43 protein-coding genes, 1 tRNA gene and 1 pseudogene (1 of these 45 running past the window's edge) are annotated in these 57671 nt (G+C 33.7%); 23 read left to right on the top strand and 22 right to left on the bottom strand.

Translation table 11 applies throughout. The features are described from left to right. Window positions 1–120: 120 nt before the first annotated feature. The 6 genes from B6A10_RS11490 to B6A10_RS11515 form a co-directional block, all read right to left on the bottom strand. Complete coding sequence (locus B6A10_RS11490; protein WP_188220983.1) at window positions 121–1434, bottom strand: ammonium transporter; 1314 nt, start codon at window positions 1432–1434, stop codon at window positions 121–123. Window positions 1435–1692: 258 nt separating this feature from the next. Further along, on the bottom strand, window positions 1693–2766 hold the full coding sequence (locus tag B6A10_RS11495; protein ID WP_055091067.1) for an alanine/ornithine racemase family PLP-dependent enzyme: 1074 nt from the start codon (window positions 2764–2766) through the stop codon (window positions 1693–1695). After that, window positions 2766–3917 carry an alanine racemase gene (alr, locus tag B6A10_RS11500; RefSeq protein WP_188220984.1) on the bottom strand — a complete coding sequence of 384 codons (1152 nt, stop codon included), beginning with the start codon at window positions 3915–3917 and terminating at the stop codon, window positions 2766–2768. The genes B6A10_RS11495 and alr overlap by 1 nt, the downstream gene beginning before the upstream one ends. After that, entirely contained in the window at window positions 3907–5061 is a 1155-nt protein-coding gene (locus B6A10_RS11505; RefSeq protein WP_188220985.1) for an amidohydrolase, read from the bottom strand. The genes alr and B6A10_RS11505 overlap by 11 nt, the downstream gene beginning before the upstream one ends. A 6-nt stretch (window positions 5062–5067) precedes the next feature. Next, window positions 5068–5502 carry a GNAT family N-acetyltransferase gene (locus tag B6A10_RS11510; RefSeq protein WP_188220986.1) on the bottom strand — a complete coding sequence of 145 codons (435 nt, stop codon included), beginning with the start codon at window positions 5500–5502 and terminating at the stop codon, window positions 5068–5070. Continuing rightward, window positions 5483–6952, bottom strand: coding sequence for a sodium:solute symporter family protein (locus B6A10_RS11515; RefSeq protein WP_188220987.1), 1470 nt, complete (start codon window positions 6950–6952; stop codon window positions 5483–5485). Before B6A10_RS11515 ends, B6A10_RS11510 begins: the two co-directional genes overlap by 20 nt. A gap of 419 nt (window positions 6953–7371) precedes the next feature. On the opposite strand from B6A10_RS11515, the gene B6A10_RS11520 reads away from it, so the two are divergent. The 3 genes from B6A10_RS11520 to B6A10_RS11530 all read left to right on the top strand — a co-directional run bounded on the left by B6A10_RS11520 (window position 7372) and on the right by B6A10_RS11530 (window position 10676). Continuing rightward, on the top strand, window positions 7372–8352 hold the full coding sequence (locus B6A10_RS11520) for a Gfo/Idh/MocA family protein (RefSeq protein ID WP_188220988.1): 981 nt from the start codon (window positions 7372–7374) through the stop codon (window positions 8350–8352). Between the two features lie 45 nt (window positions 8353–8397). Next, on the top strand, window positions 8398–9933 hold the full coding sequence (locus tag B6A10_RS11525; RefSeq protein WP_188220989.1) for a YifB family Mg chelatase-like AAA ATPase: 1536 nt from the start codon (window positions 8398–8400) through the stop codon (window positions 9931–9933). 137 nt (window positions 9934–10070) lie between these two features. Next, window positions 10071–10676, top strand: coding sequence for an REP-associated tyrosine transposase (locus tag B6A10_RS11530; RefSeq protein WP_188220990.1), 606 nt, complete (start codon window positions 10071–10073; stop codon window positions 10674–10676). 65 nt (window positions 10677–10741) lie between these two features. Here B6A10_RS11530 and tilS read toward each other — a convergent pair whose 3' ends face one another. Together tilS and B6A10_RS11540 are read right to left on the bottom strand one after the other, a co-directional pair. Next, window positions 10742–12055, bottom strand: a complete 1314-nt coding sequence (tilS, locus tag B6A10_RS11535; protein WP_188220991.1) for a tRNA lysidine(34) synthetase TilS — start codon at window positions 12053–12055, stop codon at window positions 10742–10744. A 17-nt stretch (window positions 12056–12072) separates the two neighbouring features. After that, on the bottom strand, window positions 12073–13359 hold the full coding sequence (locus tag B6A10_RS11540) for an anthranilate synthase component I family protein (RefSeq protein ID WP_188220992.1): 1287 nt from the start codon (window positions 13357–13359) through the stop codon (window positions 12073–12075). A 392-nt stretch (window positions 13360–13751) separates the two neighbouring features. On the opposite strand from B6A10_RS11540, the gene B6A10_RS11545 reads away from it, so the two are divergent. Beyond that, window positions 13752–14132, top strand: coding sequence for a DoxX family membrane protein (locus tag B6A10_RS11545; protein WP_026714226.1), 381 nt, complete (start codon window positions 13752–13754; stop codon window positions 14130–14132). 62 nt (window positions 14133–14194) lie between these two features. On the opposite strand, the gene lpdA is transcribed toward B6A10_RS11545, so the two are convergent. The 4 genes from lpdA to B6A10_RS11565 all read right to left on the bottom strand — a co-directional run bounded on the left by lpdA (window position 14195) and on the right by B6A10_RS11565 (window position 20090). Beyond that, window positions 14195–15598: a dihydrolipoyl dehydrogenase gene (gene lpdA, locus B6A10_RS11550; RefSeq protein ID WP_188220993.1), complete on the bottom strand. Its 1404-nt coding sequence runs from the start codon at window positions 15596–15598 to the stop codon at window positions 14195–14197. A 288-nt stretch (window positions 15599–15886) separates the two neighbouring features. Next, window positions 15887–16150, bottom strand: coding sequence for a hypothetical protein (locus tag B6A10_RS11555; RefSeq protein WP_188220994.1), 264 nt, complete (start codon window positions 16148–16150; stop codon window positions 15887–15889). Between the two features lie 67 nt (window positions 16151–16217). Further along, entirely contained in the window at window positions 16218–17012 is a 795-nt protein-coding gene (locus tag B6A10_RS11560; protein ID WP_188220995.1) for an abortive infection system antitoxin AbiGi family protein, read from the bottom strand. A 165-nt stretch (window positions 17013–17177) separates the two neighbouring features. Next, on the bottom strand, window positions 17178–20090 hold the full coding sequence (locus B6A10_RS11565; protein ID WP_188220996.1) for an FAD-binding and (Fe-S)-binding domain-containing protein: 2913 nt from the start codon (window positions 20088–20090) through the stop codon (window positions 17178–17180). A 413-nt stretch (window positions 20091–20503) separates the two neighbouring features. Between B6A10_RS11565 and B6A10_RS11570 the strand changes: the two genes are divergently transcribed. The 14 genes and pseudogenes from B6A10_RS11570 (at window position 20504) to B6A10_RS11635 (ending at window position 35138) form a co-directional block, all read left to right on the top strand. Then, complete coding sequence (locus B6A10_RS11570; RefSeq protein WP_188220997.1) at window positions 20504–22036, top strand: glycoside hydrolase family 10 protein; 1533 nt, start codon at window positions 20504–20506, stop codon at window positions 22034–22036. A gap of 19 nt (window positions 22037–22055) precedes the next feature. After that, window positions 22056–23324 (top strand): annotated as a pseudogene (locus B6A10_RS11575) (MFS transporter). A 101-nt stretch (window positions 23325–23425) separates the two neighbouring features. After that, a complete protein-coding gene (locus B6A10_RS11580) occupies window positions 23426–25024 on the top strand; it encodes a glycoside hydrolase family 3 protein (RefSeq protein WP_188220998.1) in 1599 nt (532 codons plus the stop codon). Window positions 25025–25147: 123 nt separating this feature from the next. Further along, entirely contained in the window at window positions 25148–25786 is a 639-nt protein-coding gene (locus tag B6A10_RS11585; protein WP_055091083.1) for a peroxiredoxin, read from the top strand. Window positions 25787–25944: 158 nt separating this feature from the next. After that, window positions 25945–26253 carry a thioredoxin family protein gene (locus tag B6A10_RS11590; RefSeq protein ID WP_055091084.1) on the top strand — a complete coding sequence of 103 codons (309 nt, stop codon included), beginning with the start codon at window positions 25945–25947 and terminating at the stop codon, window positions 26251–26253. Window positions 26254–26320: 67 nt separating this feature from the next. Further along, complete coding sequence (locus tag B6A10_RS11595; protein WP_026713432.1) at window positions 26321–26578, top strand: DUF6952 family protein; 258 nt, start codon at window positions 26321–26323, stop codon at window positions 26576–26578. Between the two features lie 186 nt (window positions 26579–26764). Then, window positions 26765–27262 carry a thiol peroxidase gene (gene tpx / locus B6A10_RS11600; RefSeq protein ID WP_055091085.1) on the top strand — a complete coding sequence of 166 codons (498 nt, stop codon included), beginning with the start codon at window positions 26765–26767 and terminating at the stop codon, window positions 27260–27262. A gap of 10 nt (window positions 27263–27272) precedes the next feature. Beyond that, entirely contained in the window at window positions 27273–27647 is a 375-nt protein-coding gene (locus tag B6A10_RS11605) for a diacylglycerol kinase (RefSeq protein ID WP_188220999.1), read from the top strand. A 22-nt stretch (window positions 27648–27669) separates the two neighbouring features. Then, window positions 27670–30117: a DNA translocase FtsK gene (locus B6A10_RS11610; protein ID WP_188221000.1), complete on the top strand. Its 2448-nt coding sequence runs from the start codon at window positions 27670–27672 to the stop codon at window positions 30115–30117. 4 nt (window positions 30118–30121) lie between these two features. Beyond that, window positions 30122–30763 carry a LolA family protein gene (locus B6A10_RS11615; protein ID WP_084817072.1) on the top strand — a complete coding sequence of 214 codons (642 nt, stop codon included), beginning with the start codon at window positions 30122–30124 and terminating at the stop codon, window positions 30761–30763. 8 nt (window positions 30764–30771) lie between these two features. Next, window positions 30772–32229, top strand: coding sequence for an LptF/LptG family permease (locus B6A10_RS11620; RefSeq protein WP_188221001.1), 1458 nt, complete (start codon window positions 30772–30774; stop codon window positions 32227–32229). Between the two features lies 1 nt (window position 32230). Further along, complete coding sequence (ribB, locus tag B6A10_RS11625; RefSeq protein WP_188221002.1) at window positions 32231–33364, top strand: 3,4-dihydroxy-2-butanone-4-phosphate synthase; 1134 nt, start codon at window positions 32231–32233, stop codon at window positions 33362–33364. A 157-nt stretch (window positions 33365–33521) separates the two neighbouring features. Then, window positions 33522–33609 (top strand) — tRNA-Ser (locus B6A10_RS11630). A gap of 269 nt (window positions 33610–33878) precedes the next feature. Further along, a complete protein-coding gene (locus B6A10_RS11635) occupies window positions 33879–35138 on the top strand; it encodes a site-specific integrase (protein ID WP_188221003.1) in 1260 nt (419 codons plus the stop codon). Window positions 35139–35156: 18 nt separating this feature from the next. Here B6A10_RS11635 and B6A10_RS11640 read toward each other — a convergent pair whose 3' ends face one another. The 10 genes from B6A10_RS11640 to B6A10_RS11685 all read right to left on the bottom strand — a co-directional run bounded on the left by B6A10_RS11640 (window position 35157) and on the right by B6A10_RS11685 (window position 53461). Further along, window positions 35157–36596: a sialate O-acetylesterase gene (locus B6A10_RS11640; RefSeq protein WP_188221004.1), complete on the bottom strand. Its 1440-nt coding sequence runs from the start codon at window positions 36594–36596 to the stop codon at window positions 35157–35159. 56 nt (window positions 36597–36652) lie between these two features. Beyond that, entirely contained in the window at window positions 36653–38071 is a 1419-nt protein-coding gene (locus tag B6A10_RS11645) for a family 43 glycosylhydrolase (protein WP_188221005.1), read from the bottom strand. 41 nt (window positions 38072–38112) lie between these two features. Beyond that, on the bottom strand, window positions 38113–40833 hold the full coding sequence (locus tag B6A10_RS11650; RefSeq protein ID WP_188221006.1) for a family 78 glycoside hydrolase catalytic domain: 2721 nt from the start codon (window positions 40831–40833) through the stop codon (window positions 38113–38115). 288 nt (window positions 40834–41121) lie between these two features. Then, a complete protein-coding gene (locus B6A10_RS11655; RefSeq protein ID WP_188221007.1) occupies window positions 41122–42774 on the bottom strand; it encodes an SGNH/GDSL hydrolase family protein in 1653 nt (550 codons plus the stop codon). Window positions 42775–42776: 2 nt separating this feature from the next. Continuing rightward, a complete protein-coding gene (locus B6A10_RS11660; protein WP_238929395.1) occupies window positions 42777–44171 on the bottom strand; it encodes a glycoside hydrolase family 28 protein in 1395 nt (464 codons plus the stop codon). Between the two features lie 33 nt (window positions 44172–44204). Then, window positions 44205–46289 carry a beta-galactosidase gene (locus B6A10_RS11665; protein WP_188221008.1) on the bottom strand — a complete coding sequence of 695 codons (2085 nt, stop codon included), beginning with the start codon at window positions 46287–46289 and terminating at the stop codon, window positions 44205–44207. Between the two features lie 171 nt (window positions 46290–46460). Next, window positions 46461–48155 carry a RagB/SusD family nutrient uptake outer membrane protein gene (locus B6A10_RS11670; protein WP_188221009.1) on the bottom strand — a complete coding sequence of 565 codons (1695 nt, stop codon included), beginning with the start codon at window positions 48153–48155 and terminating at the stop codon, window positions 46461–46463. Between the two features lie 12 nt (window positions 48156–48167). Then, a complete protein-coding gene (locus B6A10_RS11675) occupies window positions 48168–51398 on the bottom strand; it encodes a SusC/RagA family TonB-linked outer membrane protein (RefSeq protein ID WP_202986214.1) in 3231 nt (1076 codons plus the stop codon). Between the two features lie 211 nt (window positions 51399–51609). Next, window positions 51610–52782, bottom strand: coding sequence for a FecR family protein (locus tag B6A10_RS11680; RefSeq protein WP_188221010.1), 1173 nt, complete (start codon window positions 52780–52782; stop codon window positions 51610–51612). A gap of 184 nt (window positions 52783–52966) precedes the next feature. After that, entirely contained in the window at window positions 52967–53461 is a 495-nt protein-coding gene (locus B6A10_RS11685) for an RNA polymerase sigma-70 factor (RefSeq protein WP_188221011.1), read from the bottom strand. A 279-nt stretch (window positions 53462–53740) separates the two neighbouring features. On the opposite strand from B6A10_RS11685, the gene B6A10_RS11690 reads away from it, so the two are divergent. From B6A10_RS11690 to B6A10_RS11710, 5 genes are all read left to right on the top strand, one after another. Continuing rightward, window positions 53741–54340 carry an FMN-dependent NADH-azoreductase gene (locus tag B6A10_RS11690; protein ID WP_188221012.1) on the top strand — a complete coding sequence of 200 codons (600 nt, stop codon included), beginning with the start codon at window positions 53741–53743 and terminating at the stop codon, window positions 54338–54340. 61 nt (window positions 54341–54401) lie between these two features. Next, window positions 54402–55337, top strand: coding sequence for an NADP-dependent oxidoreductase (locus tag B6A10_RS11695; protein WP_202986215.1), 936 nt, complete (start codon window positions 54402–54404; stop codon window positions 55335–55337). 8 nt (window positions 55338–55345) lie between these two features. Beyond that, the gene (locus B6A10_RS11700) at window positions 55346–56260 is read left to right on the top strand and encodes a helix-turn-helix domain-containing protein (protein ID WP_188221013.1); all 915 of its coding nucleotides are present in this window, start codon (window positions 55346–55348) and stop codon (window positions 56258–56260) included. A gap of 175 nt (window positions 56261–56435) precedes the next feature. Continuing rightward, window positions 56436–57488, top strand: coding sequence for an MBL fold metallo-hydrolase (locus tag B6A10_RS11705; RefSeq protein WP_202986216.1), 1053 nt, complete (start codon window positions 56436–56438; stop codon window positions 57486–57488). 52 nt (window positions 57489–57540) lie between these two features. Continuing rightward, window positions 57541–57671 carry the beginning of an SDR family NAD(P)-dependent oxidoreductase gene (locus B6A10_RS11710; RefSeq protein ID WP_202986217.1) on the top strand. It continues 781 nt past the right edge of the window, so the window shows 131 of its 912 coding nt (coding positions 1–131); the start codon lies at window positions 57541–57543; the stop codon falls past the right edge of the window.

Genomic DNA, 57671 nt, shown 5'->3' on the forward strand with positions numbered 1-57671 from the left:
CAGTTGTAAATCAACGACTAAATATACGAAATAACTTATGTTAAACCAAATATAAAGCACAAAAAAAACCGCCTCAGTTTTGAGACGGCTTCTTTTTTTTGTTTCTATATTAAGAACTTATTATAAATACTCTCCGTGTTGAGAAATATCCAAACCTAATTCTTCTTTATCTTCTGTAACTCTTAAAGGAGTAATTTTGTTTACAATAAAGAATAATGCATAAGAAGCACAAAATGCAAAAACAGATACGATTACCAATGCTGTAAATTGATTGATAAACAAAGTAGATTCTCCAAAGATTAATCCTTGATCAGCTACAGCCGAATTTACTTCTTTAGAAGCAAAAACCCCTGTTAACAACATACCTACCATACCTCCAACACCGTGACAGGCAAATACATCCAAAGCATCGTCAATTTTACCTTTAGGGAATTTACTTACCATAAAGTTACTTACAACACTACTGAACATACCAATGAAGATTCCATGTGGCAAGCTTACAAAACCGGCTGCCGGTGTAATGGCAACTAAACCTACAACGGTACCAATACAAGCCCCCATAGCAGATAATTTGTGTCCTAAAATTTTATCCATAAACACCCAGGCCATACCAGCCGCAGCTGCAGCAACAGTAGTAGTTCCTAAAGCCTGAACCGCTAATCCGTTAGCTCCTAAAGCCGAACCAGCATTGAAACCAAACCATCCAAACCATAATAATCCTGTTCCTAATAAAACGTAAGTAATACGAGCCGGATTTACTTTTTGTACTTTTCTTTTTCCTAAGAACATAGCTCCTGCAAGTGCAGCCCATCCGGCACTCATATGAACCACTGTTCCTCCTGCAAAATCCAAAACTCCCATTTTGAAGAATAATCCATCAGGATGCCAGGTCATGTGACATAATGGAGCATAAATCACTAAAATGAATAATACCATGAATAACATATATGCCCAAAAACGAATTCTTTCGGCAAAAGCTCCCGTAATTAAAGCCGGGGTAATGATGGCAAATTTAGCCTGGAATAAAGCAAACAACATAAATGGAATGGTTCCTGCCAAACTCCATGCTGTATTAGTTCCTACTCCCTGAAAAAACGGATAAGTCGTTGGATCCCCAATAATCCCTCCAATGGTAGTACCAAAAGACAAACTAAATCCAACTACAATCCATAATACGGTAACAATTATCATTGCCATGAAACTTTGCAACATAGTACTGATAACATTTTTTTTACCTACCATACCTCCGTAAAAGAATCCTAATCCCGGAGTCATAAGTAAAACTAAAGCTGTAGCTACAATCATCCAGGCAGTATCTCCTGTATCAAATGCAACAGCTTCTGATGGAACTGGGTTTCCAGTTAAAATAAAACTTGAAAATAGTGTAATGACTAACAACGCTATCATTATTACACTTAAAGTTACTTTTCTCATTGTTTTTTATTTGGTTTAAATTTTCACCAAAAATATAAAATGAAAACATACCCCTGTAAAAAACACCCCCAAAGATGATAATTTTTATTACTTAAACAGTTTGACCCCTTAAATTTTGACAGCATAAACATAAAAAAGACCAAAAAATAACAATTTATTAAATTTCACCCCCTAAAAACATGCTCTCATAGCAAAATCTTAAATAAAATTGAAATCCATTTCTTATATCATTTACAATTCTGCAATAAAAAAAGAATTTTACCCAATCTTTTTTTCGATATAGTCAGAATTTAGCAAATAAAGCGCCCCCATATATCTTAAATTAAAGGATACCAAATCCCCTACTTTGTAATTCCGCTTCGAATTACTAATATCAATCACCAACATATCCGAACTGGCATCAATAATAGTAATTCCCTCATCTTCCGGATTTATATACTGCGGTTGCATATCCAACAATCCTACATCCAAAATAGCTCTTAAAGAAGTACTTCCCAAATCTTCGGCTTTATCAACAGAAAATGTATGTCCAGCTACATTTTCTCCCAGCTCACCGGTAGGCGTGTCCGGCTTTTCGGTGATTTCAATAATTTCACTGTAGAGTTTAAAAACATCGTGATGCATTCCCTCTATGGTTTCTCCGTTAAATAAGTCTTTTCCAAAAAAAAGAGCCTCCCCTATTCTAAAGTGATTCACTGCCATGGGACGGGCATTCTTTAAAATCAACGGCACTGCCACCGAAGTACCGCCGGAAACCCAGGGAATATGAATATTGAATTTGGCTTCAATTAATTGCTTGTACAAACTCAACTGAATCAGTTTGTCCTGTGTAGGCATCACTCCGCTCAAACAATTTAAATTTGTCCCTATACCACGGATTTCAATATTTGGTAAACTAAGTACATTACCATAAAACTCTATCAACTCTTCTCCCATTACACCTTCTCTTAAATCCCCCATTTCAATCATAATAATGATATTATGTGTTTTATTTTGCTTTTGGGCTTCTTTAGAAAGCAACTTAATGGTATATATTTCGGTATTAAAACTCACATCGGCATAGCGCACGATACTTTCAATACTGCGTTTAGCCGGTGGTTTGATGTAAACTGTTTGAATTTCCGGATCCAATGCTTTTATTTTTCGCAAATTACTCGCTCTGGAATCGTGAATTTCCCGAACACCCAACGCTATAATTTCTTTTAAATAAATTTCGTTTCCGCACAACATTTTAGAAACAACTCCCCAATGAATTCCTCTGGGTTTAAAAATTGAATCTAAAAACTGATAATTTTCCTTTAATTTCTCTCTATATAATTTAATAAATGCCATTAGTCTATAATTTTTCTTGGTATTGATTTAGAAATTCGGGTTAACAATTCATAATTCAGCTGATTACTGTAATCTCCAAAAGAAGCAATAGAAATCACCCCTTCATTTTGACTTCCTATTAAAACCACTTCTTCTCCTTTTTTTACTGTTTTAATATCAGTGACATCCACCGCAATCATATTCATATTCACTAATCCAATAACTACACAACGCTGTCCCTGAACAAGTACTCTCCCGTGATTACTTAACGACCTGCTGTATCCATGCGCATAACCAATAGGAATTATAGCGACTTTCATATCTCTTTTTGCCATAAAACTGGTTCCGTAACCAATAAAATTAGTCGTCTTTATTTTTTTGACACTCATGACGACACTCTTCCAGGTAATGACACGGCTCAAAGGATCCAGCTTCATTTTTTTTGCATTCAAATAAGTGATAAATACTTCCTGACTGGGCCATAAACCGTATTGCATAATACCTATTCGTACCAAATCCATTCGGGTTTCCGGAAACATCACCGAAGCTGCCGAACAAGCCGAATGACAGATTTTTGGTTTTAAATCATTTGCTAAGAAGTATTGTTTTATTTCTTTAAAACGTACAATTTGTCTTTCTATTCTGTAATAATTAGAAATACTTTCGGCTCCGGCATAATGGGTGCACAAACCTTTAAATTCTAAATATTCTTTTTCATTTTTCAAAAGAGAAGCCACAGCAGCTAATTCCGATTTTTCAAATCCGGTTCGGTTCATTCCGGTTTCTACTTCAATATGAACGATAGCTTTTTTTCGAAGCTTTTTCGCTATTTGACAAGCCTCAGACAATCTTTTCCTGTCAAAAACAAAAAATTCTATTTCGTTTTCAATAATCCATTCTAAATCTTCTTTTTGCAAAAAACCCATAATTAAAATGGTAATTTTATCATTTAAAACCATTTTAATATCTCTGGCTTCACTAACATCAAAAACGGAAAAATGACGAACACCGCAAGCCGAAGCCATTGTAACAAATTCAGGAATTCCATGTCCATAGGCATTTCCTTTAACAACCGACGAAAAAATGACTTTTTTCCCAAATAGCTGTCTTAAAAAATCGATGTTTTTTTGATAAGCCGAACGACTAAGTTCTATCAGAGAGTTAGTTTGCATCTGTAATTTGTTTACTAATTTGATAAAAAAGACGGATTGCTGTTGGCAGAATTTCATCCGGAAAATCATAATCCGGATTGTGAAGCGCCGGAATATTTAAACCCGCTCCAATTCCGAACAAAGCCCCTTTGTAATTTTGGGTAAATAAGCCAAAGTCCTCTCCCCAACTAAAAGGATTTTCAATTTCGTTTAAATCCAATGTTAATTTCTGAGCGGCCTTCAGAATTTCATCTGCAGCTGCTGAATTGTTTTCAGTAGCATGAAAAACCTGAATCCATTTAGTTTCTATTAAAAGTTGATGTTCACTGGCTATTTTTTGGGCAATCTTTTCTAATAAATGCTCCTTTATTTGCATTTGAGTATCTGTAGTTGTTCTAACCGTAAAATGAATTTCACCAGCGCCGGCCGAAACACCATAAGCTTTTTTTCCCATTTGAATATAAATAGGTGTAATCAAACAATAGTCTTTCTTACGTATATCCGATTGTATTAACTGATGAAAATCATTAATTATTTGGGTAATTGCCAATGCCGGATTAATACCTTTTTCGGGTTCGGCAGCGTGCGAAGTTTTGCCTTTCAATTTTATAATAATACTTTGAACCGCACAGCTAAAACTATTATTTTTAACCACTATCTGATGCAATGGAAAACCCGGTAAATTATGCAAGGCAAAAACATAATCTGGTTGTATGGCTAAAAAAGCAGACTCCTGAATCACTTTTTGTGCTCCTGTTCCATCTTCTTCAGCGGGTTGAAACAAAAGTATTATAGCGCCTGTTTCGGGTCTTTTGTAATGCAATTCAATTGCCAAACCACACAAAACTGCCATGTGTCCGTCATGACCACATTTATGCGAAACCGATTGATAATGTGACCGATGTTCAAAATCATTAATTTCTTCAATTGACAAAGCATCCAGTTCGGCTCTGAACAATACTTTTTTACCTGATTTCCCGGATTTATAAACAGCCGCAACTCCGTTTCCACCTAAATTTTTAATTAATTCGTCCGGCGGAAATTGTTCTAAAAAAGCACAAATTCTTTGCGCTGTTTGCACTTCTTTACCCGAAACTTCCGGAAATTGATGCAACTCTTTGCGAAAGCGAAGCAACGAATTGAGCTGTTTTTTAAAATATTCCATTTGCAACTATTTTATCAGACGCATTTCTAAATATTTATTAGTAAAACCTAGTTTTTCGTATAATTTTCTGGCGGGATTTTCAGGTTCTACATGCAGGGCAATATCGCCATCTGCAATTGAAATTGCTTTTTCCATCAGGCTTTTTCCATATCCTTTTCCACGTTGGCTGTTATCAACTGCGATGTAAACCAATATATTTTCCGGAATAAAACCTTTCATCCCGGTATTATTCAAAATTACAACCCCTACAATGGCATCATTATCAATTCCTACGATAATATTTCCACCTTTTTGGGGATTCATTACATAAGCAATACACTTCAAAATATCTTCAATCTTATCGCCGTATTGCTCCAAATGTGTATATAAAAATTCGGCAATTATCTGATTAGAATAGGTTTTATCTTCACCTGTTGTTGTATTAATTAACTTGAAATTCATTTTTTAATTGTTTTTTATGATGATACATTGAAATTGTAATAAACAGAATAAGTGAAAGACTTATTCCATAAATATTAGCATCTAAATTTTCTGAAAGTTGTATGCCAAATGGCAACTTATTTTGGGTAAGAATCAGCAAAATGGTAGTTCCTCCTCCCAGCAACATACTCCAAAAAGCTGCAATAGAATGACTTTTTTTCCAAAACAAAGCTCCCAAAACGGGTATAAACAATCCTGAAACCATAAACGCATAGGAATAAAGCATTAGTTCTAAAACGTTTTGCATTTGCGAAGCCAAAAAAATGGCAAATATTCCCACCAGCAGTGTTACAATTTGCGAAAGCTGTAATTCTCTTTTATGAGTCAATTTGTTTTTAGCAAATTTGCTTACAATATCAGTAACTATATTTCCGGAAGCAGCCATTAAACAACTATCTGCTGTAGAAAGAATGGCCGAAAAATAAGAAGATAACATCAATCCCATTAATCCGACAGGTAAAATAGTGGCCAATAAAACCGGTAATCCCATTTCACTATCCATTGAAGCAGCATCTGTAATTCCGGCAAACATTCCCTGATTGGCCGCAACTTTAGCCAGCATCCCTAAAATAACGCCCATAAAAGCCATTATTGGCCATTCAAAAACACCTGCAATCAACCAGGCTTTCTTAGCTTCTTTTTCTCCTTTACTGGCGTAAATTCGTTGGTACAATGTCATTCCTACAAACCAAATGGGAATTATCGTTACCGACCAATTAATAATTTGATAAACAGAAACATTGGTGAGTGATAAATATTCAGCAGACAAAGCGTTTTTTATGGCTCCATATCCTCCTACGGCATGATAAGCTACCGGAATTCCAATAAAAACCAAACCGAAAATCAAGACCAACCACTGAATCGTATCGGTATAAATTACTGCTTTTAATCCTCCAATTGAGGTATAAGCCACCGCAATTACCCCCATAACAATCAAAGCTGTTTGAATATCCAACCCTTTAATGGTTGCCGAAGCTAATTTGGCACCGGCCAAAACCTGAGAACTGGTAAATCCTATATAACCAATGGCTGAAATAATACCGGCTAGAAAAGCTACTTTTCCATTATAAAAGTGACTAAAAACCTGAGGAAAAGTGAAAAATTTATGTTTATGTCCCAATCGACTAATGGTTGGAATCAAAAAAACAGCACTTAACCAGGCTCCTAAAACTCCGGTAAACAACATCCAGGAACCCGATAATCCCATCGTAAAACCCAAACCTCCCAAACCGATAGAAAATCCGCCTCCAACATCAGTAGCAACCACCGACAAACCAATGTGCCAGGCATTCATGCTTCTACCGCTTACATAAAAATCTTCTGCTGTTTCATTTTTTTTAAAAAAATAGAGTCCTACGCCGAGCATTAGCAGCATATAGACAAAAAAAATTGCATAATCAATGATGTGCATTTTCTTTTAATTATTACGATTATTTTAAAGCCCGATAATGGAATTCTTCCAAGAGACTAAAGATGCAGCTAACTGCAAAAAAGAATTATTTTGTAACAACGATTTCAAGAATTTGAAATCAGAAAAAGGGAAGTAAAAAAATGACTTATTTCTACTATTAAACCCCGAAAAAACAAACAAATACTCGCAAATATATAAAAAAACAGCCTAAAACAGATGTTTTTTTTCAAAAAACACAGTTTATTAAATCTTAGCTGTCCAAATTCTGAGTATAAAATTCAGATTGAAGAATCTAAATTATTTTCATTTTAGAAAATTATCAAAAAGAGTATATTGTCAAAAAAATAATACAATAAAAATTTAATTATTAACAAAATTTAATTATTTTTAATTTTAGACTTATTAAACTAAAATACACAATGAAAAAAGCGCCTACGATAAAATGGGGAATAATAGGATTAGGCAGAATTGCACATCAATTTGCTAAAGAATTGCAATTAGTCAATGGAACAGAACTTGTTGCAGTTGCGTCAAGAAGTAAAGAAAATGCTGAAAGTTTTGCAAAAATTTATCATTGTCCAAAAGCATATGATTCCTATGAAGCTATTCTAAACGACGATACTATTGATATCATATATATTGCTACTCCTCATGATTCGCATGCTACTTTAACAATGCAGGCACTAGAAAAAAACAAACATGTATTGTGTGAAAAACCCATTGCTTTGAATTATTCTGACGCCGAAAAAATGATTGCTGCTTCGAAAAAAAACAAAAAATTTTTTATGGAAGCATTTTGGACCCGATTCAACCCTTCATTTAAGGAAACTCTATCTAAGATAAAACAAGGTGAGCTTGGAAAAGTGCAATATATTAATGCTGACTTTGCTTTTGTAGGGAACGAAAATGAAAAGAACAGGTTGTTTGATTTAAAACTGGGAGGTGGTGCGTTGATGGATATAGGGGTTTATCCACTATTTTTAGCCTACACAATTTTAGGTATTCCTGAAAAAATTGATGCAAAATCTATTTTTCATACTAGCGGGGTTGACAAACAAACCGCTATGATTTTACAATACCCTGATGCACAAGCTATATTGTATGCAGGAATTAACACTACTTCAGAAATGAAGGCCACCATAAGCGGTACTGAAGGCAGGATCAATTTGAATCCTACCTGGCATATGGCAGAATCCTATACTGTGATAAAAGATAATATGGAAATAAAATACGATTTCCCTACCAAAGGTATGGGCTACACGTATGAAATTGAAGAATGTCATCAATGCATTCAAAATAAAGCCATTGAAAGCCAACTTTGGTCACACAAAAACAGCTTGGAACTCATCAAAATTGTTGATGAAATCAAAAAAATAATTGGATTAGACTTTTCGATCTAATTATTAAAGTAATCTATCTATTGTGCAATTGAAACTAAATTTCTCATGTTAGTAAAAGTATTTGGAAGTGCCGTTTTTGGAGTAGAAGCCACTACCATCACCGTAGAAGTTAATGTTGACAAAGGTGTCGGATACCATTTAGTTGGTTTGCCTGACAATGCTATAAAAGAAAGTAGTTTTCGCATTGCGGCTGCTTTAAAAAACAATGGTTATATGCTGCCCGGCAAAAAAATCACCATCAATATGGCTCCTGCCGATTTACGCAAAGAAGGTTCTGCTTACGACCTGACACTTGCTTTGGGCATTTTGGTTGCTTCCGGACAAATAAAAGGAGACGAAATCGACAAATACATTATCATGGGCGAATTATCGCTTGACGGCAGCTTACAACCTATAAAGGGAGCTTTACCTATTGCTATCAAAGCCAAAGCAGAAGGTTTCAAAGGCTTTTTTCTCCCGAAACATAATGTCAAAGAAGCGGCAATAGTTAAAGATTTAGATGTTTACGGAGTAGAAAACGTACAGGAAGTCATTGATTTTTTTGAAGGAAAAGGCAATTTGGAACCTACAAAAATCGATACCAGAGCCGAATTTTACAAAGAATTAGACTTTCCCGAATTTGATTTTTCGGATGTCAAAGGTCAGGAAAGCATTAAAAGATGTATGGAAATTGCCGCAGCAGGCGGTCACAACATTATTCTCATTGGTCCTCCGGGAGCCGGAAAAACCATGCTAGCCAAACGTTTACCAAGCATTCTCCCGCCTATGACCTTACACGAAGCTCTGGAAACTACTAAAATCCACAGCGTTGCCGGAAAACTAAAAGAAGTTGGCTTGATGAATCAGCGTCCTTTTCGAAGTCCGCATCATACCATTTCTAATGTAGCTCTGGTGGGCGGTGGCAGTTATCCGCAACCGGGTGAGATTTCGATGGCTCACAATGGAGTTTTATTTTTAGACGAATTACCCGAATTCAAACGCGATGTATTGGAAGTAATGCGTCAGCCTTTGGAAGACCGCGAAGTTACTATTTCACGCGCCAAATTCACGGTGACTTACCCTTCCTCTTTTATGCTGGTTGCCAGTATGAATCCGAGTCCGAGTGGATTTTTCAATGATCCCAATGCCGCGCAAACCGCTTCGCCTTACGAAATGCAACGTTATCTGAGCAAAATTTCGGGGCCATTATTAGACCGAATCGATATTCATATTGAAGTGACTCCTGTCCCATTTGAGAAATTATCCGATAATCAAAAAGCCGAAAGCAGTGTGACTATTCGAAAAAGAGTAACCGAAGCAAGGGAAATTCAATCGGTGCGATTTGAAAAAATGGATAACATTCATTACAATGCACAAATGAATACAAAACACATCCGCGAATTTTGCGCCTTAAACGAAGATTCCAAAACCTTATTAAAAAATGCGATGGAACGACTGAATCTTTCCGCCAGAGCCTACGACCGAATTTTGAAAGTCGCCCGAACTATTGCCGACTTAGAAACTTCACCGGAAGTTGCTGCTGCTCATATTGCCGAAGCTATTCAATATCGAAGTCTGGACAGAGATGGTTGGCTGGGGTAATGTTTTTTTTGGTTAGTAATTTATCGCTTAAAATTCTAAACTAATTTGAAGAATGCTTTTGTTGAATCACCCAAGCTCCGCAAAGTCTCCGACTTTGAGGATGTGATTTTCAGTCTCTGACTGACCTTTAAAAAGATATGAAAGAAAAAGAAGGATACATAATTCGAGATCAATGCAAAATGCATTTTATAACTGCAACGGTTGTAGACTGGGTTGATGTTTTTTCTAGAAAAACATATAAGGATTGTATAATAGAAAGTTTGGATTTTTGTATAAAAAACAAAGGAATGATTTTGTATGGCTTTGTCATTATGTCTAATCATATTCATTTAATCATTCAGTCAGAAAACAGTAAATTATCCGATTTGATTCGGGATTTCAAGAAGTTTACAGCAAAAACCATTTTGAATAAAATAGAAACAGAGCCAGAAAGCAGAGCTAATTGGATGCTGAAACGTTTTGAATTTGCTTGTAAAAGCCATAATCGAAATGAAAAATATCAGTTTTGGCAGTATGGTAATCATCCTGAAGAAATTTACTCTGAAAAGTTTTTTTGGTCGAAATTGGATTATATCCATTTGAATCCTGTTCGCGCAGGAATTGTTTCCAAAGCTTCTCATTATTTATATTCCAGTGCTTCAAATTATGTTAACAATAATGGAATTATAACAATTACAAAAGTAGATAATCCAGTAATAGATGTTTTGAAACCACAATCAATCAATACAATATACAATTGGTAATGAAGGTCGAAGACCTTTAATCACATCCACAAAGTCGGAGACTTTGCGGAACATGTGTTAGTGACTTAAAATTCTAAAGTAATTTCCAAAATATTTTGTGTTGCATTATCAATTCGGAATCTTTCGTCCTGACGAACTCCTACTACCCAAACAATTTGATTAGTTGACCAAAGAACCCAGCAATTATCTTTTTCAATTAAAGATAATTTTTCGTCTTTAAAAAGTTTGCTCAACTTCTTGGATTTTCCGTTCATCCCAAAAGGTTGAAAAGCATCGCCTTTCTGCCAAGGCTTTAAAACCAAAGGATATTGTAATTTATCCGCATCAACAAATATTGTGTTTGTCGAAGTATTTTCAATATGATCAGCTTTTTCAAAACGAAGATGTAAAGGAGTATCAATTACACCGCAATCCTTTTCTATCCAATATTCGGGATTTTCGACCTCCAATTGAAGCGGACTAAGAATCAATTGCCCTCTATCTTTTAACAAACGGTAATTAGCTGAAAAAACCTGCTTCCCGGACTGACTTTCCACCAAATTATAAATATCTTCCCAGGCAGTAAATCCAAATTCATGCAGCCATTGGTACAAATACGACAAATAATTAGGCAATTTCAACAATTGTTTCAAATCAAAAACAATTGTTTCTCCTTCTTCTTTCGCAACCTGCTGATAGACCATTATAGCGGCATCTTCAACTAATTCCTGAGATTGTTGAAGGTAAGTCTGTGTTTTTTGAAAGCTTTCTAAAAATTGCGGATTTAATTCTTTTAGCAAAGGAACCAGATGATGCCTGATTTTATTTCGTAAATATTTATCCGAAGCGTTACTGCTGTCTTCGCGCCATTGAATATGATTCTCTTTAGCGTATTCCAAAATTTCAGCTCTCGAAAAAGGCAACAAGGGACGAATAATTTTACCATTTTGAGCCGGAATTCCCGTCAAACCCTCTAATCCGGTGCCTCTGCTTAAATTGATTAGAAAAGTTTCAACGCTATCATCGGCATGATGCGCCGTTAAAATATAATCGTAATTCTCAGTTTCTAACAATTCGTAAAACCAATTGTAACGCAATTCCCGAGCTGCAATTTGTGTAGAAAGTTTAAAATCATTCGCAAAAGCTTCGGTGTCAAACTGCGTTACAAACAACGGAATTGCATTTGCATCAGCATAATCCTGAACAAAATGCTGATCTTCAAAACTTTCCAATCCACGTAATTGAAAATTACAGTGACACAATGCAATATCACACTTCAATTGATGTAACAGATGAACTAAAACCATGCTGTCAATTCCTCCGCTAACAGCCAAAAGCAAGCGACTTTTTTCCAGAAAAGGAAAATTTTGACGAATATGTTTTTCAAACTTTCTGAACATTAATTATCAATTAAAATTTACTGCAACACTTCAAACATGGCTTTTGCTTTCAACAAGCATTCCTGATATTCTTTTTCCGGAACCGAAAGCGAAGTTATGGCACTTCCTACCGAAAAAGATAAATATTTATTTTCCTGATTATACAAAATACTTCGGATAACCACATTAAAATCAAAATCGCCTTCAGGGGTAAAATAACCTACGGCTCCGCTGTACAAACCTCTTTTGGTTTCTTCCAATTCTTCAATAATCTTCATTACTGAAATCTTCGGAGCTCCGGTCATACTTCCCATAGGAAAAGTAAACCTTAAAACATCAACACCAGCGTATTGCGTATCAAGTCTTGAAGTAATAGTTGAAATCATTTGGTGCACTTGTAAGAACGAATAAACCCCACATAACTCCGTTACCTGAACAGAACCTTTTTGAGCTGTGTGCGACAAATCATTCCGAACCAAATCAGTAATCATAATATTTTCAGCTCGCTCTTTAGCATTGGTTGCCAATTCATTTTTAGATTTTTCATCCTCAACAAAGTCCAAAAAACGCTTGGCTGTTCCTTTTATCGGCTGAGAAATAAGTGTATCTCCTTTTTTCTTCAAATAGCGTTCCGGTGAAGCCGACAACAAAAACTGTTTATGATTTTTAAAAAATACTGCAAAAGGCGGTTTGGAAATAGCATTCAGTTTTAAAAAAGTATCTAATGGATCTATTTGTGCGTTTTCGGCATAAAATTCCATGCAAAAATTAGCCTCATACAAATCTCCTCTGTGAATATAATCCAGCATTTTGCTTACCTTTTGCTTGTAAGCCTCTTCAGAAATACGTTCCTGTATAGGCAAAGCTTCGGCTGTAACTTCAAAATCAGTTGTCAAAGAAATAATTTCCTTCCAGTCTTCTTCAAATTCATCATCGCAAAAATGCAAGTACCGAATTTCCAACTCGTTTCCTTTAGCTAAAAAAAGCTTTTTTGGTTGGTAAAAAAACAAATCTGGAAAATGCAAACCGTCAAAATTTTCAGAAGTTAATGCTTCGGTATCGTTTTTTAAATCATAAGACAAATAGCCAAACAACCAGTCTCTGCTGGATTGCTGGTATTGTTTTAAGTCTTCAAAAGCATTAAAATAATCGGTTTTAATCGAGGTAAAAGCGTCCACTGCCAAAATCCAGTCGTAACTGGAATATTCCTGTTGGTATTGATTACTATCCAAAAAAGTCACTTCCCGAAACTGCTGTGACCACAACAAAAGCTGTTTTTTAAGGAATTGTAAGCCTGTTATATCTTTTGTAAAGAATGTTCTCAAAGTAAAATTTTAAAGGGTAAAATTACAATAAATACGCGACTTATTGGAGATTTGACTTTCAGATTTTAACACCGAACAGTGACTTTTGGAATTCGAAAATCATAATTACAAACAAAAGTTTTGTCATTCAATTTAAAAACAAATCACCAATAGATTATCAAATTAACATTTCAACAAATAATAATTTCTTAAAAAACACAAAATCAGCTGTATTTTTTGTAAATTTACAATAGAACAGAAAAACAAAAGCCGCTAAAAGCAGTTTGTTCTAACTGCAAATACTGGTTTTTTCTGACTGAAACGGTTATCTAAAGAGAGTTTTTACCAACAATGAAAGTGCCGGACCGCAACCTGATTTTTTTGATTTGCTAACCCATAAAATCTAATATATCATGAAAATTGCAACCCTTATTGTTCGTACGCTCATGGGAGCCATATTTCTTTGTACTTCTATTAGTTATTTTGTACTCTCTAATCCGGAACCAACAACTACAGGAGATTTCAAAGCGTTCCAAATTGGTTTAATCGCTTCAACTTATTTAATGCCTTTAGCAAAATCAGTTGAATTTTTATGTGGCTTGTCATTTATTACCGGAAAATTTACCACTCTGGCCAATATTGTCATTTTTCCCGTAATTATCAATATTCTGTTAATTAATTACTTTTTAACCCCAAACAATCTTCCTATTGGTATTGCTGTTTTTCTAGGGAATCTCTTCCTGATTTACTCGCACTGGCAAAACTACAAAGGATTGTTTAAAATGAATGGTTAGAAAAACAAAACCCGTCCCGAAATAAGTTATCGGGACGGGTTTTAATTATTTAGTTACACTTATTAAATGTGTAAAGCTCTGTTATCCGTTGCTGCTAAAGCCGCTTCTTTTACCGCTTCCGCAAATGTAGGATGCGCGTGAGACATTCTTGAAATATCTTCAGCAGAAGCTTTGTATTCCATAGCTACTACCGCCTCAGCAATTAAATCGGCTGTTCTGGCACCAATCATGTGAACACCTAAAACTTCGTCAGTTGTAGCATCCGCTAAGATTTTCACAAAACCATCTAAATCAGCACTTGCTCTTGCACGTCCTAAAGCTTTAAATGGAAAACTTCCTGATTTGTAAGCTACTCCAGCCGCTTTTAATTGCTCTTCTGTTTGTCCTACAGCAGCAACCTCAGGCCATGTGTAAACTACACCAGGAATTAAGTTATAATCGATATGTGGTTTTTGTCCCGCTAAGATTTCAGCAACCATAGTTCCTTCTTCTTCCGCTTTGTGAGCCAACATCGCACCACGTACTACGTCACCAATAGCATATATATTAGAAGCCGAAGTTTGTAAATGATCGTTTACTTCAACCTGACCTCTTTCAGAGATTTTAACTCCGGCAGCTTCAGCATTCAATCCGTCTGTATAAGGACGACGACCAACAGAAACTAATGAATAATCTCCTTCAAGTGTAATTACCTCACCTTTAGCATTTTCAGCTTTTACAGTCACCACGTCACCTGCTCTTTCTACTGACTGTACTTTGTGAGAAGTATAGAATTTCATTCCTTGTTTTTTCAACACTTTTGTCAACTCTTTAGACAAAGCACCGTCCATTCCCGGAATAATTCTGTCCATGAATTCTACTACAGAAACCTGAGCTCCTAAACGTAAATATACCTGACCTAATTCGATTCCGATAACTCCCCCACCAATAATCACAAGGTGTTTAGGCACTTCTGTTAAACTTAAAGCCTCTGTAGAAGTAATGATTCTTTCTTTATCTATTTTGATAAATGGTAAAGAAGATGGTTTAGAACCTGTTGCAATAATGGTATGCTTAGCTTCAATAGTTTCAGAAGTTCCGTCCGCTTTTGCAACAGCAACATGTGTAGCATCAACAAAAGAACCTAAACCATTAAAAACAGTGATGTTATTTTTATCCATCAAGTAGTTGATTCCACCGGAAGTTTGATCTACAACTGCCTTTTTACGGGCAATCATTTTCTCTAAATTTACCTTTACTTCTCCGGAAACCTCGATTCCGTGATCGGCAAAGTGAGCGATTTCGGCATAATGATGAGAAGAAGACAACAAAGCTTTTGAAGGAATACATCCTACATTCAAACAAGTTCCTCCCAATGTGGAATATTTTTCGATAATAGCTGTTTTGAAACCTAGTTGCGCACAACGAATCGCTGATACATATCCTCCAGGTCCCGAACCTATAACGACTACGTCAAATGAATTCATAGTATATTTTGTTTTTTATTATTTTTTTAAAATGTCGAAGAGCAAAAATAGGGAATTCTATTGGGTTTAAACTTTAAAAAAAAAGTTATTTTGTTAGGTTTTTGTATTACTTATTGAATTTAGGATATCATTTTAGAACATCCCGAAGCTTCGAGAACAAGCTATCAAAAATTACCCCTATTGAAGCAGTTAAGTTTTACATCTAAAAAATAGAATTGTCTAAAACTTAAAAATCCCGTTCTGATTACAAGTATCAGGACGGGAGTTTTTATACATTCAAACTAATTTTTATCTTTTTTTTAACCAAACAATTATTTGATACAGCAAGTAAATAATCACAATAACATTTAGTAAATGCCAAATATGTAAACTGATATAGTTGACTTTTTGCCAGAAAGTCATGCTCGCTAAACTAAAATATTCTCCTTTGCTTTCCTCATAATTATCATCATAATTCATTAACATCAATCCAAGAAAAAGATACACTGCTAAATCAAAAACGATTAATCCAATACCAATTAAGATATTTTTGATGGTGAATAGTTTTTTCATTGTTTATGATTATAATTTAAAATTCTGCGCTAATTAATGTGGTAAATCTGCACGATCAGAATTTTATTTAAAAGTCTTCAAGTATCTGCTCAGAAGAAATTATTTTTGTTTTTAATATTTTAATTTCATCAGATGTATATAATGCTTTCATAGAATCTAAAGCATCAAACAATGCAATCATTTCATTTTCTTTATTGACAATAATGTATTTGACGTCTTCAGATTTAAACTTTAAAGAGAAATCTTTTGCAATTGTATCATTTGCAGAGGCCCTTTTAATATCATTTAAAAACTCTTCTTTTGTAAGACGATAGTGACCATCCTCAACTTTCAAAAAAGGAACATACCTCCATTCTCGTTCATCGTAGAATCTCTTGTCAACATATGTGTTTATTCTCCACATTTGCCCGCTATATGGTTTGTAAAAACCTGATAATTCAAAAAGTGCAACTAATGGATTTTCTTCCATCGGTAAATCTTTAAAGGCATTTGATCCACTTGCTGTGGCTGTAGCTGATGCGCCACCAATTAATTGACCGAGCTGCATCAGATATTTAATTTGAGTTGAATTATCATGTATATATGTTAATGGGGTCAAACCATTTTTTTTACCCCAATCTTTTGATAACCCTATACCATATGATCCATAAAATTGTAAATGTCTATCTATTTTTGATAGAGGTAGGTCGCAGAAACAAGTCATAGGAACTGCAGATTCACTCTTTGAATCCTTAGAAAAAAATAAGTCATAACCTAATTCTTCTAAACAAAATTTTGGAGCAAAACCATTTTTTAAAATGCTAATAATTCTCTCAGCTGAATTAGTGAAATGGAATAATGTATTAGAAGAAATTACAGACATATATTAAAATTACAGTAAAATTAAACAAGACACAAATTTAGAAACATTTCTTACATACCAAACAAATATATTCTTTTTTAAAACTCACAAAACAAAGTCACACTCCTCAACGAAGCATGGCTTTTGTATTTGTCATTGAAATTGCAATTGTTATTATAAAAGCATTTATTTCAAACAACTTTTCAAAATTGTCACAGGATGTTGTGCTTTTCTATTCGTTCCGTCAAAAATCTGGTGACGGCAAGAGGTTCCAGCTGCGGCAATCGCTACGTTTTCATCGGTAGCTCTGACTTTTGGAAATAAAGTATCTTCACCCATTTTCATACTAATGTCGTAATGTTCGGCTTCGTAACCAAAAGATCCTGCCATTCCGCAACAACCGGAATTATAAATCGTAACGCTATTATTTTTAGGCACATTCAGCATGGTGAAAGTTGCTTCAACCGCACTCAGTGATTTTTGGTGACAATGGCCGTGAATTTTAATCTGCTTTTCGTTAGTCGAAAATTGTCCGGCATGAATATGCCCAGCCAGAATTTCTTTTTTGAAAAACTCTTCGATAGTCAGCACATTTTTGGCTAATTCCTGAGCCGCGATTTTATCTTCAGCCAAACGCAAATATTCGTCTCTGAACGTCAATATCGCCGATGGTTCTATTCCTATCAACGGGCAATCTTCTGAAATTATCGGAGCAAAAGTCGCCACGTTCTTCACAGCCAGCATTTTCGCTTCTTCTAAAAATCCTTTGGAAAGATAAGCTCTTCCGCTTTCTTCATGCTCCACGGTAATAACTTCATAACCCAAAGCAGTCAACAATTCGAAAGCATCAATCCCCACATTCACATCATAATAATTGGTAAACTCATCACAAAACAAGACTACTTTTTTAGAATTGCTATTGCCGTTGTTATTGACTTTATTATTGCTCAACCACTTTCTAAATGTTTGTTTTGCCAAATGCGGCACTTCACGCTCGGGAGCAATTCCCATCGCTTTTTTCACCAATGAAAGATTCGAAACAATATTCGTCAACGACGGGAACATACTTCCCATTTTGTTCATCTTAGCATTGTTAGCAAACAATTTATTACGCAATGAAAAGCCATTCGTTTTTTGATATTGGTACAAAAATTCCGCTTTTAAAGTCGCCACATCCACATTAGACGGACATTCACTGGCGCAGGCTTTACAGCTCACACACAACTCAAAAACCTCATATAATTCCTTATGATTGAATTTATTTTCCTTGTCCGAATGCGTTAAATATTCCCGCAAGGCATTCGCACGGGCGCGAGTGGTGTCTTTTTCATCACGGGTAGCGCGATAACTCGGACACAAAGTTCCTCCCGCCGACGGCATTTTGCGGCAATCTCCCGAACCATTACATTTTTCGGCAGCTCTTAAAATTCCTAAACTATCTGAGAAATCCTGAAACGTTTTAATATCCGGTTCTACTCTTCCCGCTTCAAAACGGAAATTTTCATCCATTTTTAAGGCATTGACAATTTTTCCCATATTCAAAACTGAATTTGGGTCGAAAGCCAATTTCAGTCTTTTGAGTAATTCATAATTTTTTTCGCCAATCATGTAAGGCAAAAATTCGCCTCTTACAATTCCGTCTCCATGTTCTCCACTCAAAGAACCTCGGTATTTTTTGACTAAATGTGCTACTTCGGTAGCAATATTTCGAAACTGATAAACACCTTCTTTGGTCTTTAAATTCAAGACCGGACGCAGGTGTAATTCGCCCGCTCCGGCATGCGCATAATAAATCGCCGATTGTCCATGACGCTCCATCATTGCCGAAAAATCGGCAATATAATTGGGCAAATCACTCAATTCAACAGCGGTATCTTCAATAGAATCAGCAGCTTTGTCGTCACCTACAATACTTCCTAAAAGTCCCAATCCGGCTTTACGCAATTCGTTTACTTTTTCAATATCGGCACCATATAATTTTGGCGATGCATACCCAAATTTGTTCGCTTCTAAATCCCGGATTAAATCATCCGCTTGTTTTTCGGCTTCTTCCATACTGATGTACGAACCAACTTCAAACATCATAATTGCTTTGGGTTCACCCTGAATAAAAAAGCGGTTTTTGCTTTGCTCTTTATTGTGTTTGGTACAATCCAAAATGGTATCATCAATCATTTCGCAGGTGTACAAATGATGCTTCATAGCCACCATGACTGCTTCCAAACTTTCCTGAATACTATCAAAATGTGTCACCACCATAATATTATTCGAAGGTGGCAAATCATCCACTTTCAATGTAACTTCAGTCGTAATGGCTAAGGTTCCTTCACTTCCACAAAGCAATTTCCCTACATTAATCGTAGGTTCTGTTCCGCCAAACAAATCCGATTGCAACAAAATATCTACTGCATACCCCGTATTGCGACGGTGAATTTCCGGTTTTGGAAATTCATTTTTAATCACCTGCTGCTGTGCTTCAATTGATAATTCTTCATACAATTTTCTGTAAATGGCACTTTCTAAAGAATCACCTTTGGTTTTTTCGATGAATTCCGCAGAACTGATTGTATTAAAAACTGCTTTCGAACCATCGGCAAGCACGGCTTTGATTTCCACAATTTTATCGCGGGTTACTCCGTAACGAATAGAAGTTGTTCCCGAAGAGTTGTTCCCTACCATTCCTCCAATCATACAACGATTAGAAGTCGAAGTATTGGGACCGAAAAATACACCATGCGGTTTTAAATACAAATTCAGTTCGTCCCGAATGACTCCGGGTTGCACGGTTACAGTCTTCTTTTCGGCATCAAAACCGATAATTTGAGTAAAATATTTAGACACATCTACCACAATTCCGTCCCCAATAGTTTGTCCCGCAAGCGAAGTTCCGGCAGTTCGGGGAATCAGGGTCGTTTTATGCTCATTAGCAAATTTTACCAATCGAACAATATCTTCCACAGATTTAGGCAAGGCTACCGCCAAAGGAATAATACGATAAGCCGAGGCATCGGTTGCGTATAAAGTTTTATGAAGATTATCATATAAAAGTGTTCCTTCTAACGAATCGGCCAATTGCTCTAAAGCTTGTGAATGCGACATAACAGAATTATCTTTTGTGTATTTAATACAGTTCTAAATTTATTTTGACAAATATAAATATACCCATCGGGTGAAACTGTTTTTTGCTGATAAATTTTCGTCAGTTCGAGTGATTTTCTTTAGAAAACTGTATCGAGAACAAGAAAATTTATCAGCAGAAACGGTTCTCGATACATTTTTTGCTTCATTGCATTACGCAAAAAACACTCGAACTGACGTTTTTGATAATTTCACCCAACGAGCTCTATTTTTAATATTTTAATTATTTAATCGAATTATAAAGAAAAAAAAACAGTCATTTTTGTTTTGGCAAAAAAATTGAGAGACTAAAAACAGTTCTAAAATTAATTGCAATTAAGCTATTAAACTTCGTTAAAAAAACTATTTTTGATAGCTGTAAAACATTTTATTCAATGAATCCAAAAAAAATATTCTGCCTTTTTATTACAGTTTTTCTAATGTCTTTTGGCTACAGTCAGGCTCAAATGAAACCGTTAAAACCTAAAAACGAATTCAGAGCCGTTTGGATTGCAACGGTTGCCAACATTGACTGGCCCATTAAAAACACTGATTCGGTTGCCAAACAAAAAGCCGATTTCATTGAAATTTTAAACACTTACAAACGCCTTAATTATAACGTAGTGATTGTGCAAATTCGTTCTTGCGGAGATGCGATGTATCCTACAAATTTAGCTCCCTGGTCGAAATATTTAACCGGAAAACAGGGATTAGCTCCTTATCCTTTTTACGATCCTTTGGACTGGATGATTCAGGAAGCACACCAACGTGGATTTGAATTTCACGCCTGGTTCAATCCGTATCGTGCGACGATGGATTTGAATATTTCCGAATTGAGCCGAAACCATGATGTTATCAAACACCCAGACTGGATGATTAAATATGCCGGAAAATATTATTACAATCCGGCGCTTCCGGAAGTTCAGGCACATTTAATTAATGTAATAAACGAAGTCGTGACTAAATATGACATCGATGCGGTTCATTTTGACGATTATTTTTATCCATATCGCGTAAAAGGAGAAGAATTTAATGATACTGCCGCTTTCAAAAAATACGGAAACGGTATGAATCGTGAGGACTGGCGCCGCGATAACGTAAATACCTATTTGAAAAACACTTATGCTTCCATCAAAAAAATCAAACCCTGGGTACAGTTTGGAATCAGTCCGTTTGGTGTTTGGAGAAACAAATCAGTAGATCCAAAAGGTTCCGACACTCAGGCCGGACAAACCAATTATGATGATTTGTATGCTGATCCAATGGCGTGGATGGATGGAAATTATATTGATTATCTGTTACCACAATTATACTGGAGTATTGACCACAAAACCGCTTCTTATGCCAAATTAAGCAAATGGTGGTCAGAAAACACCAATAAAAACACCGCACTTTACATTGGGAACGGCAGTTATAAAATCAATGCCGATTCGGATAAAAAATGGTTTAATCCAAATGAAATTCCGAATCAAATTGACTTAACCCGAAGCTTTTCGAACATCAACGGAAATGCTTTTTTCAGCGCCAAATCTTTTGTAAATAAAAATCAGGCAGTAACCAATTTGTTAAAAGACAATCAATACGAATATCCGGCCTTACCTTATGTAGTTCCTAATTCCAGAAGAGAAGTTTTAGACATTCCAAACATCAGTAATATCAATAACCAAAGTGCCAACACTATTGTAACTCTAAAATATCCTGTTCAAAGTAAAATTCGTTACGTGATGGTTTACGGAAGTACCAATAAAGAATTGATTGATGTGACGAATCCGCGCCAAATTATTGACAAAATTGCTTTCAAAGAAACCCAGGACAGTATTGCGATTAGCATTCCTAAATTATACCTGGAAAAACACAACAATTGCGCGGTTACTTTTGTGGATTATTTTGGAAACGAAAGTCAGGCAACCTTATTAAAAGCAAAATAACCAAACTACCACCTAATAAATGAATACAGAAAACAAACCCTGGTACTGGATTCCGGTGCTAAACTTTGCTTCCGGCTTACCTTATGCCATCATTATTTCGGTTTCGGTCATTATGTACAAAAATCTCGGCATCAGCAATGAAGACATTGGTCTCTATACCAGCTGGCTTTATCTGCCGTGGGTAATCAAACCACTTTGGAGTCCGTTTATCGATTTGTATGCAACCAAAAGAAAGTGGTTTTTAGCCATGCAATTACTGATTTCACTTGCTTTTTTAGCTGTAGGTTTCAGCATCCCGACCAATTCTTTTTTCATAGTGAGTCTGGCTATTTTTTGGGTAGCGGCTTTTGCTTCAGCTTCTAATGATGTAGCGAGTGATGGCTTTTATCTTTTGGCTTTGACCAAAGACCAACAATCCTTCTTTCTGGGAATTCGCAGTACTTTTTACCGACTATCAATGCTTACCGGAAACGGATTGATTGTTATCATTGGCGGTTATTTAGAACAGTAATATGGCACCCCACAAAAAGCCTGGTCTTATACCATGATTATTGTGGGCTTACTCATGACGTTGCTTACCGTCTATAATTTTTTTGCTACGCCAAAAACAGAAACTGCTTCTCAAACTGAAACTTCAAAAACACATTCAAAAGCTAATTTCCTCACGGTTTTTTCCAGTTTTTTTCAAAAGAAACAAATCGGTTTAGTTCTGGCTTTTATCTTGTTGTTTCGCTTAGGCGAATCACAATTATTAAAAATGCTAACTCCTTTTTTGATTGACGACATCAAAGTGGGCGGACTCGGACTGACTACTCAGGATGTTGGCGTAATTTATGGAACTTTTGGCGTTTTAGCCCTAACCATTGGAGGAATTTTGGGCGGAATTGCCATTTCTAAAAATGGTTTAGGCAAATGGATGTTGCCTATGATTTTGGCCATGCATTTACCTATTTTAGGTTTTGTTTCGTTGGCTCATTTTCATCCGACTTCTATTTATTATGTTTACATTACAGTTGTAGCAGAGCAATTTGGTTACGGCTTTGGTTTTGCAGCCTTTATGATGTATTTGATCTATGTTGCCGAAGGAGAATCAAAAACTTCCCATTATGCTATTGCCACCGGATTTATGGCTTTAGGAATGATGTTGCCAGGCATGGCAAGCGGTTATATTCAGGAATATTTGGGTTATGGAAATTTCTTTATCTGGGTTTTTATTGCAACCATTCCGGGATTAATTTTATCAAGATTTTTGATTTACCCAAAGGATTTTGGGAAGAAAACAGAGTAAGTTGAAAGGTTATGAGTTATGAGCAAAGTATCTATAATTTTAGAAATCTTTCAATCTTTCAATCTTTCAATTACAAAAAACATCCTTGTTTTATATAAAATATGACCTTAGAACAAAAAATAGGACAATTCTTTTTCCCTGCAGTTTTTATCAATGATACTGAAGAAAACATTCAGGCAACTGAAGAATTGATCCGGAAATACAATATTGGCGGATTAACATTTTTTCACAGTCGCGCCAGTGCTGCTACGAATTATGAAGCCAAGCAAAAAATTACTTTTAACGATGACAGTTACAACCGCTTAAAAGAATTAATTGTCCGTTATCAAAAATGTGCTTCTACTCCCCTTTTGATGAGTATTGATGCCGAATGGGGCTTAGCCATGCGTGTCGAAAAAACACCGCAATATCCGTATGCCATTACATTGGGAGCTTTGCCGGAAAACAAAAAGGATTTGGTTTACGAAGTTGGAAAACAAATTGCCTCAGATTTAAAATCGGCTGGGATTCATTATAATTTGGCTCCTTTGGCTGACATCAACAATAATCCTGACAATCCTGTTATTGGGTATCGTTCTTTTGGTGAAAACAAAGAAAAAGTAGCCGAATTTGCATTAGAATATTTACGCGGCATGAGTGATGCCGGTGTTTTAGGCTGTTTGAAGCATTTTCCCGGTCACGGAAACACCAGCGTGGATTCGCATTTAGGTTTACCGGTTTTAGAAGAAAATTTAGAGCAATTATTGGCTAACGAATTATATCCTTTTATCAAAGGAATAGAAAATGGTGTCGATTCGATTATGATAGGACATTTGGCTGTTCCGGCTTTGAATGAAGGGAAAAATACTTCGGCAACTTTGTCGAAAAATATTATTCAAAAATTGCTGAGAGAACAATTAGGATATAATGGTTTGGTCATTTCGGATGCACTGAATATGCACAGCGTTTCGAAATTATTTGATACCAAAGGACAACTGGAATGGGAAGCTTTCCACGCCGGAAATGATGTGCTGTGTTTTGCCGAAAATGTCCCTGAAGGAATTCAGGCGATTTTAGAAAATGCAACTGAAAAACGCATCAACGAAAGTTTCAACCGAATTTGGAAATGCAAGGAAAAAGTTGGTTTATTTGATGGAGATCAAGAAAACAATTCTACCTTGAATTTTGAAAAAGCTTCTCAACTGAATAAACAAATTGCCCAATACAGTATTACAAAAATTCAGGATCACATTGATTTTGAAACCATAAAAAATGCAAGTCAGGAACAAAATATTGCGCTACTTTCGTTTTACCAACCCGCAAATAATGATTTTTCTGCCATGATTCAGGCGGCATTAAACTGTGCGGAATGCAACGTGACTTCAATTGATGATTTTGACTTTTCAGCAATTGAAGACAGACTTGATTCTTTTGAATACCTAATCATTTCTTTGTTTGTTCCAAAAGCCAAACCTTTAAACCGTTTTGAAATTGACGAAGCTGTTTTCAATGCTTTAGAAAAATTATTGGCTACCAAAAAATGTCTGATTTATGTTTTTGGAAATCCTTATGCATTGCCATTAATTCCCAATTTATCCAAGGTATTAAGAGTGATTGAAGTTTATCAGGACTTTAAAGAATTTCAAATTTTGGCGGCACATCAATTTTTATCCGATTCCGAACACTACGGACAACTTCCGGTTCAAATTGAAATTCAATAACTTACACTTAACAATAAACAAATATTATTATTAAATAAATATTAATAATTACACACTATTATTATTCGGCTCTGATTAAACTTATTTTTGCACCAACAAATAATAACTTAAAAAACAAATACTATGTCATTAGTAGGAAAAAAATTCCCAAGCATTGCAGTTGACGCCATTTCAGAAATGGGTGATAATTTAAAAATCAACATCTTTGAAGAAGCAGTAAACAACAACAAAAAAGTACTTTTATTCTGGTACCCAAAAGATTTTACTTTTGTTTGTCCAACAGAGTTACACGCTTTTCAAGCTGCTTTACCAGAATTTGAAAAAAGAAACACTATCGTAATCGGAGCTTCTTGTGATACTAACGAAGTACACTTCGCCTGGTTAAACACAGCAAAAAACAACGGTGGAATTGAAGGTGTAACTTACCCTCTTTTAGCGGATACAACAAGAAACTTATCAAGTATCTTAGGAATTTTAGATATCGAATCTTCTGAATACAATGAAGAAACTGACACCGTACTTCTTGAAGGTTCTAACGTAACTTACAGAGCTACTTACTTAATTGACGAAACTGGAAAAATTTTCCACGAAAGTGTTAACGATATGCCATTAGGACGTAACGTAAACGAATACTTACGTATGGTTGACGCTTACACACACATCCAACAAAAAGGAGAAGTTTGTCCTGCTAACTGGGAAGCTGGTAAAGAAGCAATGACTGCTGACAGAAACAGTACTGCTGCTTACTTAAGTGCAAACTAATAATCAATAGCAATTTCAATGGCAATTTCAAATTACAATTTGACTTTGCCATTGTATTAAAATTTATAAACTTGCTCAATTTCTATTTCAAAAAAACGCTAATTTGATATCCAAAAATTGACTTTTGAAATTGATATTGACATTGAAATTCAATAATTATGTTAATCGAATTAAACGAAGATACTTTAGCCAATTTAGTGGCTGAAAACAATAAAGTGGTAGTTCAATTTTCGGCTTCCTGGTGTGGAAACTGCCGTATTATGAAACCAAAATTCAAAAAATTAGCAACTGAAAACGAAGCCATGACTTTTGTTTTAGTAGATGCTGAAAATTCTCCGGAATCCCGAAAATTAGCCAATGTAAGCAACCTGCCTACTTTTGCTACTTTCGTAAACGGACAATTGGTAAACGAAACCCAAACGAACAAACAGGAAGTTTTAATCGAATTAGTAAACGAAATAGCTTAGTCGTTGAATTGTTTAATCGGTTAAACGGTTAAACGATTAAACAAATAACCTGTTAAACAATTAAAGAATGAAACTACCTGTAATCAAACATCTGACTCAGTTTATCGAAGAAAACGATCAGGATTACATCATCGAAACTATCGAAGTGCTGGAAGCTTTAACCGAAGTTTCTTCACTCAAAGACGAAGAATTGGATGTAATTGGCGAATTAATTTCAAATATGTACGGTGCTCTGGAAGTTGATAAACTCATTAAAAACGGAACCGATAAAAAAGAAGCGCTCAATACTTTTATGAAAAGAGTATTAGGTTCTATAGACAAATAAGACTTTTTTAAACCCTAAAAAGCAGCTCAAAAATGCATCTCGGACAGTTGCATTTTTTTGCGTTTACTCCTATTTCACAATCTTTCACTGATTTAAATTCCTCTCTTATTGATTTAAAATCTTAAATCATAAATCCCAATTCTTAAATAATTTTCATACTTTTGAAGCTCATTAAAAAACTTAATTATGGCTTCAATCACATTAGGAGGAAATCCAATAAACACTGTAGGTGAATTACCAAAAGTAGGCTCAAAGCTTGCCGATTTTAAATTAGTAAAAAACGATCTTTCTGTTGCTTCATTAAGCGATTTCAGCGGAAAAAAATTAGTTTTAAATATTTTCCCAAGTATTGACACAGGAACTTGTGCTACATCTGTTAGAAAATTTAACGAAACAGCTGCAAAATTAGAAAACACTGCTGTTTTATGTATTTCAAGAGATTTACCTTTTGCTCAAAAACGTTTTTGTGGAGCTGAAGGAATTGAAAATGTAGAAAATTTATCTGATTTTCAGGATGGTGCTTTCGGGAAAACGAACGGATTAGAAATCGCTGACGGCGCTTTAAAAGGATTACACTCCAGAGTAATCATTGTTGCCGATGCTGACGGTACTATTTTACACACAGAACAGGTTTCTGAAATTGCTAACGAACCAAATTACGAAGCTGCATTGGCAGTACTTTAATATTTAATTAATGGCATTTCAAAAAGATAATACCTTTATTACCGGAAGATTTAAAAGTGTTGGTTTTGCTGTAAAAGGCGCAATAAAACTTATCACGACAGAACACAGTGTAATGGTTCAGTCATCTTTAGGAGTAATCCTTACTATTGCCGGGTTTATCATCGGATTGAATCAAACAGAGTGGCTTTTTCAAACTTTAGCTATCGGATTAGTTTTAAGTATCGAAGGTTTAAACACTGCTATTGAAAAAGTAGCCGATTTTATTCATCCGGATTACCACGAAAGAATTGGTTTTATAAAAGACATTGCTGCCGGATCTGTATTTTTTGCAGCATTAACGGCAATAATCATTGGTTTAATCATATACGTACCTCACTTTATTTAAGAGGTTTAGTTACATTTATAGAATGGCAAAAACAACAAAAAAAGAGACTTTAGACCCGAACAACAATTCCAAAACTAAGGTTTTAAAATCATGGGAAATAAGCAAACAGCAAAAAACCATCTTAGGTTGCCTGCTCATTTTATTTTCTGTTGCTTTATTAGTTGCTTTTGTTTCTTTCTATATTTATGGACAGGAAGATCAAAGTGCTGTACTGGAAATTACTAACAGAACAGAAACTGTAAAAAATTGGCTGGGAAAGTTTGGTGCTTTCTTAGCCAATTTAATAGTCTATCAAGGATTTGGACTGGCATCTTTCTTATTTGTTCGCTTATTATTCCTGAGTGGAATCTTTTTAATTTTAGGTCTTTCAGGCCGAAAACTCAAAAACATCTGGTTTTGGGATTTATTCGTAATGATTAATTTATCGGTTTTGTTTGGCTTTTTTGCTACTTCTCTACCGGAATTAGGCGGAATCATTGGTTACGAACTCAACTTATTTTTACAGGATTACATTGGAAAAACCGGTACTTTATTGTTACTGACTTTTGGAATTCTTATTTATGTTATTTTCAAAATGAAATTGTCTCCTGAAAAGGTGCAGTCTTATTTTGAAAATAAGAAAAAAGAAAGTATTTCAACAGAAAATCCCGTAGTTGCTTCAAATACTGACAGCGCTTACAATCTGGAAGAATTTGCTGTAACCGAAGAAGAGGAAGAACCAACAGCAGAAGCCGTTGCCGAAAAAATTCCTGAGTTCAAACCTTCTCAATTCGAAATTAACAAAGAAGCATTAAAACCAACCATTAGTCATGCTTCTGAAATTAATCTGAATCCAATTTCCAAGCCTTTAACTGTTGAAAAAACAGAAGCTGTTGCAAATGACGACTTTGTTATAGAAGCTGCTGAAGAAGAAGAAGTGGTAGAAGAAAACTTAGCCGCCCGTTTGGTTTCTGATTTTGGACTTTTCGACCCAACTTTGGATTTATCCAATTATAAATTCCCGACGATTGATTTATTAAAAGAATATTCAACCGGCGGAATTACCATCAATCAGGAAGAATTAGAAGAAAACAAAAACAAAATTGTTGATACGCTTCGCAATTATAAAATTGAAATTGCCCAAATCAAAGCTACTGTAGGACCTTCGGTAACTTTATACGAAATTGTTCCTGAAGCCGGTATCCGAATTTCTAAAATTAAGAGTTTAGAAGACGATATTGCTTTATCTCTTTCGGCTCTTGGAATTCGTATCATTGCTCCTATTCCCGGAAAAGGAACCATCGGTATCGAAGTTCCTAACAAAACTCCAACTATGGTTTCGATGAAATCCGTAATTGGTTCGACTAAATTTCAGGAAGCTGAAATGGAACTTCCGGTTGCACTTGGAAAAACCATTTCCAACGAAACTTTCGTCGTAGATTTAGCCAAAATGCCTCACCTTTTGATGGCGGGAGCTACCGGACAGGGGAAATCGGTTGGATTGAATGCGGTTTTAACTTCCTTGTTATACAAAAAACATCCTGCTGAAGTAAAATTCGTTTTGGTTGACCCTAAAAAAGTAGAATTAACGCTTTTTAATAAAATTGAAAGGCATTATCTGGCGAAACTTCCGGATGTGGAAGACGCCATTATTACCGATAATGCAAAAGTTATTAACACCCTGAATTCCCTTTGTGTGGAAATGGACAACCGTTATTCTTTATTGAAAGATGCCATGGTGCGTAACATCAAAGAATATAACGAAAAATTCAAATCCCGAAGATTGAATCCGGAAAACGGACACCGATTTTTACCTTACATCATATTGGTTGTCGATGAATTTGCCGATTTGATTATGACCGCCGGAAAGGAAGTCGAAGTTCCTATTGCACGTTTGGCTCAATTAGCCCGAGCCATTGGAATCCACTTGATTATTGCTACACAAAGACCTTCGGTAAACGTTATTACAGGTTTAATTAAAGCCAACTTCCCTGCCCGAATTGCTTTTAGAGTAACTTCTAAAATTGATTCCAGAACTATTTTGGACACGCAGGGAGCTGATCAGTTAATTGGACGAGGAGATTTATTGTACACTAACGGAAATGATGTGGTACGTGTACAATGTGCTTTCATTGACACCCCTGAAGTAGAAAAAATCACTGATTTTATTGGTTCTCAAAAAGCTTATGCAACTGCTTATTTACTTCCGGAATATGTTGGCGAAGAGAATGGCATCAATCTTGATATTGATATTTCTGAAAGAGATACCTTGTTCAGAGAAGCAGCCGAAATTATCGTTAACGCGCAACAGGGCTCGGCTTCTTTGCTACAGCGAAAACTAAAATTGGGTTACAACCGCGCCGGTCGATTAATTGATCAATTAGAAGCTGCCGGTATTGTAGGGCCTTTTGAAGGAAGTAAAGCAAGAGCGGTTAATATTCTGGATATGCAGGCTCTTGATCAGTTTTTTAATAATGAAGAAAATAATTAATACAATGAAAAAGTTTATCCAAATTACATTTATCTTACTAATTTCCTTTGCTGTTCAGGCACAAGACAAAAAAGCGAAAAGCCTTTTAGATCAGGTGACTGCAAAAGTAAAAAGTTATAATAATATTGTAATAGACTTTAAATACTCACTAAACAACAGTCAGGAAAACATCAATCAGGACAGTAAAGGAAATGTAACCCTGAAAGGCAATCAATATGTATTGAATTTTATGGGAATGACTAAAATTTATGACGGAAAAAAAACTTACACTATTGTTCCTGAAGACGAAGAAATTAATATTTCTACCGTAAACGAAAACGACGATAGCGCGGTTACTCCTTCAAAAATGCTTACTTTCTTTAACAAAGGCTACAAATATTCGATGGATATTTTGCAAAATGTAAGAGGAAGAAAAATTCAATATGTAAAATTAATCCCTACGAATCCAAAAGATCAAAGAAAAGAAATCTTATTAGGAATAGATGTGCAAACCAAACACATTTACAATTTAATTGAAACCGGAAAAAAAGGAACTAAAACCACTTTAACCGTTAATTCTTTTAAAACGAATCAGCCTTTATCAAAAAATCAATTTACCTTTGTAGCTAATAAATACCCTAATTACTACATCAATAAATTAGATTAATCCATTACGTGAAAATCCTCGATAAATACTTATTAAAAACATTCCTGATTACATTTACCACGGTATTTGTAATCTTGTTTTTTATATTCATCCTTCAAACCATCTGGCTTTTTATTGCTGAGCTGGCCGGAAAAGACTTAGATGTACCTTTAATTATTAAGTTCCTGCTCTTCTCCATGCCTCGAATTGTTCCGTTAGTATTACCCCTTTCGGTATTGCTGGCGTCCATCATGACTTTTGGTAATCTTGCCGAAAATTATGAATTTGCAGCTATGAAATCCTCCGGAATTTCTTTGCAAAGAGCCATGAGAGGACTTATCATTTTCATTGTCTTTCTAAGCGTAATTGCTTTCTTTTTTGCCAATAATGTCATTCCTTACGCCGAATACAAATTCATTAATTTCCGCAAAAATATTGCTCAGTTAAAACCGGCAATGGCGATTACCGAAGGACAATTTAGCGATGTAGGATATTACAATATTAAAGTCAATAAAAAATCGGGAGAAAACGGAAACAAACTAAGCGGAATTACCATTCACAAAAAATCGGTTAATGGCGACGGCAGCAAAACCGTAATTAAAGCCAAAAACGGCGAACTGATTAGTAGCGAAAAATCCAGTATTTTACAGTTGGTTTTAAACAACGGAAACTACTATGAAGACATTACTCCTAAAAAATATACCGACCGAAAGAAATTTCCGTTTGCCAAAAGTTCGTTCAAAAAATACACTATCAACATCGATTTATCACAGCTCAACAATGTAGATGTTGACGAAGAAAAAGTAACTAATTCCAATACAATGCTTACTGTAAACGAATTAAGCTACACCTTGGATTCTTTGCAAAAAAATTACAAAACCGAAGTAACTTCTTATTCTGAAAACATCAATTTACGAACTATTATCGAAAATAAAACATTCAATGATTTAGCCAATAAAGAATTGGTTAAAAAAAGAAAAGAGCTACCGTCAGACATCTTATCATTATTTGATAATCGTAAAAAAGCCGAAATACTTCGCACTGCCAGCAGCAATTTGAGCAGTATTGGTTATAGCATTGATGGCAGCAAAACAAATTTAGAATCCAAACAAAAAAACATTAACGGTCACTTATTAGCTTTATACGACAAATTTGTCATTGCTTATGGCTGTTTAATGATGTTTTTTATTGGAGCACCACTTGGAGCAATTATTAGAAAAGGAGGACTGGGCTTGCCAATTATTTTTGCAGTTTTAATCTTTATTACTTTCCACTTCATTAATACTTTTGGAAAAAGATTTGCTCAACAAAACGGAATGACGCCATTTATGGGAGCCTGGATGTCTTCTTTCGTATTAACTCCGTTAGCAATTTTACTAACATACAGAGCTACCAATGACATTGGTCTGATTAACATGGATGTTGTTCTGGCTCCCGTACAAAAACTATTTCAAAAACTAATACCTAACAAAAATAAAACTACCTAAAATGGTTAAAGATAAAATACAATTAAACACCATTGAAGAAGCAATTGAAGATATCCGTCAGGGAAAAATTATCTTAGTTGTTGATGACGAAAACAGAGAAAATGAAGGAGATTTTTTGGCTGCTGCCGAAAAAGCTACTCCGGAAATGATCAACTTCATGGCTACTCACGGACGTGGATTAATATGCGCCCCGTTAACAGAAAGTCGCTGTAAAGAACTTGGTCTTAATGTTATGGTGGGTAACAATACCGACCCTATGGAAACCGCTTTCACCGTTTCGGTTGATTTAAGAGGAAAAGGCGTTACCACAGGAATTTCTGCTTCAGACAGAGCCGAAACTATTTTAGCTTTAACTGATCCGGCAACTAAACCACATGATTTAGCCAGACCAGGACACGTTTTCCCATTAATTGCTAAAGAAGGTGGTGTTTTAAGAAGAACCGGTCACACTGAAGCTGCAATCGATTTTGCCCGCTTAGCCGGATTTAAACCAGCAGGTGTAATCGTCGAAGTTATGAATGAAGACGGTACTATGGCTCGCTTACCTCAACTGGTAAAAATTGCTAAAAAATTTGATATTAAAGTGGTTTCAATCGAAGCCCTTGTCGCTTACAGAATGCAACACGATAGTATTATTGTTAAAAAAGAAGATTTTGACATTAATACCCGTTTTGGAACTTTCCGTTTAAGAGCTTACGAACAAGTAACCAACAAGCAAATACACATTGCGCTAACAAAAGGAAATTGGAATTCAGGAGAACCTATTTTAACCCGAATTCATTCTTCTCAAGTGAATAACGACTTATTAGGAACTTTAACTAATAATGTGGATCAACAATTGGATTCGATGTTTCAAATGATCAACGAAAATGGTCGTGGAGCTGTGATTTTCATCAATCAGGATATGACAGCCATTAATCTTCTTAACCGAATCACAGAATTAAAAGCGCTTCAGGCAGAAGGAACGATGAAAGCCCCAAAAGTAGTTATTGACACGAAAGATTACGGAATTGGAGCTCAAATCCTGCACGATCTTGACATTTCTAAAATTCGTTTATTGACAAATTCAGCCCAAACAAAACGTGTGGGAATGATTGGTTACGGATTAGAAATTACTGAATACATCAATTATTAATTCGAATATCTTATAAAGAATACAGATAATCATCTATAAACAAAGAACTTAAAAAACGGCTCTATTTTGAACCGCTTTTTTTCTAAAAAAATGTTTTTTTTATCAGGAAAAACATTCTATATTTGCACTCGCAATCGCTAAGCGGTAGCAACTTATTGGAGAAATGGCAGAGTGGTCGATTGCGGCAGTCTTGAAAACTGTTGACTGTAACAGGTCCGGGGGTTCGAATCCCTCTTTCTCCGCCAGCTGGAAAGCAAATTGAATTAAAACCCTTAAAATCGTATGATTTTAAGGGTTTTTTCTTTTTATCACATATCAAATTATTCATTCATTCGTGAACCTAAAGGGATAAAATCGGTTACCCTAAACGATCCAAATTTTGGGTAACCGATTTTTATTTCAGACTAATATTCACAAGGCTTTACAGCCAGTTCAATAAGCAGTTTAAAAACTGTACATCTTGTGGATTAGTCATATTGAAGTTAAATTTAATAACAACTAAAAAGGTCCCACAATGAAAACAAAAGTATCAATTCTCTTTTATGCAAAAAAAGCGAAAGCAGCTGCAAACGGTTTAGTTCCTATCTACACCAGAATTACAATCAATGGAAAACGTATCGAATTAAGTACAAACCGATTTATAGATATATCTAAATGGTCTACAGAAGCAGGCAAAATGAAAGGAACCTCAGAAGAAGCTCGTTCAATAAATAACCATCTTGATTTGCTGAAAAATAAAATAAGGGATACTGAAATGGAACTAATCCATAAAAAGATAGCCGTAACTACTGAAACAGTTAAAAACAAACTATTAGGAGTTGATGAAAGAACAAGAATGCTTGTTCCCATCTTCCAAGATCACAACAACAAAATAAAAGAGCTTATTGGAAAAGAATACGCTCCTGGAACATTAGAACGCTACACAACTTCATTGAAACATACTATCGAATTCATGCAATGGAAATATAACATTTCCGATATAGATATTACTAAGATTGATCATGCCTTCATAACCGACTACGAGTTCTGGTTGCGTAGCGTTAGAAATTGTGCCAATAACACAGCGGTCAAATACCTAAAAAACTTTAATAAAATAATCAAGCTTTGTTTGGCCAATGATTGGCTTGATAAAAACCCATTTGCAAACTACAAATCAAAAGTCAAAGAAGTTGAAAGAGTTTATCTCACTGAAGCAGAAATCCAATCTATAATAGAAAAAGACTTTAAAACAGAACGATTATCTTTAGTACGTGATATCTTCCTTTTTAGCTGTTTTACAGGCTTAGCATATATAGATGTCAAAAACTTAACAAAATCACATATAAGCTATGGTATTGATGGCGAGAAATGGATATTCACTCACAGACAAAAAACGGAATCTGCTTCTAAAATCCCAATCCTTCCAATTACACAAATGATAATCGATAAATATGAAGATCATCCGCAATGTTTAAATGAAGGTAGCCTACTCCCTATTCTATCCAACCAAAAAATGAATGCCTATCTAAAAGAAATTGCCGGAGTTTGCGAAATAGAAAAAGAATTAACTTTTCACATAGCCAGACATACTTTTGCAACGACTGTAACGTTGACAAATGGTGTTCCAATTGAGAGCGTAAGTAAAATGCTTGGTCATAAAAATTTGAGAACCACCCAACACTATGCTAAAGTCTTGGACAAAAAAGTAAGTGCGGACATGAAAATTTTAAAAGAAAAATTAAACCTGACAATTTCATCAACGAAAAAACAGCTAAAGGTCAAAAAAGGGTTTTGAAACAACAAATGGATTTATCTATTCAGTTGCTCCAAAAGGTGTAGCTGGTAAACCTTCTGAATTAACAAGATTAGGTACTGCCGTCTCGTGCCATGCAAAACGAACCTTAGCAGGCTGACTAATATCTGGATTACTCACAACCACTTTATCTATCCCCACTATATCTGTAATTGCAGGAACAAATACATTGTCCTTAGCGGCAATTTCGAACCATAAAATACGTTTGCCGTCATTTGTTTTAAGCCCCTCTCCACAATAGTCAAAAGTAACAATAACTGAATCTCCATTTACTTCAGTTTTACTCACACGCGGACCTGACCAAATGATTTTATTAAATCCATAAGTTTTTGCTAAAGCTACACGAGCTAATCGTGCACCTACTTCCCATTTGTAAGAAGGATGAATATCCCTTATATCATCTACCAAATCTGTAATTGTCACAAATTCAGAATTTGGAATGAGAGATTTTGCTTTTATTTGTTCTATCCTAAAAAAAGGTAAATCAGCTGCTGTCACAGCTTTACTAGTCCCTTTATGTAGTCTGTCTGAATAAATATGAGGAGCCAATAATACATAATAAAATGGGGCATTTTCAATCTCAAATTTATTTCTCCAACTCTCAACCATCACTTGCATTTTCTTATCATATTGTTTATCTCCTATACCGCAATTATTTTCTCCCTGATACCATAAAATACCTTTAACGGCAAAAGGGACTAGTGGTTCTATCATAATTTTATACCAGTTACCTGGACCAAAACCATCAATTTTACCATTATTAGCTTTTAATTGAGTAGCAAATAAGGGCGAGCTTTGATAGGCTTCGGTAGTAGTCCATGATTCAATTCGAGTCCCTCCAATTGCTGATGTTATAATACCTACTGGAATATTGAGCTTATGTTGCAAATCTTTTCCGAAAAAATATCCTACAACAGAAGTGTTTTCCAAACTTTCTCCTCCGGCTATTTCCCATGTACTTTTTTTATTACTATCTCTAGAACAATTAAATACCCTTATCATTGGATTATCTGGCTTAGTCAGTTCTAAACCAGCTAAATCTTCGCCTTTAGCTGGTAATACAAACTTAGAATATAATTTCATTCTATATTCCATATTTGATTGTCCAGAACACAACCATACCTCACCAATAAGAATATTATCATAAACAATATTGGTGTTTCTGCCTTTAATAATCATTTTCTGAGGAATTTTATTGGCTTTCATAGGCTGTAATTCAGTTTTCCAATTTCCCTGAAAATCAGCTTTTACTTTGATGTGTTGTTTATCAAAAAAAATATGTATAATCTCTTTAGCTCCTGCTGTTCCCCATACTGGAACTTTTTGCCCCTGTTGTAAAACCATATTAGAAGAAAGAACTTGTGGAGTAGCAATTTGGGCATATGACGCAATTGTAAAAAACAAAATTGCAAATGAAAAAGTTATCTTATTTAAAATCATATCTGTGAGGCTATATTGTTATATTGGTTAAATATTAAAAAAAATCATCAAAATCATTAATTCCTAATGATTATTTTATCCAAAGAAATATAGTAACCTGTACTACCGTAGTCCGATTTTCTTTTATCAGACCAGTTTGGTTTTTCGCCTGTTACAAAAACCGAAAGTTTATAAGTATTCTTCTTTAAAATTGGAGAAGCAAACACAACAGTTGTAGTTGGTGATTTGCTATACATATCTACAAGAGAAGAAAGAATTGTTTTTCCTTTCTTATTAGATATAACAATTCTTGCATAACCATAATCAACTCCAACAGAACTATATAAAACAATTTGTTTGCCTTTAAATTGAATTGATAAAGACGCATCTTTTTCATCTGTTCTACTTATAGTTTCGTTTTTGTCATTTGATAAATGAGCCCAATTACCCTCATATTTAATTAGGGAATCTTCATTATTTATTATAAGACTTTTAGAATATTCTGGAAAAGATGCTACTCCGGTTTTTATATCAATTTGCCAGTCATCGTGATATACTGGCATATTTAGGCTTGTACCTGAAATAACAAGAGGTTGCCAAACATAAGTTGCTGCAGAGTTTTGTCTAGGGAAAGACCAACGATCACCCATATACATAAAAGTAGTATCCTTAGTACCTCTTATTGGTAATACAAAGGTACACTGGGAATTCCATGTCAAACTTCCTTCAGGCGCAAACAAGCCTCTAGAAGTCCACGGCCCATTAATTGATGGAGCGGTATAATAGTAATTATCATTTCGTTCCCAACTTGTAAGATGTGATCCCATTAAAAAATATACTCCATCTTTTTTCAACATCGTTGGAGACTCAAATCCAGAAGTCATACTTTCGTTAATTTGTTTCACCACTGATTTATAATCATCGCTTAATTTATAAATTTCACCTCCATGAATCAGGATATAACCTGTACCATCATCATCTTGAAAGGTTCCCATATCCCACTTGCGAATCGGTTTATTATTGAAAAGTATTGGCCCCTTAAATTCAAAAGGTCCTGTTATTTTTTTAGAAGTTGCATAACCCACAAATTGATCTTTATAAGTAAGCGTATCTGCATGCATATACATGATATACTCTCCTGTTTTAGGGCACTTCATTACTTTGGGTCTTTCTCCAACACGATTAGGTCCTAGTTTTCCTGTTTTTTGTAATGGAAGTGCAATCTTCTCAAATTTCCAGTTATATAAATCATCAGAGGAATAACAGCTAAAACCATTAAAAGCATTGCTAGTATCTTTTTTAAATTCTCCAAAAAGATAGTATGTGCCTTGGTCTTTTACAATATTGGCTCCATGGGCACTCACAACGTTGCTATTTTGATCAAACCATGGAGTGCCAGAATAAATAGCTTCTGTACTTCTTTTTTGAGCTATAACCAATAAAGAAATATTTAAAAATATGATTGTTGAAAGTGATTTGAATTTTAATCTTTTCATGTTTCTTATTTATGTTGTTCTTTTAAATTGTTTTTAAATTATTATCTTTCAAAAAGGTGTTCACCAGAACCTATTTGGTCAATATAGAGGTAATTGCCTTCTTCTGTAGCTGAAACATTTTTGCCATTAACTTTAATTTGGTTTCCTGTTTTATTACATTTTGGTAAATAAACTTTTGCCGTACAATTAACCGGAATATTTAATTTGAGTTGGTAATTATTATTTGAATAATTCCAATCTATCATAATAGTTCCTTTATCGGTCGGATAAGTTCCTTTAGCAGCTGTTAGTTTATCTGCAAACCATAGTGGTTTGATTTGAACTTTTTCATGCTGAGGAGCTAAAGCTTTAATCCCCAAAATATAGTTCTGAATTCCTAAAAGTCCTACTGCACCCCATGGATGCGACATACTTTGATCAGTCGTATTAGCATCCCAAGATTCCCAGGTGGCTGTTGCGCCCAAAGAAATGGTTTTGGCCCAGCCTTCCCACTCGGTATTAGTATATAAATCAATAAGATGTTCACCTTCATCTGCCAGACCAATAGACTCGGGTAACCAACGTAACGAAACCATGCCAACATTCATTTTCTGCTTTTTGATTTCATCCATTACTTGTTTTTTATTACTTTCAGGAACAATATTTAAAGCGTAAGGAAGGATATTGGCATGTTGGGAAACATGTAAACTAGCTTTATAATTACTAAAAATTCCATCTGTATAAACACCATCTGAATTGATAAGCTGTGAGTTGATAGCTTTTTTAATAGCTTCTGCTTTGTTTTGATAGATAGTCTTATCAATATTGTTTCCTAAAACATCGGCTATTTTTGAAATGATATTGAAATCTTCGTAAGCATAGGTGTCTATAACCGTTCTAGAGTCGACTGCTACATCATAACCATAACGCATTGTAGCCGGCCAATCTATAATACCAAATTCGTAAGGTCCTTTTCCTCCTTTTAATCGATGAATAAGCCCTGTTTGTTCATTTTTATAAGCATCTACATAATCGGCGATCTTTTTAAGACGGGAATAGTTATTTTTTAAGAATTCCAAATTGCCGGTTTGCATATAATAATCCCAAACCCAAACTAAATAAGATTGGGTGAAATCAGGAATATCTCTTCCGCCGTCAACATTAGGATATACCGCATTCAAGCGACCATCAGGCCAATATTGATCCTGAGATTGTAGAAATTCATTTAAAACTCTTGAATTCATGGTTCTGTCATACATTACACTCATACATGGAACTGCCTGAGACCAGCTATCCAATAAAAAAGCGCCTTTTTCGCGGGTAGGGGTGTCTACAAAATCTTCCTGAGCCCCTAGGATTAAAGTGTGTTTCATCAATTCCCAGCTTTTATTGAGCATCTCATTTGAAGATTCGAAAGTAGAATTGGAAGGGTCTAATTCGAAATGACGGCTGATAAAACTCACATTGCTTTGATTGAGTTCATTAGGTGAATTGTCAACCTGAAGGTAACGCATTCCTAAATACACATTAGGATTAAAGACAGAATTCTTTCCGTTAGGGATGAATTTGAATCCCATATTGGTAGATTGGGTAATTGTAGTAGAGACCGTCCCGTCATTATTCAGGACATAACCACCGTGCATTTTGATAGTATCGCTTGCGAATTTTTCGTTAAAAGCAATTTTAAAACTACCAGCGTAGATTTTTCCTAAATCGATAACATATTTTCCATTTCCAAGGCTTTGAATTGTTACAGGTTTGATTTCTTTTTCAACCACTCTTGCCAAATCCGATTGTAAGGTTCCTGCCCAGGGAGCAGTAGGCTGCGAACCAATCTCAGTTGCGTTTTTCCAACTGGAATCATCTAATTTAAGATTGTTCCAATTGGCAATATTTCTTCGGGCATTTATAAACTCAACTCTGCCCACACCTTCGCCATTTCGTTGTGGTTGCCCCTGAATCCATTGAGATGCCTGTGTTTGTTTCCAGGTTTTATCTGTTCCAATGATAGTTTGAGTACCATCAGCATATTCTACAATTGTTTTTAGAATAATACCACGAGTACCCGTTGCACGACCTTGACCTCCACCATACCAGTGCGTCAAGCAAGCCAAAAGATTTTCACTGTTTTTATTAAAAAAAGACGTAACATCCCAGGCATTGTAATAACTGTATTGTGGATAGTGATTGTTGAAACCTTTACCAACGAATTGTCCGTTAATGAATAATTCATAACTATGACAAGCCGATACATAAGTGATGGCTTTTTTGATAGCTTTGCTGGATAGCTTTGTTTTTTTTCTAAAATAGGTATAATCGTCGTTGTCTTTAGAATCTCTTTTGATCCATTGTGCAGTAGACCAATCTTCATTTGTTAATAAACCCGTTGTGAATTGTGCCACAGATGAGTAAGGACTTATATTTCCGTCTTTATCCCAGCAGCGTACTTTCCAATAATAGGTTGTTGCTGGCTGAAGAGAAGTGTTTTCAAGGTAGATGTAATTTTGCTTTCCTGAATTGGTTTTATGACTGTCCCAAATATCTGCTTTGTTTGCTTTCAGACTGGCTAAACTGGAAGCTACTACAATTTGATAGGCGGTTTGAATTTCATTGCTGTCAGAATCACTTAGAAACCATCCGAAATAAGCTTTATTGTTTGTACCAATTGGATTTTTTTTATCAAAACTTCTAAGGTTGTAAGGGGCTTTAGGATTTGCCGCTAAAATTTTAATAGACAGGAAAAGAAAGAGCATTAAAATTAATAAGTTTTTTAGTTGTTTCATTGATTATAGATTGATGAAATAAAAATAATTAAATAGTTTTAAAGTTATTTTAGATTAAAATAATACGTTCTCAGTTGTTGTTTTTTTGCTAATACTGTCAACACAAGTATTGTCAATATTTATGTTTTTAATACGTATTCTATCCTTCTTCTAAGCTAGCTTATCTCTTTCGCTTTATGAAAAAACTAAGAATCCATATAATAAATAACTTTAAAACAATCTTATTTTCTAAATTAAAAATAAAATAGCTTTCAAAATTAAAATTCCAGTTTAAAAACTTTTGGCTCATTATTGTAGTTGTTTTGAGATTTTATCAATTATTTTTCCTGCTATTATATCCTGTCCTCCACCAGACATATGAATACCATCTTGCGCATAATAATCAATAATACCTAATAAAGGATTGTATATATCAATTACTTCAAATTTATATTGAGCAGCTATTTTCATTAATTGCGGGACTAAAACTTGTAATCGTTCGTTACCTCCTATGTATTTATCTAGTATATTTTTTGTTCTCATTGGAGGAGGAGTCACAAAAATCAATTTAGTTTTTGATTTATGATATATGGAGTGTTGTTTTATTTTGTTCAGTAACGATTCAAAATTTACTATAACTTCATTTTGTTTTTCGGCAAATACACTCTTAGTATCATTAGTTCCTAAACAAAGAATTATATAATTACATTTTTTACCTTTTAATTGCTTTTGCGCTGAATTTAAAAATTCATCAATATTAGCCAGCGCATTTAATTCTTTTTTCCCATTATTATCAAAACCAATTGTCCGACCACTTTTTGATATATTTATAATGTTTGCGTTAGGCATTCTTTTCTTTAATTGGTCTACCCATCCGTCTTTATTAAATCCATTAGAATCACCTAATGTAAGGATGTTACATTTTTTATCAATTGTTTTATCGATAGGAATTAAACCTAGTGCCTGAGGAATTTGTTCATGTCCTCCTTCAAATATTGTCAGCTGTATATTTTGAAATTTTTTAGCTAAATAGACACTTCTGTCATATAAAATATTTTTTTCTTGATAATTTGGATTATAACGTTTAGTTAGTAAACTAATGGTATTTGCTTTAGAAACCAGGTTACTATCAACTTCAGCTTTATTATTTATAGATTCAATATCTGATACTCCATAGATTAACTCTCCTGCTAATCTATTATAAATATTTATAGAATGCGTAATTGGAACCGAACCTATATATCCATCATGTACACCTTCATAAATAAACAACTTAGCATTCTTTCTTAGATCGATTGGATATGTTTGATATAATGGTGAACGCTTTTTAGCTTCTTCAAAATTAAAAACGCTATCAGTAGATACGGACTTTAAAATATCATTAGCATACTTTTGTTTACGTCCAACTGATTCCCAATACCAAGCCTCTAAATCGCTTATTGGTGCCCAGGCAGAAAAAGTCTTTACTGGGTATTTAATATTCATAAAAGCAATTAACGTAGCTAAACCTCCTCCAGAAACACCAACTATATGAACTTCATTTGGATCTGTATTTGTATTTTTAATTGCAAAAGCAATAGCATCTTCGATATCTGCAATAACCCATTTACTTCCTGTCGCTTCTGGATTGTTATTAGATCCTCTGAAATTTGGATGAATATAGTTCCAATCCCGTGCAATAATTTCATTTGTTAATGGGTCTTTTTGGGTATAATCACCACTCCAGGTATGCAGACTTACTATTAGCGGTTTTTTAAAATTACTTTTAGAAGCATACATATAAGCTTTTTGATTTTTGCCATCAATTGAAGATGGTATATCTACAACTTTGAATGCATTCTTCCAATTTGTTTTGGTGGTATTATCCCATGCAGGATCATCTTGTGCAATTAGATGCAGATTAAGAAAAAGAAAAAGAAACAGTACTACTATTAATCTATGTTGCGAGAAAAATTTCAGCATAATTATTTGTTAGAAGTTTCAATAAAATTAGTAAGATTATCATGAATGTGTTTTTGCTTAGTAATTGTATCTACCTGGACATTCGTAAGAACAACATGTTTAACAGGGAGTTCCTTTTGTCCCAAAATCTTAGACAAATATTGAGTTTTTACAGCTTTCACGTTCGTTAAATAAACATTTTCAATTGGAGTTAATTTCCTTTCAATTGTAGGAACCAAATCCCTCCATTGATACAAGACATCAGTTTCTATCCCTACAACTCCATCTTGAATACTTCCTGCATTAATATCTTCCACATAAATATTTTTAACATAGCCTCCACGTCGTTCATTGGTTTTAATAAAAACCAAATTAAACATTTTGGCTCTTTCTAATACCTTACAATTTTTCACATATACATTTTCAATACCTCCAGATAATTCACTTCCTACTGCTAATAATTGATGTCCATTTTTCATAGTACAATTTCGAATTACAATATTTTTGGATGGGGTATCAAGTCGCCATGCATCTTGATTCCTTCCTGATTTTACCGCAATAGCATCATCACCTTGGTCAAAAATACAGTCCTCAATTAAAACATTTTGACTCATTTCTGGATCAACTCCATCATTATTATGTCCATGAGCATATACTTTTAAATTTTGAAGAGTAACATTCTTTGAAAGATAGGGATGAATTGTCCAAAACGGACTATTTTCAATAAATACGTCTTTCATCAAAATATTCTCACTCCTATTAAATTGAATAAACTGAGGTCTAAAATTAGCAGTATCATTCACCATTTGACGTTCTTCAACAGGCTTGTCATATGATGCTAAAAAATATAATCTTTTTAAACTATTCATATGGGGTTTTGGACGCAAAAACCATTTTGTCCAGACATCCATTTTTGCCTTTAATTTACCTTCTCCGGTAATTGCAATGTTTTTACAATTGTAAGCATAAATTAATGGCGAATAATTGTAACATTCCATACCTTCCCAAGTAGTATGAACAGCAGGTAAATAATCTTTAGGATCTTCAGAAAAAAGTAAAGTTGCTTCTTTTTCTAAATGCAAATTAACATTACTTTTTAAATGGATTTTTTTTGTAAGCCATTCTCCTTTTGGAATCACTACTATACCTCCACCCGAGTTATTGGCCTGATCAATAGCAGATCTAATGGCCTTTGATGTCAATTCCTTATTCCCTTCGACAGCACCAAAATCTGTAATTAAAAACTGTTTACAATTACTAAAATCAGGAACAATAATATTATCCATTTTAAACGGTGCATCCACGTTAATTTGATTCGATGATACATTAGTATATAATTTTTTGTTACAACTACACACTACTAATGCCATTACTAAAGCAAAGCCTTGCATACTAAATATCTTCCTATTTGAACTCATTTTTTTATTCTATTCTTAATCTAAATATTATATTTACTTTATTTTCCAAACCAAAACAGCCGCTGTTTCTAACTCTTTTTGACCAATCAGAATTTTAGAATTTTCTGGAAGATTGATTATCCTTTTTTTATCTGAATAATTCATGGCTATTCCAAAACCATCGCGATATTCTACTAATATCCCTTCTGGATATGATTCTGTGAAAATATTCGCCTTATTAAAAACACGTTTAAGAACATCGTATTCTAGCTCTCCTTTTTGTGTATCAACCCCTATATAAGTAACCCAACCTTTACCAATTGCTCGATGTACTACAGCAGGTCTATCACTATAAAAATCGCCCTTATAATTAGCCCAAACTTCTGTTCCTTTAAATGGAGAAAGAATCTCTCCCCAACTTGACCAACTAAAAGATTTATCATCTAATTTAACTTCGTCTGGAACATCTCGTGGTAACAAATCATAAAATTTAATTTTACTTCCTATCAAATCATAAATAGGTTCTGCAAATTGTGCTTCCCACAAATGACCTTGTTTATCTTGATGTCCTGTACGACAAGAAATCACAAGAATCCCGCCATTTTTGGCATAGTTAGTTAATTTTACAATTAAAGCCTTATCAATTTGTTGATAGGCTGGTACCACAAGTACTGGATATTGTGAAAAATCAACATCTTCTCTTATAAAATCAACCGGAGCACCAAATGATTTTAAAGCTCCATAATACTTTAATACATGAGATTCGGTATCCCATTCTGTAGTTTGTTTGTTTTGATTGATTGCTACCGTATTATCTGGATTGTATAAAACAGCGGTTTTACGTTTTAGATAAAAATCAGGTATTACTGCGCCTGCATATTCTTTTCTCAACTTTTTAATTTCCTGTGCAAATTGCTGGTACTCTAATCCCCCGGGGGTAGGTGTTACACCATCATAACTTAAGATACCATAATGATATTGTTCATACCCATAAATCGGAGCTCGAAATCTATAAGCACATTCAAATTTACTACCACCAGCAAAAACATTCCACAACCACAAACGAACCGCCCCAGGCAATGGTTGTGAATTAATTTTACCCCAATTTACCTGACCTGGTTGTAATTCCATAACACCGTAATCCTTAGACATAGGTCTAAAATAATCATTTGCCATAGCGATTCTAAGATAATCCCCTAGACGATATCCTTTTTTACCTACACCTTTACCTTCACCATATACCATATAGCGGGTATACGAAACAAAATCTAATTCTTTGCTTGCACCTATGTAACGAACATCATACATAGGTATGTAATTTGAAGTAATCCATTGGTTAGTTGAACATTCTTTAATTGTTCGAGCTTGATCATCTAAAAAAGTAGCTGTTTCATCATCGCAAAATCTTGTATGATCTAAAGTTTGATATAAATTGATTCCCCATTGTTTATGATTAGGAAGATTAATTTGTTCAAAATCAGAATAAGTTCCACTCCAAAAATTCGTTCCCCAGGCAGTATTTAAAGCATCTATAGAGCCATATTTATTTTTAAGCCATTTTCTAAAACGAATTTGTGCGTCTTTACCATAATCCACATTACTTCTAGGTTCATTATCAAGTTGCCACCCAATTATTCGCTTGTCTTTACCATAATGTTTAGCTAATTCAGCTATCATTTTTAAGGAATAGGAACGATAGTACTCATTGGAAAACGAAGCGTGTTGTCTGGAACCAAGATCCTCTACTGTACCTTCATAATTAGTTTTTAAAACTTCTGGATGTGCTCTCACCAGCCAAACTGGTGGTGTAGCAGTAGACGTACATATAATCACCTTAAGATTATATTTAGCAGCCAATTCAACAGCTCTGTCCAACCATTTAAAATCATATACTCCTTCCTGAGGTTCTAATTGAGCCCATGCAAATTCAGCAAAATGGGTAAATTCAAATCCCATTTCAGCCATTTTTTTAAAATCTCGTTCCCATTGAGTTTCGCTCCAATGTTCCGGATAATAATAAACCCCTATCTTACTTAAGTCTTTATCTAAAAAAAAGGATTGGGAGTTTTGTGCTTTACCAAAAAACGTTACGGAAAAAAACAATATAAAAGAAAAAGAAAAACTTAAAGTTGTATTCATATTCATAATTAAAAAAATGTATTTATAAAAATCATTAATTCAAAATAATTTTATATAAAAAAATTAGGAGTTGTTCAACATAGGAACAACTCCCAATTCCCAAACACTAACCATTAACCACTAATTATTCTTTTTTTTACTGTCATAAAAATAAAAACGAATGCCAGTATATTATTTATATCCTAAATTTTGAGGAAACTCCCCAGAATCATGATCTATAACCGATTGAGGTATCGGACGCAAAATATGAGTAGTTGTCATCTTATCTTCCATTTTTGCAAGATTATTATGTAATAAAGTACGTTCAATTAATTTTCCTGTTCTTTTTAAATCAAACCATCTCTTATATTCTCCAGTCAATTCTCTTGCCCTTTCATCTAATATAAAATCTAAATCAACATCTGCACTAGTAATTTCAATAGCGGACTGATTTCCAGGTATAGCAGCTCTTCTTCTTACTGTATTAATTCTTTCTGCAGCTTTACTATCATCATCGCTCATATGATAAGCTTCAGCTGCAATTAAATAAAGCTCTGACAATCTGAACATAAAAATATCTCTAGTTCCTTTTCTATTGTTGTTATTACCATGAAAATCAGCATTAGGATCAAAAAACTTCCAAACCATAGGCCATTTGCCAGCTCCTCCAATATTATTAAAATCCTGTTTCCATGTATCATATTTATAAATATTAACATTTGGATTTGCAGCTTTAAGATCTATTTCATCTTGGGCTGTGAAATTTTCATCCCATTTAGGAAAATATACAATTAAATCACCTTTATTTATGCCTTTTGATGCATCATTGATAGTGGCATAAAATTCACTTTTAAATGTAGCATCATAACGACTATCAATTGAGGTGTCAAATAAAGAATACAAAAACTGTGTTGGCATAAACTGTTGCTCATGATTATTATACGTTGTATTTAACCAATCAAATCCTGATTCATACAACCACAATTCCCATCCAAAAAGGACACTTTGACCATTTCCTCTAACACTTGTCCCTAATGAACCTGCATCATATTGAATCGAAAAAATTATTTCATTATTTTTCTCATTTCCTGGAGTAAACACTTCTTTAAATGTATTTAATAATGCATACTTCCCACTGTTAATTACTCCATCAGCTAAACTAGCCGCCATTGTAAAATCGCTAGAAGAGCCATACGACTTATACCCTCGTGTCAAATAAATTAGTGACAATAATGAATTAACTGCTCCTTTGGTAACCTTTCCAAACTGTTCCGGTGTAGCTAGTACATCAACTTCTGACTCTTCCAATTCACTAATGATGAATTTATAAATGTCTTCTTCAGGAATTCTATCAAAATGAGTTATAGCTCCATTAATTTCATCCTTAACTAAAGGCACATCACCAAATTGTTCAACTAATAGATAATAATTATAGGCACGTATAAACTTTACCTCTGCTACAAGCTGCTTAATCTTATTTTCATTTAAACCATTTACATTTTTAGCTCTTGAAATTGCTGTGTTACACGTTTGAATAGCTTGATAACATCTATAATAAAAATCAGAAACATATTGATTTTGAGCATCTAAATTTCCATATTCATTTAATTCACTACTAAAAACATCTCTGTTTTCATAAGATCCTCCAATTAATACACTTTTACCCCTTGTATATATATCAACTCCAAGACAAAATAACCAGGGATCATCCACAAAATTATTTCTCAAAGTTGCATAAGACGCATTTACCAAGGATTGATAACCTTCACTAGTAGAAAAATAATTTTCTGCTGTAATGTTGCTTTTATTATCTTCAACCAAAAAATCTTCGCAAGAAAAATTTAATGATATAATTATAAATAACAGTATATATTTTAATGATTTCATAAACTATATAAATTAAAATTCTAAATTAAGTCCAACTAAATAAGAAGCATATCCTGTTGCTTCACCCCAAGTATTCTGTTGCCCCCATTCTGGATCAAATCCAGGATATTTTGTAAAAATAAAAGGGTTCGTTGCTGTTGTATAAACTCTTAAACGATTAATTTTTAAACTTTCAAGAGCTTTTTTAGGCAAATTATATCCAAGTGATATGTTACCAATCCTTACAAAAGAAACATCTCTATATTGGTAGCTATTAAAATATTTACCTTTATTACCAGGCATTGGATATTTGTTTGTTGGATTATTAGCAGTCCAATAATTTACATTCAAATTATTATAATCTCCTTCAAGAGCCATAAATGAAGAGACAAAAGTACTTGAAAGTTGCTGTCCCTGACGGGTATAAACATAAACTGAAAAATCCCAATCTTTAAACTTAAAATTATTAGTAATACTTCCTGTCCACTTTGGAGTTCGTTGACCTATAATCTTTCTATCATTAGCATCTATAACTTTATCATTATTTAAATCTTTTACCTTTATTTGTCCAGGTGTTTGACCATATTGTGCAGCTAAATCAGCTTCATTAAGTTGCCAAATACCATCGAATACATAATCATAATTTACCTGAATTGGTTTACCTATAAACCATCTATTCCCTATATCATCTTTTTTTTCACCATATAACTCAACAATTTCATTCTTGTTAGTGTCAAAAACAATGCTTGTTTCCCATGTGAAATTTTTATTTTCAATATTAACGGTATTTATTCCTAATTCTATTCCTGAATTTCTTACCCATCCAACATTATCCCATATGCTTCCCCAACCTGTTGTTTCTGGTAATTGTCTACGCATTATTAAATCTTTAGCATCACGTCTATATATATCTAATGTACCATTTATTCTATGATCAAATAATCCATAATCAATCCCAAAATTTAATTCAGTTGTCTTTTCCCAAGTCAAATTATAATTAGACAAGCCACTTTTATAATAAGCTGTACTAACTGTTCCTCCAAAATCATAATCTTTCGGAGAGATGTTTGATTGTGTACCATATATATCAACTGCATCATTACCTGTTACACCATAACTCAATCTTGCTTTCAAATTATTTACAAATTGCAAATTACTCATGAAACTTTCATCAGAAATATTCCAGGCAAATGCAGCTGAAGGGAAAAAAGCCCATTTATTTCCTTCAGCTAACCTTGAAGATCCATCGTATCTACCACTAGCAGAAAATAAATATTTACCTTTATAATCGTAGTTGAATCTTCCTAAAAAGGAAAGAAGACTTCTTTGCTTGTAATCGGTAGAAGATTGAACAATATTTGCTTTTGTCACAGCATCTAAGTTATACCATTTACTATTAAAAGGTAAACCTTTTGCTTCTTGAAATGTAGTCTCCCATTGTTCATATTGTGCACTTTGAACTGCGGTAAAACCAATTCTATGATCACCCAAACTCTTTTTATATGTTAATTGATTATCAAAAACATACCCTAATTGATCATTAACACCATAACCAGCCCAAGTGTTAGCAATCAAACCTCCTGCAGCTTTACTATACTGCCCAATTGAATAACCTGATCTTTCATTTACCATTTGTGGAGAAATTTGAGTACGTAAGGTAAACTCTTCACTAGGCTTGAATTGAAGATAAAAATTACCAAATACCCTGTAGCGTTTTACTTGTCTGTTTTCACCATCGTCTTTATTTTCAAATAGAGGATTGATAACTCCATTATTTCGATATGATCTAAATCTTAAACTTCCATCTTCGTTATAAGGTACACCTACAGCTGGCATTCTATATGTAGATCTGATTGCTTCATAACTACCGATATTTTGTAAACTATATATCGCATATAAATTTCCTCCTGCTTCCCATTTATCAGAAAATTTTCTATCTATATTCAATCTAACGTTATAACGATTGTAATCCTGTCCTTTCACAGTCCCCTCTTCTCTTAATTGCCCCATACTTACGGCAAAAGTTCCTTTAGAATCACCACCGCTTGCTGTAATAGTATTACTTGATTGAATACCATCTCTTAACATTAGTTTCTGCCAGTTAGTATATTTTTTATTATCGATAATATCCCACTCTTCTGAAGTAAAAAAATCAGCATTTGAACGATCAGTACTCTTTCCTAAGTTTGTGAACAAATCTGTTCTCCATCTAACATATTCATCTCCATTCATCATATCCGGTAAATTATTTGGTGTTCTAACACCATAATAACTATCATACTTAATCGTAAATTTTCCTGAGGAACCTTTTTTAGTTGTAACTATGACAACACCATTTGCTCCTCTTGATCCATAAATAGCAGTTGCAGAAGCATCTTTTAATACATCAATACTTGCAATATCATTAGGGTTCAAATCTGTCAATCCTTCTGTAGTCGGAATTCCATCAACTACATAAAGAGGCGTGTTAGTATTATTAATTGAACTCAATCCTCTTACTGATATACTAAAACCACTTCCGGGTCTTCCTACGTTTTTTTGAACGTTAACCCCAGCCATCCTACCTTGCATAGCTCCTGCTACATCAGGTATTGTAGTTTTTGTTATAGTTTCAGAATTTAATGAAGTTACTGAACCTGTAACATCTTTTTTCTTTACTGCACCATAACCTATCACTACTACTTCATCCAATCCCGAAACATCGGGCAGCAATTTAATAGTAAATGTAGTCTGATCCTTAACAAAGATTTCACTTGGTTTATAACCAATATAGGAAACAACGATAACTGCATTATTAGAAACTTTAAATTTAAAATTACCATCAAAATCAGTGCTTGTTGCATTAGTAGTCCCTTTTTCTAAAATAGAAGCTCCTGGCAAAGGCATACCATTTTCATCTACAACTTTACCAGAAATCATTGATTGTAGTGTTTTACTACTGAGGTTTTCATTTAAAAGTTTATCTTTTACTATTACAGCATTATTATCTGTTATTGTAATATCAAAATTGCCATTAGCTATAGCTTTGCTTAATAGTCTATTGATATTCTCTGTGCCTTTTTTTACCTTTATATTTGGCATATTTTTAAACAAACCCTCTTCATAAAAGAATTTATAATTTGTCTGATCCATTATTAATTCAAAGACCTGGTCAACAGTCAATATTTTGTCTTCTTCTATTTTAACCTTTGCATTTTGAGAAATCAGATTAATAGGAGAAAAAGCAAAAATGGTTGTACAACATAATAAAATATATGTTTTCATGATAAGCATTAATAGTCGCTTTCTGGAGAGAAAAAACGTATTAGTTAATTTTATTTCCATAAATTTGTGCGTTATTGGTTAGTTAATAATTTAAAAATTAATTAATTGATACTGATACATTGAGGATAGGGGGTTATACTTTGGCGAGTTGAACTTTATCCTCTTTTTTTTATTTTTCATCTATTTCATTGGCTATTTCTTTTTTAGTTATTTATTTAAGTATAATGGTTTTTCCTTTTATTTGATAATTATTAACGGAATAAGACTTCATAATTAACAATATCTCTTCAATACTTTGATTTTTATTCAACGTTCCTCTAAACTTAACCTGTTCTAAATTTTTATCTTCAAAAACTACCTCAACATCATACCATCTGGAAATTACTTTCATAATTTCCTTCAAGGTTTTTCCTTTAAAACTAAAAATACCGTCTTTCCATGAAACTTCTCCATAAACGTTAACTTCTGAAATACTTAAATCATAAGTTTTAAGATTTAAATTCGACTGCTCTGAAGGTCTTAATATATCTTTTGATTTTTCTGTTTTGATTGAAACTTTACCCTCAACTAAAGTGGTATATATATTAGATTCATCCTTATAAGCTTTCACATTAAATTCTGTCCCTAAAACTTCTATTTCTTGAGACTTATTTAATACTTTAAATTTGGAACCTTTATGATTGGTACTTGGAGACACATCAAAATAAGCTTCCCCATAAACTAATTCCACTTTACGATTTTCTCCTTCCACAAATGAAACTGGAAACTTTAACTGAGTTTCTGAATTCAACCATACTTCTGTACCATCTGCTAAAACTAAATGAAACTGTCCTCCTCTTGGTATGGTCAAATAATTAAACAAGACCGTTTCATCTGTTTTGCTTTTTTGATTATAAACTATCTCTTCTCCATTGCTTTTTGCATTTTGAGTTTGATAAGAACTACCTTTTTCCAAAGTAACAACTGAACCATCGGCTAATGTTAATGTTGCTTTATTTGAGCCTGGAATAATCACATTATTTACGTTAACTAATTTTGGAACTCTATCATATTTATTTTGAAATAAATTGGTTTTAAAAACATAAGTTAATCCAAGAGCTAAAATTAAAATTGCTGCAGCAGTATACTTTAACCACAATTTATTATTCAAAACAAATAGCGATTTATTATTTTGTTTCTGAATTTTTAATTCAATGGTTTTCCATGCTTTAATTTTATCATTCTTTGAATACATCTCTAAGTCATCAATTAGTTTACTAATCTTTATTTTTTTAGAAAACGGATATTTTTCATATAAACTTTCCAATTCCGACTTCTCAGAATCTGATAAAATTTTAAGCACCTTTTTTATTTTTAGATTCGCTATAGAAAAAATATCTTTCATTCTTTTTAGTATATATTATAAGAACGACTAGGTTTTAATTAAGTACTATTATTTTTTTTGATTTTTTTTTAAAAATTCAAAAAAATAAGCAAAATAAAATACACAAACCATAATATTACCCACCACAAGTAGATAATATAATTTTAAAAAACATAGGCGATTAAGGGAAACTATTATTGGTCTGTTATACCAGCAAAAAATAAATAATTGTATCAAATTCCAGAAACTGGTCTCTTAGTATTTTATAAGATTGAGATTTTAAAGTTTTTACAGTCTGAAGTTTAATTTCAAGGCAATCAGCAATTTCATTATTTTTAAATCCTTTTAAACTCAATTTAATGATTTCTTTTTTTCTGTCTGGAAGTAATTCAATCGCATCATGTAATTTACGAACAATTTCTTCTTTCAAAATTTCTTCTAAAAACAAATCATCATCTTCAATTGATTTCACAATATTTTCAGCATATTTATCTTTTACTTTATTATGCTTAATAACATCATAACATTTGTTACGAACTGATTTATATAAAAAAATCTTTAACGAAATTTCATCAGGAAAAATATTTTCTTTTTCCCATAAACTCACAAAAACATCCTGAACTAAATCTTGACACTCATCATTTAAACCCAAAAAACGATTAGCATATTTAACGAGTGCATCATAATACTCATCAAACATTTTTCTCAAATCACTTTTAGTGATAAAATTCTTTTCGGCTATCAAGATTTAATATTTTGCTTCTGAATTAATAATTACAAATATATAAATATAACCCATTTTGACTAACTAACTACTATATTATTATTAAAGCAAGCTCTAACAGCTTCATTTTTCACCCTTTATATATTAACTTACTTTTTAAAAACTCAAAACAGCTACATCAAAAGTAGATTGAGCTACATTTAATATATTTTAAGATATGAACTTTGCGGTATAACTAAAATAAAAGAATTAATTATGAAAGTGCTGCAAATTAAAACAAGTCTTAACGGAGACAATTCAATGAGTAATAAATTATCAAATGCAATTGTTGATGAGATAAAAAAGAAACACTCCTCAGTGCAATTAACCGAAAGAAATCTGGCAAAAAAAAACTTACCTCATTTTTCACTCCAACATTTTGAAGCATTCTCAAATAACCCTGAAATGGATGTTCAAGAAAAAGAAAAGATAATTAAAATTTCTGATGAGCTTATAAATGAAATTGAACAGGCAGAAATTATTGTAATTGGAGTACCTGTATATAATTTAACAATCCCATCTACTTTAAAGTCTTGGATTGACTTTATAACTAGAGCTCAAAAAACATTTAGATACACTACTGAAGGACCAATTGGTTTAATTACAGATAAAAAAGTTTATATAGCTATCTCTTCTGGTGGAATTTATTCAGATGGATCAAGAAAATCACAGGATTTTACAGAACCTTATTTGAGAACTATATTAGGTTTTTTAGGAATTAATGATATTACAACCATAAGAGTTGAAGGTTTGTCCATACCTGATATCAATGATACTGCATTTAGTAAAGCCTTACAAAGAATAGAAATAGATTGAGAAATATAATGTAAATAACCGATTAGACAATCAATATTTAGAAATTTAAAAAAAAAGACAAATGAAAATTAAGAGAATACAGTTTAATAACTACGGTGATGCATCAAAAATGTACCTTGGAGAATACGAATTAGCACAACTTAAACCTAACGATGTACAAGTTAGAGTAAAAGCTGCTGCAGTAAATCCTTTGGATTGGAAGCAAAGAAGAGGTGATCTAAAACTTTTTATGAATAAAAAGTTTCCAAAAGGAATTGGGAATGATTTTTCAGGAATTGTAGAAGCTATTGGTTCAAATGTACAAAATATAAAAGTTGGAGATGAAGTATTTGGTACAATGGATGTAAAACATCCTGGAGCATTTGCAGAAAAATTAATTACTAACTCAAAATATGTAACAAAAAAACCAATCAATATTTCTCATGCAGATGCTTCTTGTCTTCCAATAGCTGCTGCAGTTGCTTGGGCAGCATTATTTATAAAAGGTAATGTTACTCAAAATTCGAGGGTACTTATTAATGGTTGCATGGGAGCAGTAGGTTCAATTGCCGTACAATTAGCCAAAGAAAAAGGAGCTTGGATTGCTGGTACCTGCTCAAAAAAGGATATAGAGGAAGCAAGAAAAAATGGAGTGAATGAAGTATATGAATTCACGGAGAATAATTATTGGAAAAAAACTCAACCTTTTGATGTTGTTTTTGATACTGCTGGACTAATGCAACAAAGAATAGGTTTTTCTATGCTTAAATCTAATGGTAAATTTATTGATATTAATCCTACTCCAATGTCTATGTTAAAGGGTTTATTCATAGCTAAATACAAGTTTACTTTTGCTACAGCAGCTATGAAACATCTTTCTGATTTTGCTAACCTAGCAGAAAAGGGAATACTAAAAGCTAAAATTGGAAAAGAAACAAATATTTCAAAAGCTATAGAAATACTGACAGAAATTGAAAATGGAAACGGTGCTAAAGGAAGAACCGTAATAATTTTTTAAATTTGTATATGAATAACTCAAAAATACATTATATCAAGACCATAACTGAATTACATCGCTTTTGTAATTTAGAAAAGCCTAAGCATCCTCTTGTTAGTGTAATTGATTATTCAAAAATTAACACACCCAAAGATGCTGGTTCTATTGTTTTTGATTGTTATTCAATAGCAATTAAAAAAGGAGTTAATTTTAACTTCAAATACGGTCAACAAACTTATGACTTTGATGAAGGGGTAATGATTTTTACCGCTCCAAATCAAGTGATAAAAATTGAAAATAAGGCTACTGATGAAGATAATCGGGAAGGTTGGATTTTATATTTTCACCCTGATTTTCTATGGAATACCCCATTAGCAAAAACAATAAAACAATACGAATATTTTAACTATTCAGCAAATGAAGCCTTATTTCTTTCAGAAAAAGAAGAAACAATAATTAATACAATTATTAAGAATATTGATGAAGAGTATCGTAATAATATTGATAAGTTTAGTCAAGGAATTATCATTGCACATATTGAAACATTGCTCAATTATTCTGAAAGATTTTATCAACGTCAATTTATTACAAGAAAAATCACAAATCACAAAATTCTTGATCGTCTAGAAGAAATTCTTACGAATTACTTTAATAGTGATAATATATTGAAAAATGGTCTACCTACTGTTCAATATCTTGCGGATTGCTTAAATATTTCTCAAAGTTATTTGACCAGTTTACTAAAAAATCTCACGGGGAAAAGCACCCAAAATCACATTCAAGATAAAGTAATTGAAAAAGCAAAAGAAAAACTATCAACTACAAGCTTATCTGTTAGCGAAATTGCTTTTGAATTAGGGTTTGAACATCCACAATCATTTAGTAAATTTTTTAAAACCAAGACTTTGATTTCTCCTTTAGAATTCAGACAATCTTTTAATTAATTTTTTACATGTTACTTAATAAAACTGGATTAAAACAGTTTATAATTTCACTTCACACCAATAATTAAGTACTCCTTCAATTCTTTTTGGTATAAAAAAAAGAGCATTTGGTATAAATAATAAATATCAAAATTAATTTGGCTGTAGTTTAGTCAAAAATTTATTCCTGAAATAAATGAAAACAGTATTAAAAAAAATGTTTAAACGCATTATTATCTGCATAATTATAGGATTTATGACTTTCACAGCTTTGGATTGCACCTCACAAAAAAAACTTAAAATTTCTGATCACTGCGATGGAAAAAAATTTTTCAATACCACTCTTGAAAAACAATTCTCACCTAGTTTAAATGACATATTTAGAATGATGAAGGAAGGAAGACCTAAATGGCCAGATGATGTTACCACTCTGGGAACTCCAGTATTAAATAAAAAACTAAATAAAAATGATTTTTCTATAACATTTGTGAATCATGCCACTTTTCTAATTCAAACATCTGAACTGAATATATTAACTGACCCTGTATGGTCGAATCGCGTAAGTCCATTAAGCTGGTTTGGTCCTAAAAGAATTAGAAAACCTGGTATCGAAATTAATGAACTTCCCAGAATAGACATTATACTAATAAGCCATAATCACTATGACCACATGGATTTAGAAACACTAAAAAAACTCAACTCAAAATTTTCTCCATTGGTGATAGTCCCTATTGGAGACAGACCTTTAATAGAATCAATTGGAATAAGTAATGTTAAAGAATTAGATTGGTGGGAAAGTCTTAAAATCAACCAAAATGCAAAAGTTACTTTCACCCCCTCTCAACATTCATCAGCAAGAGGTCTGTTTGATAAAGATGAAAGTTTATGGGGAAGCTTTTTTATACAATTTGATAATCGAGGTATCTATTTTGGGGGTGATAGCGGCTATTCAACTCATTTTAAAGAGATAAAAAAACGCATTTGTCCACCTGATGTTGCAATTCTTGGTATAGGAGCTTATGCTCCAAGCTATTTCATGGAAAAGGTACATATGAATCCAGATGAAGCTGTATCCGCCCATAAAGATCTGAATGCTGGATTAAGCATAGCAATGCACCACGGAACTTTTCAGCTTGCGTCTGAAGGTTATGAACAACCTTTGACAGACTTAAAAAAAGCACTTTTAAGAGAAAACATTTCAAATGATATATTTATCAGTCTATTGGAAGGTCAAACAAAATTTTTCTAAATACAATAAGTAACACGTTGTTATAAACAATTAACAATTATTTCATACCTATATGAACAAAAATATCAATAACATTGTTATGACTGGAGTCTCTTCAGGGATTGGCTTACACGCTATAAATAAAATTACCAAACAGCTTAATACAAAAATAATAGTAGGTGCAAGAGACTGTAGAAAAAAAAT

It is taken from the genome of Flavobacterium pokkalii, from assembly GCF_014596575.1.
GTDB classification, from domain to species: domain Bacteria; phylum Bacteroidota; class Bacteroidia; order Flavobacteriales; family Flavobacteriaceae; genus Flavobacterium; species Flavobacterium pokkalii.

Coding starts and splice junctions, on each gene's coding strand:
- B6A10_RS11490 (WP_188220983.1), bottom strand. CDS start 1,434: ATGAGAAAAGTAACTTTAAGTGTAATAATGATAGCGTTGTTAGTCATT.
- B6A10_RS11495 (WP_055091067.1), bottom strand. CDS start 2,766: ATGGCATTTATTAAATTATATAGAGAGAAATTAAAGGAAAATTATCAG.
- alr (WP_188220984.1), bottom strand. CDS start 3,917: ATGCAAACTAACTCTCTGATAGAACTTAGTCGTTCGGCTTATCAAAAA.
- B6A10_RS11505 (WP_188220985.1), bottom strand. CDS start 5,061: ATGGAATATTTTAAAAAACAGCTCAATTCGTTGCTTCGCTTTCGCAAA.
- B6A10_RS11510 (WP_188220986.1), bottom strand. CDS start 5,502: ATGAATTTCAAGTTAATTAATACAACAACAGGTGAAGATAAAACCTAT.
- B6A10_RS11515 (WP_188220987.1), bottom strand. CDS start 6,952: ATGCACATCATTGATTATGCAATTTTTTTTGTCTATATGCTGCTAATG.
- B6A10_RS11520 (WP_188220988.1), top strand. CDS start 7,372: ATGAAAAAAGCGCCTACGATAAAATGGGGAATAATAGGATTAGGCAGA.
- B6A10_RS11525 (WP_188220989.1), top strand. CDS start 8,398: ATGTTAGTAAAAGTATTTGGAAGTGCCGTTTTTGGAGTAGAAGCCACT.
- B6A10_RS11530 (WP_188220990.1), top strand. CDS start 10,071: ATGAAAGAAAAAGAAGGATACATAATTCGAGATCAATGCAAAATGCAT.
- tilS (WP_188220991.1), bottom strand. CDS start 12,055: ATGTTCAGAAAGTTTGAAAAACATATTCGTCAAAATTTTCCTTTTCTG.
- B6A10_RS11545 (WP_026714226.1), top strand. CDS start 13,752: ATGAAAATTGCAACCCTTATTGTTCGTACGCTCATGGGAGCCATATTT.
- lpdA (WP_188220993.1), bottom strand. CDS start 15,598: ATGAATTCATTTGACGTAGTCGTTATAGGTTCGGGACCTGGAGGATAT.
- B6A10_RS11555 (WP_188220994.1), bottom strand. CDS start 16,150: ATGAAAAAACTATTCACCATCAAAAATATCTTAATTGGTATTGGATTA.
- B6A10_RS11560 (WP_188220995.1), bottom strand. CDS start 17,012: ATGTCTGTAATTTCTTCTAATACATTATTCCATTTCACTAATTCAGCT.
- B6A10_RS11565 (WP_188220996.1), bottom strand. CDS start 20,090: ATGTCGCATTCACAAGCTTTAGAGCAATTGGCCGATTCGTTAGAAGGA.
- B6A10_RS11570 (WP_188220997.1), top strand. CDS start 20,504: ATGAATCCAAAAAAAATATTCTGCCTTTTTATTACAGTTTTTCTAATG.
- B6A10_RS11580 (WP_188220998.1), top strand. CDS start 23,426: ATGACCTTAGAACAAAAAATAGGACAATTCTTTTTCCCTGCAGTTTTT.
- B6A10_RS11585 (WP_055091083.1), top strand. CDS start 25,148: ATGTCATTAGTAGGAAAAAAATTCCCAAGCATTGCAGTTGACGCCATT.
- B6A10_RS11590 (WP_055091084.1), top strand. CDS start 25,945: ATGTTAATCGAATTAAACGAAGATACTTTAGCCAATTTAGTGGCTGAA.
- B6A10_RS11595 (WP_026713432.1), top strand. CDS start 26,321: ATGAAACTACCTGTAATCAAACATCTGACTCAGTTTATCGAAGAAAAC.
- tpx (WP_055091085.1), top strand. CDS start 26,765: ATGGCTTCAATCACATTAGGAGGAAATCCAATAAACACTGTAGGTGAA.
- B6A10_RS11605 (WP_188220999.1), top strand. CDS start 27,273: ATGGCATTTCAAAAAGATAATACCTTTATTACCGGAAGATTTAAAAGT.
- B6A10_RS11610 (WP_188221000.1), top strand. CDS start 27,670: ATGGCAAAAACAACAAAAAAAGAGACTTTAGACCCGAACAACAATTCC.
- B6A10_RS11615 (WP_084817072.1), top strand. CDS start 30,122: ATGAAAAAGTTTATCCAAATTACATTTATCTTACTAATTTCCTTTGCT.
- ribB (WP_188221002.1), top strand. CDS start 32,231: ATGGTTAAAGATAAAATACAATTAAACACCATTGAAGAAGCAATTGAA.
- B6A10_RS11635 (WP_188221003.1), top strand. CDS start 33,879: ATGAAAACAAAAGTATCAATTCTCTTTTATGCAAAAAAAGCGAAAGCA.
- B6A10_RS11640 (WP_188221004.1), bottom strand. CDS start 36,596: ATGATTTTAAATAAGATAACTTTTTCATTTGCAATTTTGTTTTTTACA.
- B6A10_RS11645 (WP_188221005.1), bottom strand. CDS start 38,071: ATGAAAAGATTAAAATTCAAATCACTTTCAACAATCATATTTTTAAAT.
- B6A10_RS11650 (WP_188221006.1), bottom strand. CDS start 40,833: ATGAAACAACTAAAAAACTTATTAATTTTAATGCTCTTTCTTTTCCTG.
- B6A10_RS11655 (WP_188221007.1), bottom strand. CDS start 42,774: ATGCTGAAATTTTTCTCGCAACATAGATTAATAGTAGTACTGTTTCTT.
- B6A10_RS11660 (WP_238929395.1), bottom strand. CDS start 44,171: ATGAGTTCAAATAGGAAGATATTTAGTATGCAAGGCTTTGCTTTAGTA.
- B6A10_RS11665 (WP_188221008.1), bottom strand. CDS start 46,289: ATGAATACAACTTTAAGTTTTTCTTTTTCTTTTATATTGTTTTTTTCC.
- B6A10_RS11670 (WP_188221009.1), bottom strand. CDS start 48,155: ATGAAATCATTAAAATATATACTGTTATTTATAATTATATCATTAAAT.
- B6A10_RS11675 (WP_202986214.1), bottom strand. CDS start 51,398: ATGAAAACATATATTTTATTATGTTGTACAACCATTTTTGCTTTTTCT.
- B6A10_RS11680 (WP_188221010.1), bottom strand. CDS start 52,782: ATGAAAGATATTTTTTCTATAGCGAATCTAAAAATAAAAAAGGTGCTT.
- B6A10_RS11685 (WP_188221011.1), bottom strand. CDS start 53,461: ATGTTTGATGAGTATTATGATGCACTCGTTAAATATGCTAATCGTTTT.
- B6A10_RS11690 (WP_188221012.1), top strand. CDS start 53,741: ATGAAAGTGCTGCAAATTAAAACAAGTCTTAACGGAGACAATTCAATG.
- B6A10_RS11695 (WP_202986215.1), top strand. CDS start 54,402: ATGAAAATTAAGAGAATACAGTTTAATAACTACGGTGATGCATCAAAA.
- B6A10_RS11700 (WP_188221013.1), top strand. CDS start 55,346: ATGAATAACTCAAAAATACATTATATCAAGACCATAACTGAATTACAT.
- B6A10_RS11705 (WP_202986216.1), top strand. CDS start 56,436: ATGAAAACAGTATTAAAAAAAATGTTTAAACGCATTATTATCTGCATA.